Source organism: Acidovorax sp. CF316 (genome assembly GCF_000276605.1).
Taxonomy (GTDB): Bacteria; Pseudomonadota; Gammaproteobacteria; order Burkholderiales; family Burkholderiaceae_C; genus Acidovorax.
The window spans coordinates 1-54059 of sequence record NZ_AKJX01000005.1 but is presented as its reverse complement, the minus strand read 5'-3'; the positions used below and the strand labels follow the sequence as shown (position 1 = coordinate 54059).

General features: G+C 68.5%; 45 protein-coding genes. 27 read left to right on the top strand and 18 right to left on the bottom strand.

Translation table 11 applies throughout. The annotated features are described in order from the left end of the window. From PMI14_RS00610 to PMI14_RS00575, 8 genes are all read right to left on the bottom strand, one after another. On the bottom strand, nt 1-461 hold a 461-nt coding region (locus PMI14_RS00610; RefSeq protein WP_007847939.1), incomplete at its 3' end, for a transporter substrate-binding domain-containing protein. Between the two features lie 2 nt (nt 462-463). Continuing rightward, nucleotides 464-1744 carry a C4-dicarboxylate transporter DctA gene (locus PMI14_RS00605; protein WP_007847937.1) on the bottom strand — a complete coding sequence of 427 codons (1281 nt, stop codon included), beginning with the start codon at nt 1742-1744 and terminating at the stop codon, nt 464-466. A gap of 487 nt (nt 1745-2231) precedes the next feature. Further along, complete coding sequence (locus PMI14_RS00600; protein WP_007847936.1) at nt 2232-3140, bottom strand: proline dehydrogenase family protein; 909 nt, start codon at nt 3138-3140, stop codon at nt 2232-2234. 426 nt (nt 3141-3566) lie between these two features. After that, nucleotides 3567-5360 (bottom strand): gamma-glutamyltransferase, encoded by a 1794-nt coding sequence (gene ggt, locus PMI14_RS00595; protein ID WP_007847934.1) that lies wholly within the window; start codon nt 5358-5360, stop codon nt 3567-3569. Nucleotides 5361-5815: 455 nt separating this feature from the next. After that, entirely contained in the window at nt 5816-7063 is a 1248-nt protein-coding gene (locus PMI14_RS00590; protein ID WP_007847932.1) for an ArgE/DapE family deacylase, read from the bottom strand. Further along, nucleotides 7060-8844, bottom strand: coding sequence for a 2-oxo-4-hydroxy-4-carboxy-5-ureidoimidazoline decarboxylase (uraD, locus tag PMI14_RS00585; protein ID WP_007847929.1), 1785 nt, complete (start codon nt 8842-8844; stop codon nt 7060-7062). Before uraD ends, PMI14_RS00590 begins: the two co-directional genes overlap by 4 nt. A 5-nt stretch (nt 8845-8849) precedes the next feature. Continuing rightward, a complete protein-coding gene (gene puuE / locus PMI14_RS00580; RefSeq protein WP_007847926.1) occupies nt 8850-9818 on the bottom strand; it encodes an allantoinase PuuE in 969 nt (322 codons plus the stop codon). Between the two features lie 11 nt (nt 9819-9829). Further along, nucleotides 9830-10513, bottom strand: coding sequence for a GntR family transcriptional regulator (locus tag PMI14_RS00575; RefSeq protein ID WP_007847924.1), 684 nt, complete (start codon nt 10511-10513; stop codon nt 9830-9832). A 90-nt stretch (nt 10514-10603) separates the two neighbouring features. Between PMI14_RS00575 and uraH the strand changes: the two genes are divergently transcribed. After that, entirely contained in the window at nt 10604-10954 is a 351-nt protein-coding gene (gene uraH, locus PMI14_RS00570) for a hydroxyisourate hydrolase (protein ID WP_007847921.1), read from the top strand. 6 nt (nt 10955-10960) lie between these two features. Here uraH and PMI14_RS00565 read toward each other — a convergent pair whose 3' ends face one another. Further along, a complete protein-coding gene (locus PMI14_RS00565; RefSeq protein ID WP_193353604.1) occupies nt 10961-11512 on the bottom strand; it encodes a hypothetical protein in 552 nt (183 codons plus the stop codon). Between PMI14_RS00565 and xdhC the strand changes: the two genes are divergently transcribed. After that, complete coding sequence (xdhC, locus tag PMI14_RS00560) at nt 11511-12398, top strand: xanthine dehydrogenase accessory protein XdhC (RefSeq protein ID WP_052024296.1); 888 nt, start codon at nt 11511-11513, stop codon at nt 12396-12398. The genes PMI14_RS00565 and xdhC overlap by 2 nt on opposite strands. A 217-nt stretch (nt 12399-12615) precedes the next feature. After that, complete coding sequence (locus PMI14_RS00555) at nt 12616-13926, top strand: urate hydroxylase PuuD (protein ID WP_007847914.1); 1311 nt, start codon at nt 12616-12618, stop codon at nt 13924-13926. 31 nt (nt 13927-13957) lie between these two features. Here PMI14_RS00555 and PMI14_RS00550 read toward each other — a convergent pair whose 3' ends face one another. Beyond that, a complete protein-coding gene (locus PMI14_RS00550) occupies nt 13958-15829 on the bottom strand; it encodes a phosphodiesterase (protein WP_007847911.1) in 1872 nt (623 codons plus the stop codon). A gap of 111 nt (nt 15830-15940) precedes the next feature. Between PMI14_RS00550 and PMI14_RS00545 the strand changes: the two genes are divergently transcribed. Further along, complete coding sequence (locus tag PMI14_RS00545) at nt 15941-17284, top strand: glycerate kinase (RefSeq protein WP_035201812.1); 1344 nt, start codon at nt 15941-15943, stop codon at nt 17282-17284. 29 nt (nt 17285-17313) lie between these two features. Here the strand turns inward: PMI14_RS00545 and PMI14_RS00540 are convergent, their stop codons facing one another. Further along, nucleotides 17314-18351: a porin gene (locus PMI14_RS00540; protein WP_007847906.1), complete on the bottom strand. Its 1038-nt coding sequence runs from the start codon at nt 18349-18351 to the stop codon at nt 17314-17316. A gap of 229 nt (nt 18352-18580) precedes the next feature. On the opposite strand from PMI14_RS00540, the gene PMI14_RS00535 reads away from it, so the two are divergent. Next, nucleotides 18581-19204 carry a Crp/Fnr family transcriptional regulator gene (locus PMI14_RS00535; RefSeq protein WP_007847903.1) on the top strand — a complete coding sequence of 208 codons (624 nt, stop codon included), beginning with the start codon at nt 18581-18583 and terminating at the stop codon, nt 19202-19204. A 202-nt stretch (nt 19205-19406) separates the two neighbouring features. Continuing rightward, nucleotides 19407-21530 carry a diguanylate cyclase domain-containing protein gene (locus PMI14_RS00530; RefSeq protein ID WP_007847901.1) on the top strand — a complete coding sequence of 708 codons (2124 nt, stop codon included), beginning with the start codon at nt 19407-19409 and terminating at the stop codon, nt 21528-21530. A gap of 7 nt (nt 21531-21537) precedes the next feature. On the opposite strand, the gene xdhB is transcribed toward PMI14_RS00530, so the two are convergent. Both xdhB and PMI14_RS00520 read right to left on the bottom strand, forming a co-directional pair. Beyond that, the gene (gene xdhB / locus PMI14_RS00525; protein WP_007847898.1) at nt 21538-23964 is read right to left on the bottom strand and encodes a xanthine dehydrogenase molybdopterin binding subunit; all 2427 of its coding nucleotides are present in this window, start codon (nt 23962-23964) and stop codon (nt 21538-21540) included. Beyond that, entirely contained in the window at nt 23961-25547 is a 1587-nt protein-coding gene (locus PMI14_RS00520; RefSeq protein ID WP_035201811.1) for a xanthine dehydrogenase small subunit, read from the bottom strand. Before PMI14_RS00520 ends, xdhB begins: the two co-directional genes overlap by 4 nt. A gap of 193 nt (nt 25548-25740) precedes the next feature. Here PMI14_RS00520 and PMI14_RS00515 point away from each other — a divergent pair, with 193 nt between their 5' ends. The 16 genes from PMI14_RS00515 to PMI14_RS00440 all read left to right on the top strand — a co-directional run bounded on the left by PMI14_RS00515 (nt 25741) and on the right by PMI14_RS00440 (nt 41827). Continuing rightward, the gene (locus PMI14_RS00515; protein WP_007847887.1) at nt 25741-26436 is read left to right on the top strand and encodes a GntR family transcriptional regulator; all 696 of its coding nucleotides are present in this window, start codon (nt 25741-25743) and stop codon (nt 26434-26436) included. A gap of 85 nt (nt 26437-26521) precedes the next feature. Further along, on the top strand, nt 26522-27157 hold the full coding sequence (locus tag PMI14_RS00510; protein WP_007847885.1) for a flavin reductase family protein: 636 nt from the start codon (nt 26522-26524) through the stop codon (nt 27155-27157). 2 nt (nt 27158-27159) lie between these two features. Then, the gene (locus PMI14_RS00505; protein WP_007847883.1) at nt 27160-27630 is read left to right on the top strand and encodes a nucleoside deaminase; all 471 of its coding nucleotides are present in this window, start codon (nt 27160-27162) and stop codon (nt 27628-27630) included. A gap of 196 nt (nt 27631-27826) precedes the next feature. Continuing rightward, complete coding sequence (locus tag PMI14_RS00500) at nt 27827-28759, top strand: LysR family transcriptional regulator (protein WP_081497236.1); 933 nt, start codon at nt 27827-27829, stop codon at nt 28757-28759. A gap of 80 nt (nt 28760-28839) precedes the next feature. After that, entirely contained in the window at nt 28840-30432 is a 1593-nt protein-coding gene (locus PMI14_RS00495; protein WP_007847879.1) for an ABC transporter ATP-binding protein, read from the top strand. After that, nucleotides 30425-31498 carry an ABC transporter permease gene (locus tag PMI14_RS00490; protein ID WP_007847875.1) on the top strand — a complete coding sequence of 358 codons (1074 nt, stop codon included), beginning with the start codon at nt 30425-30427 and terminating at the stop codon, nt 31496-31498. The genes PMI14_RS00495 and PMI14_RS00490 overlap by 8 nt, the downstream gene beginning before the upstream one ends. Nucleotides 31499-31543: 45 nt before the next feature. Continuing rightward, nucleotides 31544-32464 carry an ABC transporter permease gene (locus PMI14_RS00485; protein WP_007847873.1) on the top strand — a complete coding sequence of 307 codons (921 nt, stop codon included), beginning with the start codon at nt 31544-31546 and terminating at the stop codon, nt 32462-32464. Between the two features lie 182 nt (nt 32465-32646). Beyond that, complete coding sequence (locus PMI14_RS00480; protein WP_007847870.1) at nt 32647-33819, top strand: BMP family ABC transporter substrate-binding protein; 1173 nt, start codon at nt 32647-32649, stop codon at nt 33817-33819. 132 nt (nt 33820-33951) lie between these two features. Continuing rightward, the gene (locus PMI14_RS00475; RefSeq protein ID WP_007847867.1) at nt 33952-34929 is read left to right on the top strand and encodes an aromatic ring-hydroxylating dioxygenase subunit alpha; all 978 of its coding nucleotides are present in this window, start codon (nt 33952-33954) and stop codon (nt 34927-34929) included. Next, nucleotides 34929-35981 carry an adenosine deaminase gene (locus PMI14_RS00470; RefSeq protein ID WP_007847865.1) on the top strand — a complete coding sequence of 351 codons (1053 nt, stop codon included), beginning with the start codon at nt 34929-34931 and terminating at the stop codon, nt 35979-35981. The genes PMI14_RS00475 and PMI14_RS00470 overlap by 1 nt, the downstream gene beginning before the upstream one ends. A 168-nt stretch (nt 35982-36149) precedes the next feature. After that, complete coding sequence (locus PMI14_RS00465; RefSeq protein WP_007847863.1) at nt 36150-37724, top strand: methyl-accepting chemotaxis protein; 1575 nt, start codon at nt 36150-36152, stop codon at nt 37722-37724. A gap of 100 nt (nt 37725-37824) precedes the next feature. Next, on the top strand, nt 37825-38943 hold the full coding sequence (locus PMI14_RS00460; RefSeq protein ID WP_007847861.1) for a BMP family ABC transporter substrate-binding protein: 1119 nt from the start codon (nt 37825-37827) through the stop codon (nt 38941-38943). Nucleotides 38944-39009: 66 nt separating this feature from the next. Continuing rightward, complete coding sequence (guaD, locus tag PMI14_RS00455) at nt 39010-40317, top strand: guanine deaminase (protein ID WP_007847859.1); 1308 nt, start codon at nt 39010-39012, stop codon at nt 40315-40317. 23 nt (nt 40318-40340) lie between these two features. Beyond that, the gene (locus tag PMI14_RS00450; protein ID WP_007847857.1) at nt 40341-40643 is read left to right on the top strand and encodes a hypothetical protein; all 303 of its coding nucleotides are present in this window, start codon (nt 40341-40343) and stop codon (nt 40641-40643) included. Nucleotides 40644-40760: 117 nt separating this feature from the next. Further along, entirely contained in the window at nt 40761-41333 is a 573-nt protein-coding gene (gene dcd, locus PMI14_RS00445) for a dCTP deaminase (protein WP_007847855.1), read from the top strand. A gap of 140 nt (nt 41334-41473) precedes the next feature. After that, a complete protein-coding gene (locus PMI14_RS00440; RefSeq protein WP_007847853.1) occupies nt 41474-41827 on the top strand; it encodes a hypothetical protein in 354 nt (117 codons plus the stop codon). On the opposite strand, the gene PMI14_RS00435 is transcribed toward PMI14_RS00440, so the two are convergent. The 3 genes from PMI14_RS00435 to pcp form a co-directional block, all read right to left on the bottom strand. Next, on the bottom strand, nt 41758-43476 hold the full coding sequence (locus PMI14_RS00435) for a sensor domain-containing diguanylate cyclase (protein WP_007847850.1): 1719 nt from the start codon (nt 43474-43476) through the stop codon (nt 41758-41760). The genes PMI14_RS00440 and PMI14_RS00435 overlap by 70 nt on opposite strands. Before the next feature lie 51 nt (nt 43477-43527). Beyond that, nucleotides 43528-44454, bottom strand: a complete 927-nt coding sequence (locus PMI14_RS00430; protein ID WP_007847849.1) for a delta(1)-pyrroline-2-carboxylate reductase family protein — start codon at nt 44452-44454, stop codon at nt 43528-43530. A gap of 84 nt (nt 44455-44538) precedes the next feature. Further along, nucleotides 44539-45213 (bottom strand): pyroglutamyl-peptidase I, encoded by a 675-nt coding sequence (pcp, locus tag PMI14_RS00425; RefSeq protein ID WP_052024295.1) that lies wholly within the window; start codon nt 45211-45213, stop codon nt 44539-44541. 139 nt (nt 45214-45352) lie between these two features. Here pcp and PMI14_RS00420 point away from each other — a divergent pair, with 139 nt between their 5' ends. The 3 genes from PMI14_RS00420 to PMI14_RS00410 all read left to right on the top strand — a co-directional run bounded on the left by PMI14_RS00420 (nt 45353) and on the right by PMI14_RS00410 (nt 50093). Then, nucleotides 45353-46243, top strand: coding sequence for a neutral zinc metallopeptidase (locus PMI14_RS00420; protein WP_007847847.1), 891 nt, complete (start codon nt 45353-45355; stop codon nt 46241-46243). A gap of 59 nt (nt 46244-46302) precedes the next feature. Next, a complete protein-coding gene (locus PMI14_RS00415; RefSeq protein ID WP_238541780.1) occupies nt 46303-48414 on the top strand; it encodes a SulP family inorganic anion transporter in 2112 nt (703 codons plus the stop codon). Nucleotides 48415-48593: 179 nt separating this feature from the next. Further along, nucleotides 48594-50093 (top strand): DEAD/DEAH box helicase, encoded by a 1500-nt coding sequence (locus PMI14_RS00410; protein ID WP_007847845.1) that lies wholly within the window; start codon nt 48594-48596, stop codon nt 50091-50093. Between the two features lie 107 nt (nt 50094-50200). Here the strand turns inward: PMI14_RS00410 and PMI14_RS00405 are convergent, their stop codons facing one another. Then, nucleotides 50201-51043 carry a symmetrical bis(5'-nucleosyl)-tetraphosphatase gene (locus tag PMI14_RS00405; protein WP_007847844.1) on the bottom strand — a complete coding sequence of 281 codons (843 nt, stop codon included), beginning with the start codon at nt 51041-51043 and terminating at the stop codon, nt 50201-50203. A gap of 21 nt (nt 51044-51064) precedes the next feature. On the opposite strand from PMI14_RS00405, the gene PMI14_RS00400 reads away from it, so the two are divergent. Both PMI14_RS00400 and PMI14_RS00395 read left to right on the top strand, forming a co-directional pair. Next, complete coding sequence (locus PMI14_RS00400) at nt 51065-52369, top strand: hemolysin family protein (RefSeq protein WP_007847843.1); 1305 nt, start codon at nt 51065-51067, stop codon at nt 52367-52369. Between the two features lie 138 nt (nt 52370-52507). Then, nucleotides 52508-52798 (top strand): H-NS family nucleoid-associated regulatory protein, encoded by a 291-nt coding sequence (locus PMI14_RS00395; RefSeq protein ID WP_007847842.1) that lies wholly within the window; start codon nt 52508-52510, stop codon nt 52796-52798. 139 nt (nt 52799-52937) lie between these two features. Here PMI14_RS00395 and PMI14_RS00390 read toward each other — a convergent pair whose 3' ends face one another. Continuing rightward, entirely contained in the window at nt 52938-53813 is an 876-nt protein-coding gene (locus PMI14_RS00390; protein ID WP_007847841.1) for a helix-turn-helix domain-containing protein, read from the bottom strand. Nucleotides 53814-54059: the final 246 nt, after the last annotated feature.

The following is a 54059-nucleotide window of genomic DNA, read 5'->3' as shown; positions in this document are numbered from 1 at the left end:
GCGCCAGCCGCTGCATCGCCCGTGCCACCCGGCGCGGCGGTGTCGCCAAACACACCGATGTAGGTGGGCGCGTAGGCGCTGGAGAAGTCGATCTCTTTCTCGCGCTCGGCCGTCTTGCCCAGGCTGGCGATGATGATGTCCACCCGGTCTTCCAGCAGCGCGGCCATGCGATCGCCGCTGGCCACGGGCAGCGTCTTCAGGCTCACCCGCAGGTCGGCCGCCAGCATGCGCGCCACGGCAATGTCAAAGCCATCGAACACGCCATTGCGCGTGAAGCCAAAGGGCGGAAAATCCTGCGGCACCGCCACGCGCAGCACCTTGCTGCGCAGGATGCGCTCCAGCTGGTCCGCAGGTGCTGCAGTGCCCTGTGCCAGGGCGGAGCCGCCCCAGCCCAGGCCGGCGGTGGCTGCAGCACCCTTGAGCACCAGCAGCCGGCGGTTCAGTGAACGATGCGGCTGCACGCTCACTCCTTCAGCGATTCCACGGCCTTGCCGTCCAGCACCGCGTGCGCGCGCTCGCGGTCGATATCGCCCTCCCACGCGGCAATCGCCACCGTGGCCACGCAGTTGCCGATCAGGTTGCCCAGGGCCCGGGCAATGCCCATGAACCAGTCTACCGACAGCACCAGCACCAGGCCAATCGCCGGAATGGCCGGAATCGCCTGCAGCGTGGCCGCCAGCACCACGATGGCCGAGCCCGGCACCCCGTGTGCGCCCTTGGACGTGACCAGCGAGATCGCCAGAATGGTCAACAGGTCGGCCATCGAGATCGGCGTATTGGTGGCTTGGGCAATGAACACCGCCGCCAGCGTGATGTAGATCGAAAACGCGTCCAGGTTGAACGAATAGCCCGTGGGGATCACCAGCCCCACTGTCGAATCGCGGATGCCCATGTGCTTGAGCTTGGCCATGATCTGCGGCAGCACGCTGTCCGACGAGGTGGTGGCAAACACCACCGCCAGCTCTTCGCGCAGGTAGCGCAGCAGCTTGAACAGGCTGAAACCCGACACCCGCATGATGGTGCCCAGCACCACCACCACGAAGATGACCACCGCTGCATAGAACAGAACCACCAGCATGCCCAACTGCTTGAGTGAGCCGATGCCGTACTTGCCCACCGTGAAGGCAATGGCACCCAGCACGCCCAGCGGCGCCAGCTTGATGATGATGCCCATGGTCTTGAACAGCACGTGCGACAGGTCCTCGATCAGCACCGTGACCCGCGCCCCGCGCTCACCCAGCATCGCCAGCGCACAGCCGAACACAATGGAGAACAGCAGCACCTGCAGCACGTCGCCATTGGCAAACGCGCTCACGGCCGTGTTCGGGATCAGCTTGAGCAGAAAGTCCGTGAACCCGCCCCCCGTGAGCTTGCCCGCGTTCTCCACATAGGCGCCCATGGCCTTGGGGTCCAGCGCCTTGGGGTCCACGTTCATGCCCACGCCGGGCTGGAACACAAAGGCCAGCACCAGCCCCAGCACCAGCGCCACGGTGGTCACCAGCTCGAAGTAGATCAGCGACTTCACCCCCACCCGGCCCACGCGCTTGAGGTCCCCCGTGCCCGCGATGCCATGCACCACCACGCAGAACACGATCAGCGGGATCAGCATCTTGATCAGCTTGATGAAGCCATCGCCCAGGGGCTTGAGGGCAATGGCCGTGTCGGGCCACACCAAGCCCACCACCACGCCGGCTATGAGGGCCAGCACCACCTGGCCAAAAAGGGATTTGAAAAACCGCCGCATGCCCATGTCTCCTTCAGTTGTGTCTTGAAAGCAAATCTTGCATACAAGAACTGTAGGCAAGTTGGGGCTTGGGCGTATGAGGGTATGCCCGGGGGCCGGCGCACGAATGCGAAAGCGCAGTGCGCGGCAAATGGGGAGCGCCGACGCCTACCTCTTGCTCGTTGTCCTGGCGCCTGCCGTTGCAATGCCGGTTCAAACCGGGCGTCCGCATTGCTGAACAATGGGCCTTGAAAACATGCCACATGCAGGGCTGCAGGCAGCCTGTTACTGGCTGCGCACCTTGGCGCATGCCGAGACCTGCCCGAGCAGGTCCGCGAGGTGGTCCCATTTCCTGGATGGCTTGCCTCCGAAAGAATTAGCCAGGCGCTACGCCCCTGGAGCCATGGATGCTGCGGACATCTATCCCAGATATGGGCGCGTGATGGCGCGCAGGGACTGGAGTACATCCTCATGCACTACCAGCCCCTGCGGAACTTCGAGAGGGCTGTCAGTACCCCATCAACGCACGAGCCAGGTGTCCGACGATTTGCGGGTTCTCTTTGATCCGGCGCGTGCTGTAGCCGTACCAGTCCTTTCCGTAGGGAACATAGATCCTCACGGTGAACCCCATCGTGCGCAACTGGTCGCGCAGTGGCTCGCAGACGCCCAGGAGCATCTGGAATTCAAACGCGGTTGCACTGATCTTCGTTCTCCTGGCGAGGTGGACGACCTCCTGGATAAGCGCTGCATCATGGGTGGCAACTGCGACGAAGGTGCCAGCTTCGAAGCACCGGGAGACGTGCGCGAGGAAGTGCGGATTGATCGCGGTTCGGTTGCTCAGCGCGCCATCGACCAAGTGGTCGGGCTGCTCGACATAGATGCCTTTGCAGATCCGCATGGTGGCTCTCAGCCCCAGCAGGAACTCCATGTCCCGGTGCGTTCGCCGAAGGTAGGCTTGCACCGCCAAGTGCACATTGCGGTGGCACTGGGCAAGGCTGCCGAAGAGGTCGATTTCGGCCTGCGTACACGAGGCGTCCTCCATGTCCAGGCAGATGCTTGTGGCGTGGGCTGCTGCAGAGGCTAACAGCTGCTCAAGCCGCTCGCCGCAGGCCTTTGCATCCAGAAGCAAGCCCACGGCGGATGGTTTGACGGAGATGGTGGCTTGCAGCTGCTCTCGATCAATGGCCTGCAGCACCTGTTCGTACTCGTCGACCATCGCATCGGCGTGACCGGGCGTGATGACCAGCTCCCCAAGATCATCCACGGTGACCGGAAAGCCCTGTGCGTTCAGCTGCCGGATGCGGGCGACGGCTTGGGTGAGGTCCGCGCCGGCGATGTAACGGCGCGATATGCGCTGGACCAGAAAGCGGGGGACAAGAGGGATGGCGTACGCCATCATCACATTGAAGAATTGCATGTGTTGACCTGACAGTATTTTGGGTTTGCGGTTCGCCGGTCGTTCGATGGAATGACCGGGCGAAAAACGACCGCCCGCGGCAAGGGGCTTGCCGGGGGCATTGATATGCAGCCACTCCCGCACGTCATAGACGCACTGGGATCAGGCGGAACATCATTCAAAAGATGTCAGAGAGGGGGCCAGGCGGCGCGGTGCATGCTCTTCAGATGTAGAGGGCCGTGTCGGTGGGTGAGGAGGCCCGCCGATGTGCTGGATCACTATAGCGCAGGCACTGCGATGCTGTGTTGGCACCCCGGCCATCGGGGCGGTGTACCCCGGGCAGGTGTTGGGTTGAGCCGTGAAACGTCGACAAAAAGGCCGCGCCCCGTGAGGGGCGCGGCCTTTGCTGGTCGGTAGGCCTGCCACGCAGGCCCACCCATCGATCACTCAATACCCCAACGTCTTCCCATCCGGATTGCGCGGATCCGAGTACCCATACAGCGCGCCACCGCGCAGCTGAATCGTCTGCGTGCGCCCCATCGAAGGCTTCACCGCGATGTTGTGGCCACGTTGCTTGAGCAGGGCCAGGGTGTCGGGCGACAGGCCCTTTTCCACGCGCAGCTCATCCGGCGTCCACTGGTGGTGCACGCGCGGTGCAGCAGCGGCTTCAGCGGGGTTCATGCCGAAATCAATCGTGTTCACCACGGTCTGCAGCACCGTGGTGATGATGCGCGCGCCGCCGGGGCTGCCGGTCACCAGGGTGGGCCTGCCGTCCTTGAGCACCAGGGTGGGCGTCATCGACGACAGGGGGCGCTTCTTGGCTGCGACTGCGTTGGCGTCGCCGCCGACCAGGCCGTAGGCATTGGCCACGCCGGGCTTGGCCGAGAAGTCGTCCATCTCGTTGTTGAGCAAGATGCCCGTGCCCTTGGCGACGATGCCGCTGCCGAAGTTGGTGTTCAGCGTGTAGGTCACGGCCACGGCGTTGCCGGCTTTGTCCACCACGGAGTAGTGGGTGGTCTGGTCGCTCTCGTACGGCTGGGGCTGGCCGGGCTTGATGCTCTTGCCCGTGCGCGCGGTGTTGCCGTCGATGCCCTTGGCCAGCGACTCGGCGTAGCGCTTGGAGGTCAGGCCCTTGAGCGGGATCTTCACGAAGTCCGGGTCGCCCAGGTACTCGGCGCGGTCGGCGTACGCCAGCTTCATGCTCTCGGCCATGTAGTGGATGGTCTGGGCGCTGTTGGGGCCCCACTGGGCCAGGGGCAGGGGCTCCAGCATGTTCAAAATCTGCACCAGGTGCGGGCCGCCGGAAGAGGGTGGCGGCATGGTCACGATCTCATAGCCGCGGTAGGTGCCGCGCGTGGGCACGCGCTCGGCCACCTTGTACTCGCGCAGGTCCTGTAGGCTGAGGGCGCCGGCGTGCGGTGCCATCTCGGCTGCGATCTTCTGGGCGATCTCGCCTTCGTAGAACGCCTTGGCGCCTTGCTGGCCGATCAGGCGCATGGACTGGGCCAGGTCTTTTTGCACCAGCGGGTCGCCCACCTTCAGGGGCTCGCCGTTCTTCCAGAAGATGGCCTGGGTGGCGGGCCATTTGCCCATGTTCTTCTTTTCCTGCTGCAGGATCTTGGCCAGGGTTTCGCTCACGGGGAAGCCCCGGTCTGCCAGCTCGATGGCCGGGGCGATCACGCGCGACAGCGGCAAGGTGCCCCAGGTCTTGAGCGCATGCTCCATGCCGGCCACGGTGCCGGGCACGCCCACGGCGTAGTGGGTGAACAGCGACTTGCCGTCCACCACGTTGCCCTTGTCGTCCAGGTACATGTCGCGCGTGGCCTTGATGGGCGCCACTTCGCGGAAGTCCAGGGCCACGCTCTTGCCGGTCTTGGCGTCGTGCACCATCATGAAGCCGCCGCCGCCCAGGTTGCCCGCATTGGGCAGGGCCACGGCCAGCGCAAAGCCGATGCCCACGGCCGCGTCCACCGCGTTGCCGCCGGCCTTCAGGATGTCGAGGCCGATCTGCGAGGCCAGTTCCTGTTCGGTGGCGACCATGCCGTTGCGCGCCACCACGGGGTGGAACACGTCCATGTCGAAGTCATAGGCGGCGCTGGCGGCCTGGGCCGCTGCCGTCTGCTGTACTGCCGGCGCGGATGCCGGGACGGCAGTTACGGCCGTCGGGGTGCTGCTGCAGGCGGTCAGGCTGGCCAGGGCCAGTGCGACGCTGCTGGCCAGCAAGGTGTGGCGGATGCTCATTGGTAGGTGCTCCTTGGTTATTGCTTTGTAGGATTTTGGAAGTCAGGCCCGCGAATCGGCACGCGAAAGGGGCCCAGGGTAAGTGTAGGGGTGGCCCGGGCTGCGCGTAATCACCGGGTCATGCCGATTGGGTATGCGCCCCATGCGCGCGCGTCATCCCCCGCCGGCAGGCGCTCCCGCCGGTTGCGGGTCGGGTGAAATCGGTCGGGGATGAGGTCATGGCTGCGCAGTCCTGAAGGGCAGGACGAGTGGGTGCAAGCCCATGACTCTAGGGGTGTTGCGGACCGGAAAAAAGGTTCACGGGGGTGCAATCTGATGGTGCCACGGGGCGTGGCGCCTTGCCATCCAGTCCGTCCACCAAGGGATGGACGTTCGCCACCGGTCTACCGCTTGGTGTGGGCGGGGCGGCTACGGGGCCGGGCGTGTGTAGCGCGCCCAGCCCCGAGGGGGCTGGCTTACGCCAACAGGTCCTTCAACGTGCGTGCGATCACCTTGGTCGCACGGCGCAGATCTTCCAGGTCCAGGCGCTCGTCGGCGCGCTTGGCATGCGATTCGAGCACGGTGCGCGGGCCGGCGCCGTAGATCACGCCGGGAATGCCGCGCTCCACGTACAGGCGCACGTCGGTGTACAGGGGCGTGCCCAGGGCGGGCACGGGCTCGCCCAGCAACTCTTGCGCGTGCTTCTGGATGGCATCGACCAGCGGCTTGTTGCCGGCCAGCGGTGTCATGGCGTTGGCCAGCAGCAGGCGGCGGATTTCCACCGAGATGCCGGCGCGCTCGCCTGCAGCGGTCTCGATCACGCGGCGGATAGCGGCTTCCACCTCCACCGGGTTCTCCTCGGGGATCATGCGGCGGTCGAGCTTGAAGCTCACCTTGCCGGGCACCACGTTGGTGTTGGTGCCGCCCTCGATACGGCCCACGTTCAGGTAGGGGTGCTTGATGCCGGCCACGTTGGAGGTGACCTTCAAGTACTCCTGGTTCTGCGCGTACAGCGCGTTCAGGATGTGCACGGCGCCCTGCAGCGCGTCCACGCCGGTGTGGGGCACGGCGGCGTGCGCCATCTTGCCGTGCACCGTCACTTCCATCTGCAGGCAGCCGTTGTGGGCGGTGACCACCTCGTACGAGAAGCCGGCCGCGATCATCAGGTCCGGCTTGGTCAGGCCCTTTTGCAGCAGCCAGCCGGGGCCGAGTTCGCCGCCAAACTCTTCGTCGTAGGTGAAGTGCAGTTCCACCGCGCCCTGGGCAGGCTGGGCCACGGCTTCGAGAGCACGCAGCGCAAAGGTGAAGCTGGCGAAATCGCTCTTGCTCACGGCGGTGGCGCGGCCGTACATCTTGCCGTCCACGATCTCGGCGCCGTAGGGGTCGTGCGTCCAGCCTTCGCCGGGGGGCACCACATCGCCGTGGGCGTTCAGGGCGATGGTCGGGCCCTTGCCTTCGCTGCCGTACTTGCGGCGCACGATCAGGTTGGTGATCGACTCCATGCCGTAGGCCTGCACGTCGGCGGCGGGCACGGCGTGCTTTTCGGCCTCGTAGCCAAAGTCACGGAGCAGCTCTGCCGTGCGCTCGGCGTGGGGCGCGTTGTTGCCCGGGGGCGTGTCGGTGGGCACGCGCACCAGCGCCTGCAGAAACTGCACTTCCTCGTCGAAGTGCTGGTCGATCCACGCATCCAGTGCGGCGTAGTCGGTCGTTGGGGTGGTGGTCATGCGGGGGTTTCCTCGGAGAGCTGTTGCAGCACGTGCGTGAAGGCGTCCACGGCCAGCTGCATGTCGTTGTTGGTGGTGGATTCGAGCGGGTTGTGGCTGATGCCGGCGTTCAGGCCGCGCACGAAGAGCATGGCCTGCGGCATGATCTCGTGCAGCTTCATCGCATCGTGCCCGGCGCCGCTGGGCATGCGGAACACGGGTACGCCCAGGGCGTCGACGGCGCGTTCCCAGCGGTGCAGCCAGGCGGGTGAGCTGGGGGCGGCGGCGGCGCGCATGGATTCTTCCAGCGTGTAGCGCATGCCGCGCCGTGCGGCGATGCGGGCCAGCTCGTCGAGCACGTCGCGGGCCAGCGCGTCGCGCTGCGGGTCGTTGGGGGCGCGCAGGTCCAGGCTGAACTGGCAGCGGCCGGGCACCACGTTGATGGAGCCGCCAGGCACGTTCAGCAGGCCGATGGTGCCCACCGAGTCGCCGTCCTTGGCGGCGCGCTGCTCGATGTACAGGGCCAGCTCGGCCACGGCCACGGCGGCGTCGCGGCGGCGGTCCATGGGGGTGGTGCCGGCATGGCTGGCCATGCCGATCATCTCGCCGATGTAGCGCACGCCGCCATTGATGGAGGTGACCACGCCCAGCGGTAGGTCCAGCTCGTTGAGCACCGGGCCCTGTTCGATGTGCACCTCGATGAAGCCCAGGTACTGCGCGGCGTCGCGTTGCAGCTTGGGGATGTCGTCGATGCACAGGCCGGCATGCTGCATGGCCTCGCGCATGGTCACACCGTCGGCGTCCTTCTGGTCCAGCCAGGCGTTGTTGAAATGGCCGATGAGCGCGCCCGACCCGAGGAAGGTGGCCTTGTAGCGCTGGCCTTCTTCTTCGGCAAAGCCAATGACCTCGATGCCGAAGGGCAGGCGCTTGCCGGCGCGGTGCAGCTCGCGCACGCAGGCCATGGGCACGAAGATGCCCAGCCGCCCGTCGTACTTGCCGCCGTTGCGCACCGTGTCGTAGTGCGATCCGGTCATCAGGTACTTGCCTTGTGCGGCGCCAGCGGCAGGGTGGTAGCGGCCCACCACGTTGCCCACGGCGTCCACTTCGACCTCGTCGAAGCCGCAGTCGCGCATCCAGTGGCTGATGCGCTGGGCGCAGGCGCGGTGTGCGTCGGTGAGGTAGGTGACGGTGAGCTGGCCCTTTTCGGCAAAACCGGGGTCCGAGTGCTGGGCCAGGTTCTCCTGCCAGTCCCACACGTCGTTGCCCAGCACGGGCTCGGCGTCGAACTTGTCGTTCAGGCGGATCTCGGCAATGCGGTGGATGTTGCGCAGCGCCTCGGCGCGCTCGAAGTCGGGGTGGTTGTCCAGCCGGCGCGCAAAGGTGGCGATGATCTCCTGGCGTGGCAGGCCCGCGCCGCGCGGCCCGCGCACCGCCAGGATGAAGGGGAAGCCAAAGCGCGCGTTGTAGTCCGCATTGAGCTTCTGGATGCGCGCGAACTCCTCGGGCGTGCACTGGGCCAGGCCGGCCTTGCTCTGCTCGTTGGTCGACTCGGCCGTGAGGCTGTTGGCCACCATGGCCTTGCCGGCCAGTTCCGGGTGGGCGCGGATCAGCGCCAGCTGCGCATCCTGCGGCGCGGTGCGCACGGCCTGGGCCAGGGCGTGGCGCAGGTGCGCCAGCGAGCGGAAGGGGCGCTGGGCCAGCGCCTGCTCTGCGATCCAGGGCGAGTGCTCGTACACGCCGTCCAGCCACTGCAGGGCCTCGGCCGGGGTGGCCGCGTTGAGTTGGTCAAGGGTGAGTGCCATGGTGGTCAGGCCTTGCTGGTGACGGTGGTGTCGTTGAAGGGATGCACCTGGGCCCAGTGGCGCGCGATGTCCACGCGGCGCGCCACCCACACCTTGTCGTGCTGGGCGATGTGGTCCAGGAAGCGCTGCAGCGCCGTGATGCGGCCGGGGCGGCCGAGCAGGCGGCAGTGCATGCCGATGCTCATCATCTTGGGCGCGTTGTCGCCGTCGGGGTCGCCTTCGGCGTACAGGGCGTCGAAGGTGTCCTTGAGGTACTGGAAGAACGGGTCGGCGTGCGAATAACCCTGGGGCAGGGCAAAGCGCATGTCGTTGCAGTCCAGCGTGTAGGGCACGATGAGCTGGGGCGCCACGCTGCCGTCGCTGCGCTGCACCTTCATCCAGAAGGGCAGGTCGTCGCCGTAGTAGTCGCTGTCGTACTCGAAGCCGCCGAAGTCGGCCACCAGGCGGTGGGTGTTGGGGCTGTCGCGCCCGGTGTACCAGCCGGTCGCGCGCTGGCCTGTCATGCGCTCGATGATGGCCATGGCCTCGGCCATGTGGGCGCGCTCCACCTCTTCGGGGATGTGCTGGTAGTGGATCCACTTGAGGCCGTGGCAGGCGATCTCGTGGCCGGCCTGCACGAAGGCCTGGGTCAGCTCGGGGTGGCGCTGCAGCGCCGTCGATACGCCGAACACGGTGAGCGGCAGCTGGCGCTTGTCGAATTCGCGCAGGATGCGCCACACGCCGGCACGCGAGCCGTATTCGTAGATGCCCTCCATGCTCATGTGCCGCTCGGGGTAGCTGGCGGGGTTGAACATTTCCGAGAGGAACTGCTCCGAGCCCGCGTCGCCGTGCAGGGTGGCGTTTTCGCCGCCCTCTTCGTAGTTGAGCACGAACTGCACGGCAATGCGTGCCTGGCCGGGCCACTGGGCATGGGGCGGGTTGGGGCCGTAGCCGACGAGGTCGCGGGGGTAGGGGTGGGTGGAGTCGTAGATCATGGTGTGTCTGCTCACGAAACGGAGGTCACGGGGGCGAGCGCCATGGCCAGGTCGCTGGCAGGGCGCTTGCGGTCGAAGGTGAGGCTGGCCTCGACATGCTCGAGGTGCGACTGCATGAGGGCCACGGCCTGGTCCTCGTCGCGCGCGGCCAGCGCGGTGACGATCTCGCCGTGTTCCTCGTGCGAATGTTCTGCGGCACTGGCCGACTGGTACATCAGCGTGATCAGCGCGCAGCGCGAGATCAGGTCGCCCAGCAGGTGGGCCAGCACCTCGTTGCCCATGAGCTCGGCCATGCGCACGTGGAAGTCGCCCAAGAGCTCGGTGCGGCTGCTGGCGTCGGCCGTGCCCATGGCGGCCTTCTCGCTGGCCACGTGGGCGCGCAAGGCCTTGATCTTGGCCGGCGTGACGCTGCGCACGAAGGCGCGGGTCATCTCGGTCTCGAGCATGCGGCGCACGGCGAACACCTGGCGCGCCTCTTCCACCGAGGGGGTGGAGACAAAGGCGCCGCGCGCGGGCTCCAGCGTGACCAGTTTGTTTTGCGCCATCTGGAACAGCGCCTGGCGCACCAGCGTGCGCGAGACGCCGAAGTGGTCGGCAAGCTTCTGCTCGGCCAGCTTGGTGCCGGGCTGCAGGCGGTGTTCAACGATGGCGCGGGTCAACGCCTCGACGATGGCACTGGTGGATGAAGATTCCATGGCGACATGATAGGAGGATTGGCGAAAAGTGTATACACTTTTGGTCTACAGATTGCATTTTTCCTATCCCCATCCTTCAGGAGAATCCCTATGGGCTTGAGCACGCATGTTCTGGACACCATGAATGGCTGCCCCGCGGCCGGCATGGAAGTCGCCCTGTATTCCACCCACGGCGACGCCGCCACGCTGCTGCAGCGCCTGGTGCTCAACCACGACGGCCGCACCGATGCACCGCTGTTCGACAACGCCAGCCTGCGCGCCGGCACCTACCGGCTGCGCTTTGACGTGGCGGGGTATTTCAAGGCCAAGGGCGTGCAATTGCCCGAGCCGAACTTCCTGAACCAGGTGAGCCTGGACTTCGGCGTTGCACACGAAGACCAGCACTACCACGTGCCGCTGCTGGTGAGCCCGTGGAGCTACTCCACCTACCGCGGTTCTTGAAGGCTCTCAGAGCTGACCTTCGGTGAGGGTATCGAGTTGGAACTTGCCGCTCTTGTCCCACAGCCAGGTCTCGGTGTAGGTCACCTTGCCCAGGCGCGTGGGCACCGGGTAGGGGGCCGCGGCACGCACGGTGCGCTCGATCTCCTTGACCACCTCGGGCGCATGGCGCGGGGCGCGCAGCCAGTTCACGCGCGTGACCTTGCCGGTGCGGTCGATGTCCACCTCGATCACGCCGATGGCGTACAGCTGCGGGGGCAGCTTGCCCTTGAAGATGCGCTCGGCGTTCAGGCCATAGAGGTGGGTGGCGCCGTCCTGCCGGTAGGCGCGGGGCGTGGCGGCTGCCGAGGGGCGGGCCGAGCCGGCGCTGGCCGGCACGGGGCCCTTGACACCCTGGATGTCGGTACTGGTAGGAGGGCGGGTCTCTGGCGTGGCTGGCGCGGCTGCGGGTTCTGGCGCAGACTTGCAGGCAGCGACCAGGGCGGCACCAGCGGCCATGATGCCTGCCAGCAGCCAGTGGCGGCCTTTGCCGGGACGGTGATTTGGCGGGGTATCGGGCATGGTGGGCGGGTGTAACGAAAGGACGGCGGCAGTGGAGAACTTGCGTTTGTTGCTGGAGGGCCTTGCGGCCGAACCGGCATGTCTGGTGAGCGTGGAGTCTACCCAAGGCTCCGTCCCGCGTGAATCGGGCGCGTGGATGGCCGTGTTCGCACACAGGTTGGTGGGCACCGTCGGCGGTGGCCACCTGGAGCACCAGGCCATTGCCGAGGCGCGCCGCCGCCTGGCAGACCCTGGCGCCGCGAACGACCCGGCGCCGATGCGCTTTGCCCTGGGCCCGGCCCTGGGCCAGTGCTGCGGCGGCGTGGTGTACCTCGAATTCGAGCGCCTGGCCGCGCAGGACGCCCCGGCCCTGGCCCGGCGCCTTACGGCCGACCTGCACCCGGTGGCGCTGTTCGGCGGCGGCCATGTGGGCCATGCCTTGGCGCGCGTGCTGGCGCCGCTGCCCTTTGCGCTGACCTGGATCGACAGCCGCGACGGGATTTTTCCGGACGCGCCGCCGCCCAATGTGCACTGCGAGCATTCCGAGCCGGTGCAGATGGCCGTGCCCACGCTGGCGGCGGGATCGCGCGTGCTCATCATGAGCTTCAGCCATGCCGAGGACCTGGACGTGGTGGCCGCCTGCCTCAGGCGCCAGCGCGAGCAGGGCGATCTGCCCTTCATCGGGCTCATTGGCAGCAAGACCAAGTGGGCCACCTTCACCAGCCGGCTCACGGCACGCGGCTTCAGCGCGCGCGAGCTGGCCCATGTGACCTGCCCCATCGGCGTGCCGGGCATCCCGGGCAAGGAGCCCGAGGTGATTGCCGTGGCCGTGGCGGCACAACTCTTGCAATCAGTGGCGGCAGTCCAGGCTGTCGCAAATCCGCTTCAAGGGTATTCCCAGGCCTGATTGTTTCTCTACGGACTGGAATTGAGAACAGTTTTTGCATACACTTTCACCCGGGAGCTGGATGGCCGTTGCGGCATCGGTCCCATGGGTCGCAGCGGTGCCCCGGCAAGCTTGGTTTGCCATGGTGCGCGACCCCCTGTTCTGCTCAGAGCGCCCGCAGTGGTGAGCAGGTTGTTCAGGCGGTGTGCCCCCCCACGCCGCCAAGGTTGAGAAAAAAATGGAACACTACCTTCTCGACTGGGCCAACCTGCTGCTGCGCTGGGTCCACGTCATCACCGCCATCGCCTGGGTTGGCTCGTCGTTTTACTTCGTCTTTCTGGACAGCAGCCTCACGCCGCCAGAGGACGAAGACCTGAAGAAGCAGGGCGTGAGCGGCGAGCTCTGGGCCGTGCACGGCGGCGGCTTCTACCACCCGGTCAAGTTCGCCGTCTCCCCGCCCGAGCTGCCCAAGCACCTGCACTGGTTCTACTGGGAGAGCTACAGCACCTGGCTCAGCGGCTTTGCGCTGTTCACCCTGTCCTACCTGTGGAGCGCCGGCACCTACCTGATCGACAAGTCGCGCATGGACTGGGCGCCGCCCGCAGCCATCGGCGCGGCGCTGGCCTTCCTGGTCGTGTTCTGGCTGCTGTACGACGGCATCTGCCGCATCTTCGGGCAAAAGAAGAACGGCGACGCCATCGTCGGCGGCCTGGTGCTGGTGCTGGTGTGCATCGCCTCGTGGCTGGCCTGCCACCTGTTTGCCGGGCGCGCGGCCTTCCTGCTGGTGGGCGCGATGATCGCCACCTCGATGAGCGCCAACGTGTTCTTCTGGATCATCCCCGGCCAGCGCACCGTGGTGCGCCAGATCCGCACGGGGCAGAAGGTGGACCCGATCCACGGCAAGCGCGGCAAGCAGCGCAGCGTGCACAACACCTACTTCACGCTGCCGGTGATCTTCGCGATGCTGAGCAACCACTACAGCTTCCTCTGGAGTCACGCGCAGAACTGGCTGGTGCTGATCGTCATGATGTTCGCGGGCGCCGCCATCCGCCAGTTCTTCGTGATGCGCCACGGCTACAAGCTCGGCCGCAACCCCAATCCGCTGCCCTATGCCCTGGTGGGCGTGGCGGCCCTGCTGGGCGCCATTGTCTGGATGCGGCCGGCCCCACCAGCACCGGCACCCGTCGCCGCGGCCAAGCCGGCGGCGGCTGTTGCTGCTGCCCCTGCGGCCCCTGCCGCTTCCGCGGCGGCCCAGGCCGCAGCGGCCACGGCCCCGGCTGCCGCCGCACCCGCCGCGGCGGGCACCGGTGGCGAATTCGCCGCCGTGCAGACGGTGCTGGAGCAGCGCTGCTACCTGTGCCATGGCGCCCAGGTGCAGATGAAGAACCTGCGCCTGGATTCGCCGGCCCTGGTCAAGCAGCACGCCCAGGCGGTCTACCAGCAGGCCGTGGTGCAAAAGCTCATGCCCATGAACAACGCCACGCAGATGACGGACGCCGAGCGCGCCCTCATCGGCCGCTGGTTCCAGGACGGCGCGAAGACGCCCTGATCGACGCGCTGCCTGGGGCAGCGCTGGACCATCAGGCGGCCAGCACGCTTTGCAGCGCGCGCAGCGCGTTGTGCGGCGGCCCGGGCAGCTCGCCGCCGTGCAGCACCACGCCGGTGGAGGCCAGCTTGGCCTCGTGCTTGGCCACGGCGGCCAGGTTGGCCACCTCCTCGGCATGGCGGTACACGCCGGGCTGGATGCGCACCGCGCCGATGGCCAGCGTGGTGCAGGGGAAGAAGCGGCGCACGCCGTGCCGGTCTTCCGAGTGGATGCCGCCCATGGCGCGCGCGCCGTCGTCGAACAGGGTGAGCGCCTCGCGCGCGAACTCGTCCACGATGTGCTTGCAGCGCTGCAGCCAGTTGCTGCTCTGGAAGATGAGCATGAAATCATCGCCCCCCACATGGCCCACGAAGTCGCGGCGCGCGTCGCAGTGCGTGGTGGCCAGGCGCGCCACCAGGCGGATCATCTGGTCGCCACGCCAGTAGCCGTAGTGGTCGTTGAAGGGCTTGAAGTTGTTCAGGTCCGCATAGCAGGCGACGAACTCGGTGCCGCTCTCCAGCAGGCGCTGCATGTGCATGCTGATGGGGATGTTGCCGGGCAGGAAGGTCAGCGGGTTGGCGTGGCGCGCAGCCTCGATGCGCGTCTCGGTCACCGCGCGCACCAGTTGGTCACCCGTGCCCAGGCCCACGTAGCGGCCGTTATCGGTGACGATGTAGCCGTCGCTCAGGTAGCGCTGGTCCTGCGAGGTGAGGATGCCCACGAGCTGGTCCACGTCGCAGTCGAGCTCCACCACGCGCGGCGTGTTGTTGGCAAAGCCGACGCAGGGCTTGCGCCCATGCACCTCGCGAAAGTACAGCGTGGCGTAGTGGTTCATGAACTGCTGGCGGTTGATCAGCGCCACCGGGCGCTGGCCATCCACCACGGCCAGTGCGTGCAGGTCGGTGCGCCCCTGCAGCAGGGCGGCCACCTCGTCGTTGCTGCTGGAGGGCGCCACCGTGGGCGCCTGCAGCACCATCAGGCTGCGCAGGATGCCTGGGCGCGCGGTCTGGCCCAGGTGGGGCAGCACGGCCACGCGGCGGTCCTGCAGCACGTCGAGCGCCGGGCCGTCGATGGCCTCGCGCGGGGTGCGCGCGGGGCGCCCCAGCACCCAGCCCTGGCCGTAGGGGATGGCCAGGTCGCGCAGCGCCCGCAGGTCGTCGCGCGTCTCGATGCCCTCGGCGATCAGCGTGGTGCCGAACACGTCGGCAATGCCCTTGATGGCCTGCAGCATCTGCAGGTTCTCGGGGTGTTCGCTGATGTCGTGGATGAAGTAGCGGTCGATCTTCACGAAGTCGGGCTTGACCTCGGACCACAGTCGCAGGCTGGAGCGCCCGTCGCCGAAATCGTCGAGCGCCAGGCGCGCGCCGCAGGCATGCACCTCGCGGATGGCCTCGCGCAGCGCGGGCATGTCGGTCACGCGCTCGTGCTCGGTGATCTCGAACACCAGCATGCGCGCGCTCACGCCAAAGGCGCGCACCGTCTCGCCCAGGCGGCGCTCGCCGCACAGGGCCACGGCATGCACCAGCGCATCGGCGCTGATGTTCACGAACAGCCGGCCGGGCGCGCCGTGGTCGGCCCAGTTCGAGAGGGCGGTGAACACGCACACGAGTTCGAAGTCCTGCAGCAGGCGCTCGCGCCGGGCGGTCTCCAGCAGCAGGTCAGGCGTGTGCAGGGCCGTGCCCTCGGGGCCGCGGATCAGTGCCTCATGCGCAAAGATGCTGCCTTCGCGCAGGTCACCCAGCGGCTGGAAGACGCAGTGCAGGCCCCCTTCGCGCATGAGCCGCGCCAGCGGCCCTGATCCCAGCCGCGCCGCAGGCGACAGCAGCGCCAGCATGCGGTCGAGACGTTCTTGCTTGGGATGCGCCATGGTTGCAATTTGTCACTTCTAGGGGGCTGACCATACCGGCCGCTCGTGACAGATGCGTTACAGGGGTTCGGGTTTCCACCTGTCTGCCCGAGGCCACGCACAATGGGCACCATGTCTGAAATCTCTTCTTCCCCGGCCGGCGCGTTGCCCGATTTCCACACCGATCCCCGCGGCTTTCTGCGGGGCCTGTTCGACGTTGCCGTGCGCAGCGCCCAGCCCTTGCACGGCATGCGCGCCTGGCTGCCCGCGCCGCCGCGAGGGCGCACCCTGGTGCTGGGGGGCGGCAAGGGCGCAGGGGCGATGGCCCAGGCGCTCGAAGCCCTGTGGCCGCACGGCGCGCCGCTGTCGGGCCTGGTCGTCACGCGCTACGGCCACACCCCGCCCCGGCCCGAAGGCCTGGTGCAGCGCATCGAGGTAATCGAGGCCGCGCACCCCGTGCCCGATGCCGCCGGCGAGGCCGCGGCGCAGCGCCTGCTGGACCTGACCCAAGGCCTCACGGCCGACGACCTGGTGCTGTGCCTGATCTCGGGCGGGGGCTCCTCGCTGCTCACCCTGCCGGGCGAGGGGCTGACCCTGGAGGACAAGCAGCGCATCAACCGCGCGCTGCTCGAGAGCGGGGCCGACATCGCCGAGATGAACTGCGTGCGCAAGCACCTCTCGCGCATCAAGGGCGGGCGGCTGGCGGCGGCCTGTGCGCCGGCGCGCGTGGTCACGCTGACCATCAGCGACGTGCCGGGCGACGACCCCTCGGTCATTGCCAGCGGCCCGACCGTGCCCGATGCCACCACCTGCGCCGAGGCGCTGGCCATCCTGGTGCGCTACGGCATCGAGGTTCCGCACCAGACCCTGCAGGCGCTGCGCGAGGGTGCGCTGGAAACGCCCAAGCCCGGCGACGCCGTATTCGAAGGCCATGCCGTGCACCTGGTGGCCACGCCCTGGCAGGCGCTGGAGGCCGCGGCCGCGGCGGCGCGCGCGGCAGGCGTGGACGCCGTCATCCTCTCGGACGAGATCGAGGGCGAGTCGCGCGACGTGGGCAAGGTGCACGCGGCCATGGCGCGCTCGGTGGCGCGCCATGGCCAGCCGTTCACCAAGCCCTGCGTCATCCTCTCCGGTGGCGAAACCACGGTCACGGTGCGCCCGCGTGCACCCGACGCCCCGCGCGGCCGCGGCGGCCGCGCCGGCGAGTTCTGCCTGGGGCTGTCCAAGGCGCTGCAAGGCGAGCCGTCGGTCTGGGCGCTGGCTGCCGATACCGACGGCATCGACGGCGTGGAGAACAACGCGGGTGCCTTCGTCGGGCCCGACACCTTGTACCGCGCCCATGCATCGGGCGCCGACATCAACGACGCCCTGCAGCGCAACGACGCCTGGGGCTACTTCGCGGCCCTGGGCGACCTGCTGGTCACCGGGCCCACGCACACCAACGTCAACGACTTTCGGGCGATCCTGGTGTTGTAGCTCGCCAGGCCGCTTGCGCGGCCTTGGCGTCAAAATCTGTGGCGGACGCCCAGGCCGAAGCTGTTGCCGGTGGTGCGCGCCGTGATGCGGTCGTTCATCAGCATGGCATACACATCGGTGCGCTTGGACAGGAAGTGGTCATACCCCAGCGTGAAGGTCTTGCGCGAGACGTCGGTGGCCGACAGCTCGGTCTGGGCCCACGAGGCCAGCACCTTGCCGGTGCCGAACACTGGCACGGATACGCCCAGCTGTGCCGTTTTGGCCTTGTTGGCGCTGTTGTCGGCCTTGGCCTGGCCGTAGCTGGCAAAGGCCTTGACCACGCTGAAGTCGTAGGCGCCGCCGAGCATCCAGTCGCTCTTGGTGGTGCCCAGGTAGGTGTTGGGCACGGCGGGGTTGCTGACCTGGTCGCGCTCGTAGAAGCCGGTCAGGGTCAGCGGGCCGTTGAAGTACAGCGCGTTCAGGCCGATGTTCTTCTTGCCGTTGTCATTCGCGATCTCGCCCACCTGGTAGTGGGCATTGAGCGTGAGCCCACCCAGGCTGGGCGTGCTGTAGATGATCTCGTTGGACCAGCCCGTGTCCGAAGGCGTGGTCGCCGTCCAGCCCGTGCCGTTGAACAGCGGCACGTTCATGTGCAGGATCAGGGGCGCGAAGGTGAACGAATCGCCCATGGGGTTCGACAGGATCGAGGGCAGAAAGTTGGGCGCCAGGCCGCGGCCCACGGTCACCGTGCCGAAGCCTCCCGACAGGCCCACGTTGGCATCGCGCGAGAAGAAGGTGTCGTTCACGAAGCGGCCCTGTACGCCGCTGTCCACCTTGATGAACGAGGTCAGTGCGAAGTTGGCCTTGAGGCCGCCGCCGAGGTCTTCGGTGCCCTTGACGCCGAACCACGAGGTGGTCATGCCACCGCTGTTGAGCACGGTGGCGCGGCCGGCATCGCCGGCGTTGCGCAGCGAGCCGACGAACACGTCGGTCAGGCCCATCAGCTGGACGGAACTCTGCGCCTGGGTGGCCGCGCTGGCGCACAGCAGCGCGCCGCCGAGCGAGAGGGCAATCAGGTTTGTTTTCATTGTGTACTCCTGGGGTGAGGAAATGGCCGGAGGTCCGGCGCGGGGCTCTGGTGCCCGCCGCATGCCGCACCTTGGTGCACGGGCGGAACCAGCCGACCGGGTTCGCAAGTTCCATGCCCCTGGCCGAACAAGTGCTTACAGAAAGCGGACACCGCGCAGGGCCGTGCGCGTGGCACCGGTTTGATCTTGCTCAATGCGCCCGCCAGCCACGCGCGGCACAGTTCGGTCCATGCTGCCCTCATCCCTTTTCTCCCTGCCGGCCCAGGTCCAGATGGCTGCGGCCGGTGACATGCTCAGGCACCGCCACCAGACCCTGGCCACCGTGGCCCACCTGGAGCGTGGGCGGGTGCTGCTGGGGATCTGCGAGCACGGGCAGATGCGCCACCAGCTCGGCGTGGTGGAAGCCCCCTTCTGGCTCGACGCTGCATCGGCGCTGCTGGGCGAACCCTGTGCCATGGACATGGTGGCCCAGACCCCGGTGCACCTGCGCCATGTGCCGGTGGAGGCCTTTCGCAGCCATTGCGCCGAGCTGCCGCCCGCCGCGCAGGCCCTGCTGCGCAACCTGGCCACGGGCTACCTGCAGCAGTCGGGCCTGGCCGTGAGCCGCCTCGCGCAGGACGCCCAGGCCCGCTGCGCGCAATGGCTGCTGCAGAACGCCGAACCCGACACGGGCGGCGCCATGAGCGTCACCCTGCACCAGCGCAAGCGGCTCATCGCCGCCCAGCTGGGCATCGCCCCCGAGACCTTCTCGCGCGTGATGCGCCACCTGCGCGAGCATGGCCTGGTGGCAGGCACCGGCAACGTGCTCAGGCTGCCCCAGCCGATGGCACTGCAGTCGGTCGCAGGCGGCTGAGACCCCGCAAAAGAAGGCCTGAAAAAGGTCGCCAGGAGAGCCTCTCTCAGGGTTTTTCCTTGGGGGCATGTGAGGGTTCCACCCAAGCCCTTGCGGGCGGGTGCTGCGTATATTTGTTGGGAGCCCTGTTGTTTCCTACAGCTTCCTCCATGCCCGCCTCCTTCATCGTCCGTACCTGCAGCCCTCCAGACCGGGACAGCGCATGACGCCACCTGCCAACCCCGTCGCTGCCGCGCAAGAGCCTGCCTGGAGCCTGCCAGGCCCTCTGGTGCTGCGGCTGATGGTGGTGGCTGCGCTGGTGGTGGTGCTGGCCAGTGCGGCATCGGTGTGGCTGGTCTCGCGTGCCGCAGGCCAGGAGGCCATGCGCCGCGTGGTCGGCCAGCAGACCGACGAAGTCGAGGTAGTGGCGCGGCTGTTGGCCAGCAAGATCGAACAGAGCCAGAAGGTGCTGCGCACGGTGGCCCAGGGCATCACCCCGGCCATGCTGGAGTCGCCGTCCTCGCTGGACTGGCTGCTGCAGCAGGGCCTGCCTGCGGTAGGCTTCTTCGACGCACTGCACGTGGCCCGCAAGGATGGGGAGCTGCGCCTGAACATCCGCTCGGGCCAGTTGGTCAAGGCGGCCGAGCTGGACCCGGCCGAGCGCGATGCCCTGCGCCGCACGCTGATCGACGGCAAGCCCCAGGTGTCGGAGCTGATCGCCGGGCGCACCAGCCAGGCGCGCATCATGTTCACGCTGCCGTTGCACAGCGAGGAGGGGGCCGTGCTGGGCGTGGTCGCCGGTGCGCTCAAGCTGCAGTCGCAGGGCCTGCTGCCGCAGTCCATGGCGCTGCCGGCGCGCGACGACTCGCGCCTGCTCGTCTTCACGCGCGACGGCACCATCCTCTCGCACACCGACCCGGCGCGCATCATGGGCCAGGTGCGTGACGAGCCGGGCCTGGCACCCGTGTTCGCCGAGTGGCTGCGCCGCGCGCAGCCCGTGGTCGGGCGCGGTACCACCGAAGTGCAGCCCGAGCACATCGTGAGCGTGGCCGGCATGCCGTTGCCGCAGTGGTTCGTGGCCCGGGTGAGCAACTCGCAGGCCCTGTTGGCGCCGCTGCAGGGCGCCCAGCGCGAGGCCTGGTGGCTGGCCGCCGCGGTGATCGCCCTGGGCGTGCTGCTGCTGGCCGCCGCCATGGCCTGGATGGCACAGCCCCTGGCCCAGCTGTGCCGTGGTGCGCTGCAGCTTCTGCGCCACGACCAGCAACCTGGCGCTGCGCGAGGCACCGTCGAATGGCCCGCCGGCCGGGGCGAAGTGGGCGCGCTGGTGCGGGCGTTCGACGGGCTGGCCCAGCAAAAGCGCCAGCAGGACCACCTGCATACGCTGCTCCATGGCCAGTTCCAGGCCATCCTGCAGAACGCGTCGGTGGGCATCGTCATCACGCGCCATGGCGTGCTCGAAGTGGTGGGGCGCCAGGCCTGCCTGATGCTGGGCTATGCCGAGAGCGAGCTGCAGGGGCGGCCGGCGCGCACGCTGTACGGTTCGGACGCCGACTACGCCCGCCTGGGCGAGCGCGTGCAGTCGGCCTTTGCGGCGCACGGCACCTTCGACGGCGACGTGTGCTTCGTGCGCAAGGACGGCAGCCCCGTCTGGGCGCGCGTGCAGGGCCGCAAGGTGGACTCCGAGGCGCTGGGCGGCGGCACCGTGTGGATGCTGGAAGACATCACCGCCGCGCGCGAGGCCCAGTACCAGCAGGCCTGGGAGCTCACGCACGATGCCCTCACGCAATTGCACAACCGCTCGGCCTTCGACCACCGGCTGGCCCTGCTGCTGGCCGAGCGCTCGGCACGCACGCGCACCGCCGATGCCGCACCGGCCGCCGCTGCGGGGGACGACGCGCCCGACGATGGGGTGGTGCTGTTCATGGACCTCGACCATTTCACGCTGGTCAACGACGTGGCCGGCCACGATGCGGGCGACGATGTGCTGCGCCACGTGGCCCGGCTCATCGAGACCCAGGTGCGCCAGGTGGGCTGGTCCGCGCGCCTGGGCGGCGACGAGTTCGCCGTGGTGCTGCCCGGTTGCACGCTGGCACGCGGCCAGGCCGTGGCCGAGCAGTTGCGCGCCACGGTGCAGGCCTGGGAGCCGTCCTACCAGGGGCGCAGCTTCACGCTGGGTGTGAGCATCGGCCTGGTGGTGCTGGACTCCCACCTGCACGACGTGGCCTCGGTGCTGTATGCCGCCGACATGGCCTGCTACGACGCCAAGCGCGCCGGCCGCAACCGGGTCGAAACCCGGCATGCGCGTGACATGACGTCCTCAGGCCGCATGGCCCTTGGGCCGTACTGAATCTCCCTCAGTCGCTGATTCGGCCCAGCGCGCGCAGCACGTTCTCGGCCGTGGCGGGCGCCGTCAGCCGAACCGGGGCCAGGTGGTCCTCGCCCGCATCACGTGTGGCCGCCACGGCATTGCGCAGCGCCTCGTAGACGCTGATGGCCAGCATGAACGGGGGTTCGCCCACGGCCTTGCTGCCGCCCACGTTGTCCTCGCGGTTGGCCTCGGGCCACAGGTTCACGCGGAAATGCGCGGGGATGTCGCCCGTGGCCGGGATCTTGTAGGTGCTGGGGGCGTGGGTGGCCAGGTAGCCCTTGTCGTTCCACACCAGCTGCTCGGTGGTGAGCCAGCCCATGCCCTGCACGAAGCCGCCCTCGATCTGCCCGATGTCGATGGCCGGGTTGATGCTGTGGCCCACGTCGTGCAGGATGTCCACGGCGATCACGCGGCTCTCGCCGGTGAGGGTGTCGATCACCACCTCGGTGCAGGCCGCACCGTACGAGAAGTAGTAGAACGGCCGGCCCGTGAGGGTGGTCTTGTCGTAGTGGATCTTGGGCGTGCGGTAGAAGCCGTCGCTCCACAGCTGGATGCGGTTGGCGTACGCCTCCTTGACCACGTCGTCGAAGGCGCGAACCTTCTTGGGCGAGATCACCTGCCCGCCCGCGAACTGGATCGCACCCGCGCCGCAGCCATCGAGCCCGCAGACATAGGCCGCCAGGTTGTCGCGCACGTGGCGCGCGGCGAACTGGGCCGCGCGGCCGTTCAGGTCGGTGCCGCTCGAAGCGGCGGTGGCGCTGGCGTTGGGCACCTTGCTGGTGTCGCTGGCCGTGACCAGCACGCGCTGCAGCGGTACGCCCAGCTCGTCGGCCACGATCTGCGCCACCTTGGTGTGCAGGCCCTGGCCCATTTCGGTGCCGCCGTGGTTCACCTGCACGCTGCCGTCGGTGTACACGTGCACCAGCGCGCCGGCCTGGTTGAACAAGGTGGCCGTGAAGCTGATGCCGAACTTGACCGGCGTGATCGCCAGGCCGCGCTTGAGCACGGGATTGGTGGCGTTCCAGGCGGCGATGGCGGCCTGGCGCTCGCGGTAGTTGGCGTCGCGCTCCAGCTGGGGCATGAGCTCGTGCAGGATGTTGTCCTCCACGGTCATCTGGTAGTGGGTGACGTTGCGGCCTTCGCTGGCGTCGCGGCCGTAGAGGTTGCGCAGGCGCACGTCCTGCGCGTCCAGCCCCAGTGCGCGCGCGATGTCGCCCAGGATGGCCTCGATCACGATCACGCCCTGCGGGCCGCCGAAGCCGCGGAACGCGGTGTGGCTCTGGGTATTGGTCTTGCAGCGGTAGGAGGCGATCTCCACGTCGCTCAGGTAGTAGGCGTTGTCGCTGTGGAACACGGCCCGGTCGGCCACGGGGCCCGAGAGGTCGGCCGAGAAGCCGCAGTTGGCCGCCATGTGCAGGTTCAGCCCCGTGATGCGGCCCGTGCCGTCGAAGCCCACGTCGTAGCGGTAGGCAAACGGGTGGCGCTTGCCGGTGACCATGAAGTCCTCGTCCCGGTCCAGGCGCAGCTTGATGGGGCGGCCCAGCTTGTGTGCGGCCACGGCGGCCCACACGGCCAGGTGCCCGGCCTGTGTCTCCTTGCCGCCAAAGCCCCCGCCCATGCGCCGGCACTCCACGCGCACCGCATGGTTGTCGATGCCCAGGGCGTGCGCCACCCAGTGCTGCACCTCGCCGGGGTGCTGGGTGCTCGAATACACCCACCACTGCTTCTGTTCCAGCGGCATGGCGTAGGCAATCTGGCCTTCGAGGTAGAAGTGCTCCTGCCCGCCGACCTCGAAGGTGCCTTCCAGGCGGTGCTCTGAGCCGGCCAGGCCCGCCGCCGCATCGCCGCGGCGCACGAACACCGGGGGCAGCACATAGCTTTCGGCCGCCAGCGCCTCTTCCACCGTGAGCACGGCGGGCAGCGGCGTGATGTCGAGCTTCACGGCGCGCACGGCGCGGCGCGCCTGCATCACCGTGTCGGCCACCACCAGGCCGATGACCTGGCCGATGTGCTGCACCGTGTCCATTGCGAACACCGGCTCGTCGTGCGCGAAGGCGGCCAGCATCTTGTCGCCCGGCACGTCGGCGGCCAGCACCACGCCGCGCACGCCGGGCAGGGCCAGGGCGGCGCTCGCGTCCACACCGTTCAGGCGGCCGTGGGCCACGGTGGAGAGGATGGGCGAGGCGTAGAGCGTGCCCTTGATTTCGGGCTGGTCGTCGATGTAGTGGGCCGCGCCCGCCACCTGGGCGCGCGCGCTTTCATGGATGTGCGAATAGCCCATTGCGCGCAGGGTCGCGGGGGGCGTGGCCGCCAGCGGCGCTGCTACGGGCTGGTCGGCGTGCGCGTCGGCGGCCACCACCACGGGGTCGTCCACTGCATCGCGGCTCAGGGGAAGGGTGTCACGCTGGTTCATACGGCGGCCTCCAGTCGGAAGTTTTCCACGCTCACCGCATCCTGGCCCTGGCTTTCGAGCCAGAAGCGCTGCAGCAGGCTGGCCAGCACGGTGCGGCGGTAGGCGCCGCTGGCGCGCATGTCGGAGATGGGGCTGAACTCGGCCTGCAGGGCGTCGGCGGCCTGCTGCACCGTCTCGGCCGACCAGGGCTGGCCGGTGAGGGCGGCTTCTGTTTGCCGCGCCCGGGCTGGCGTGGCGGCCACGCCGCCCGCACCGATGCTGGCACGGCGCACCACGCCGGCCTCGATGTCGAGGTTGACGACCAGGCACACGGCCGATATGTCGTCGTCGAAGCGCTTGGAGATCTTGTAGGCACGCAGGAAGTTGGCCCCCACGCTCGGCACTGGCGTGTCCTCGCTGCCCCCCAAGGGGGCGCTCGCCGCCTTGGGGCGGCCCGGCGGCGGATCGGCTTCGGTGACCGCAGGGCGTGGCACCACGATGCGCACCAGCAGTTCGTCCGGCGCCATCACGTTCTGGCGGTAGCCGGTGTACAGGTCTTCGAGCGCCAGCGTGCGCTCGCCGCGCGTGCTGGCGAGCACGATCTGCGCGCGCAGCGCGATCAACAGCGGCATGGAGTCGCCGATGGGCGAACCATTGGCCACGTTGCCGCCCAGCGTGCCCGAGTTGCGCACCGGCAGGCCCGCGAAGCGCGTGGCAAAGCTGTGCAGCTGCGGCCACTGGCGCACGAGCGCGGCAAACGCATCGGTCAGCGACACGGCGGCGCCGATGGTGATCTGGTGCGCGTCTTCACCGAGCTGCAGCAGCTCGGCCGCGCGCGTCACGTCCAGGATCTGTGCGTACTGCTTGTGCATCTTGGTGACCCACAGCCCCACGTCGGTGCAGCCGGCCACCACCTGGGCGCCGGGGTGCGCGGCGCGTGCGGCCAGCAGGGCGGGCAGGGTGGTCGGGGCCAGGTAGGCCGTGCCGTCCGCTGCCAGGGACTGCAGCTGTGCCAGCTGGCGCAGCAACTGGGCTTCGTCCACGGCCACGGGGGGCAGGGCGGCCATCTGCTGGGCCGCGTCGAGGATAGGGCGGTAGCCCGTGCAGCGGCACAGGTTGCCCGAGAGTTCTTCCTGCGCGAGTTCGCGCGTGATGGGCTGGCCGTGGCACACGTGGTTCTGGTACATGCCGAACAGGCTCATCACGAAGCCCGGCGTGCAAAAGCCGCACTGCGAGCCGTGGCACTGCACCATGGCTTCCTGCGCGGGGTGCAGGGTGATGGCTTTCTCTGCCGACGGGGCCGGGCCGGCGGGGCGGATCAGCGGGTCTTCGGCCAGGTCTTCCACCGTCCACAGCGCCATGCCGTCGACCGAGTGGGCCAGGCGGATGCAGCTGTTCACGGCGCTGTAGTGCAGCTTGCCGTCGCGCTCCTCGCCCAGCACCACCGTGCAGGCACCGCAGTCGCCCTCGCCGCAGCCCTCCTTGGTGCCCGTGCAGCCCAGGTCCTCGCGCAGCACTTCGAGCAGCGTGCGGTCGGGCGGTACGTCGTGCAGCGCCGCGGTCTGGCCGCGGCGGATGAAGCGGAGAGGTCGGTGGGTCATCATCATCGTCATGCGTGGGGTGCTCGAAACGGGCCAATGGGTCAAAACCAGAGCGTATGCGCGCCTGCGAGGGAACGCATATGCGAGAGCGTATAACGGGGATGCCTGCCGCGCTATGGGGCGGCTCGGCTCGGCGCCTGCTGGATACACTGCCGCTGCACCATTGTTCACCGTTTTGTCCCGCCTGCAACCGTCCATGCCTGCCGCCACGCCACCCCGCAAATCCGCCGCTGCAAAGGCCGTGCCCGCCGCCACCCTGGACCAGCCGGTGTACGAGGCCGTGCTCGACGCCGTCATGCACGGCCGGCTGCGCCCCGGCGAACGCCTGGGCGAGCCCGCGCTGTGCGAGCGCTTCGGCGTGAGCCGCACGGTGGTGCGCCAGGCCCTGCACCGGCTGGCCGAGTTGCGCATCCTGGACATCGTGCCCAACAAGGGGGCCACGGTGGCCCGCCCCGGCCCCAGGGAGACGCGCGACATCTTCGCCGCGCGCCGCGTGGTCGAGGCCGGCATCGTGCGCATGGTGGCCGCGCGCATCACGCACGGCGAGGTGCAGCGCCTCACGCAGCGCATGCGCGCCGAGCACGAGGCCCTGCACCAGCAGGACCATGCGCGCTGGGTGGCGCTGGCGGGGGGCTTCCACCTGGCGCTGGCGGAGCTCTCGGGCAATGCAGAGCTGCAGCGCATCCTGACCGAACTCATGACGCGCTGCTCGCTGATCGTCGCGCTGTACGAGGCGCCCGGCGAGTCCACCTGCGAGCACGAGGAGCACGAACAGCTGGTCGAGTGGCTGGCCCTGCGCGATGGCGACGCGGCGGCCGCTGCCATGGACCGCCATCTGCTCGCGCTGGAGGCCCGGCTGCGCCTGCCGGACGAAGGTAGGCCGCTGGGTTGAAAAATCGTATACGTTTATTCTGTGAAATGGAATTTATCTTTTAATCAGGATAAAATTTCGTATACGATTTGTTTTATAAAAGGCCATGGACATCGATTTCTCGCAGCTGGACGCCTACCAGCGCTACAAGCTCATGGCCAGCCTGATCGTGCCGCGCCCCATCGCGCTGATCACCACGCTGGGCGAAGACGGCACTGTCAACGCGGCGCCGTTCAGCATGTTCAACATGCTCGGCGAGGACCCGCCGGTGGTCATGGTCAGCATCAACCGCCTGAAGGACGGCCTGCTCAAGGACACGGCGGCCAACATCCTGCGCACTGGCGAGTTCGTGGTGCACATCACCGACGAAGCCATGGCCGCGCAGATGCATGCCTGCGGCGACAGCCTGCCGCCCGATGAAAGCGAGCTGGCGCACGCCGGCCTCACGCCTGTGCCCTCGCGCAGCGTGGCGCCGCCGCGCATCGCCGAAGCCCCCGTGGCCTTCGAGTGCGTGCTGCACGAAACCCTGGAGACCGCGAGCCGCTACGTCTTCATCGGCCGCGTGCAGTGGCTCGGCGTGCGCGATGGCCTGGTGGACACCGAACGCTGGCGCGTGCGCCTGCAGGACTTCCACCCCGTGGGGCGCTTCGGCGCGAGCTTCTACGTGAAGACCGGCGAGCGCTTCGCCATCGGTGCGGACACGCCTGCGCAGGCACGCAGCACCGCCATCGACGAGATATGACCATGGCCGCTGCGACGTTCAGCGAGCAGGACCACGCCGCGATGCGCCTGGCCATCGCGGCCTCGCGCCAGGCGCTGGCTGCGGGCGACAACCCCTTCGGCGCCACGCTGGCCTCGCCCGCTGGCGAGGTGCTGTTCACCGCACGCAACCACGAGAACACCACCCGCGACTGCACCGGCCATGCGGAGCTGGTGCTGGTGCGCGATGCCTCGGCCGCGCTCGGCCCCGAGGCCCTGCGCGGTGCCACCGTCTTCGCCAGTGGCGAGCCCTGCGCCATGTGCGCGGGCGCCATGTTCTGGGCCGGCATTGCGCGCGTGGTGTATGCCGCGAGCCAGCAGGACATCGCGCAGGCGCTGGGCGGGCCGCAACTGGCCACGCCGTGTGTTGAACTGCTGGCGCAGGCGCGCCCACCCGTGGCCGTGCAACACGGCCTGCTGCGCGACGAGGCCGCGGCCGCATTGCGCGGGGCCTGACTGCGCTGCAGGGGCGGGGCCTGCGGCCCTGCACAGGGATTTCCAGGGGCACGGCGCAGTGGGTGTGCGGTGTACAGTGCGCCGACACTTTTTTCCCCACCCCACAACGCCCCCACTGCCCACACCGTGCAGCGCAACGCATCCATCGCGCAGAGCGGCATACGTGATGGCGTATGACAAGAATGCAGGCCCCTGTATGCGAGACCACGCCCTTTTCGACAAGATAGACCTCCATCTCATAAGGGTCTTGCACACCGTGTTGACTGAACGCAGCGTATCGAGGGCAGCCATCCGCCTGGGCATGCACCAGCCGGCGGTGTCGGCCGCGCTCAAGCGGCTGCGCGACCTGGCGGGCGATCCGCTCTTGGTGCGCTCGGGCGCCAGCATGATGCCCACCGACGCGGCACTGCGCATGGTGGAGCCCGCGGGCGCCATCCTGCGCTCGGCCGAGGCCCTGTTCTCCGATGCCCGGGGCTTCGATCCGCGCACGGCCACCCGCACCTTCCGCGTGGCCGCCAGCGACTACCTGGACCCGCTGTTCCTGCCCCAGCTCGTGGCGCGCATCAAGGTCGAGGCCCCGCTGTGCCCGATCGAGATCCTGCCCCTGTCGGGCGACACGCACTACCACGCCCACTTGGCACAGGGCGATGTGGACGTGGTCATCGGCAACTGGCCGCAGCCCCCGGACGACCTGCACATGGGCCGCCTGTTCGGCGACGAGGTGGTGTGCCTCGTGAACCGCGACCATCCCGCGGTGCGCCGCGGCTGGGACGCCGAGAGCTGGCTGGCGGCCGAACACATCGCCCCCACGCCCACCCACCCTGGCGCCCGCGGCGTGATCGACCTGCACCTCGATGGCCTGGGCCTGGCGCGCAACATCACCGCGCGCTGCGCGCATTTCAGCGCCATCCCCCCCATCGTGGCATCGAGCTTGCTTGTGATGACCACCGGGCGCCAGTTCTGCGAGCGCTATGTGGACCACCTGCCGCTGGCCATCCTGCCGAGCCCCGTGGAGTTTCCGCGCCTCATGTACTACCAGCTGTGGCATGCCCGCACACACCACTCGGCGGCCGCCGTGTGGCTGCGCGAATGCGTGAAAGGCGTGGCTGCATCGCTACGAAAAGAATAGCTTTGCGATCATGCTGATCAAGCGATGGCAGGCAGTTTTATCCCTATAACGACCCACCAAACTGAGAGACAATCCACCGCATGAGTTCACCACCTCTTTCCAATGCCCCGGGCTTGGCGCCCCGGCTGCAGCTCACAGGCATCACCAAGCGCTATCCCGCCGTGGTGGCCAACAGCGGTGTCTCGCTCACGGTGCAGCCGGGCGAGATCCATGCCGTTCTGGGCGAGAACGGCGCGGGCAAGTCCACGCTGATGAAGATCATCTACGGCTCGGTCAAGCCCGACGAGGGCAGCGTGCACTTCAACGGCCAGGCCGTGCAGGTGCGCAATCCGCAGGAGGCGCGGGCCCTGGGCATCGCCATGGTGTTCCAGCACTTCAGCCTGTTCGACACCCTCACCGTGGCCGAGAACGTCTGGCTGGGCCTGGACAAGAGCCAGGACCTGGCCGAGGTCACGCAGCGCATCACCGCCAAGGCCGCCGAGTACGGCCTCGACATCGACCCGCTGCGCCCGGTGCACACGCTGAGCGTGGGCGAGATGCAGCGCGTGGAGATCATCCGTGCGCTGCTCACCAACCCCAAGGTGCTGATCCTCGATGAGCCCACCTCGGTGCTCACCCCCCAGGCGGTGGAAAAGCTCTTCGTGGTGCTGCGCAAGCTCGCCTCCGAAGGCTGCAGCATCCTCTACATCAGCCACAAGCTGCATGAGATCCGTGCGCTGTGCACCGCCTGCACCGTGCTGCGCGGCGGCAAGGTCACGGGCGTGTGCAACCCGGCCGAGGAATCGAATGCCTCGCTCTCGCGCCTGATGATCGGCGCCGAGCCGCCAGCGCTCGAGCACCGCGAGGTGCAGACCGGCGCCACGGTACTCAACGTGCAGGGCCTTTCGCTGCCGCGCGCCGACCAGTTCGGCGTGGACCTTGTGGACCTGTCCTTCGAGGTCAGGGCCGGCGAGGTGGTCGGCATCGCCGGCGTCTCGGGCAACGGGCAAAAGGAACTGCTCTACGCCCTGTCGGGCGAAGACCAGCGGGCCACGCCTGCCAGCATCCAGGTGGCGGGGCAGAACGCGGGCCGCATGGGCCCCGCCCGCCGCCGCGCCCTGGGGCTGCATTTCGTGCCCGAGGAGCGCCTGGGCCGCGGTGCCGTGCCCACCATGGGCCTGGCGCACAACCTGCTGCTCACGCGCACCAACTCGGTGGCGGGCAGCGGCTGGATCAAGGTGGGGGCGCTCGAAGCCCATGCGCGCGCCATCATCGAGCGCTTCCAAGTCAAGGCCGGTGGGCCGCACTCGGCAGCCAAGTCGCTGTCAGGCGGCAACCTGCAGAAATTCATCGTGGGCCGCGAGATCGATGCCAAGCCGCGGCTGCTCATCGTCTCGCAACCCACCTGGGGCGTGGACGTGGGCGCGGCCGCGCAGATCCGCGGTGCCATCCTGGCGCTGCGCGATGCGGGCTGTGCCGTGCTGGTGGTCAGTGAGGAGCTGGACGAGTTGTTCGAGATCTGCGACCGCCTGCATGTCGTGGCCAAGGGCCACCTGTCGCCCTCGGTGCCGCGCGCCGAGGCCACCGTGGAGCGCATCGGCGAATGGATGAGCGGGCTGTGGCATGCCGACGTGCAGTCCCACCTGGGACACGCAGGACGGGCTTCGGCCGTGGGAGGACTGCAGCATGCTTAAACTGGAACCGCGTCCCCAGTCCTCGCGGCTGTGGACCTTCGGCTCGCCATTGCTGGCGCTGGCCTTCACCGTGCTGATCGGGGTCATCCTCTTCGCCGCCCTGGGCAAGGACCCCGTGCGTGCGCTGCAGATCTTCTTCTGGGAGCCGATCAAGACGCCGTACGCCATCGGCGAACTCATGGTCAAGGCCACGCCGCTCTTGCTCATCGCCCTGGGCCTGGCCGTGTGCTTTCGCTCCAATGTCTGGAACATCGGCGCCGAGGGGCAATTCGTCATCGGCGCCGTGGTGGCTGGCGGTGTGGCGCTGCTGGCCGACAAGACCACCGGCCCGTGGATCGTGCCGGCCATCCTCGTGGCCGGCGTGCTCGGCGGCATGGCCTGGGCGGGGCTCACCGCGCTCTTGCGCGACAAGTTCAACGCCAGCGAGATCCTGGTCAGCCTGATGCTGGTCTACGTGGCCACGCTGGTGCTGGGCTACCTGGTGTACGGCCCGTGGAAGGACCCCATGGGCTACAACTTCCCGCAGACCAAGACCTTCGAGCGCGTGACGCAGATCCCGCGCCTGATGCAGGGCTCGCGCGTGTCCATCGGCCTGCTGCTGGCCCTGGCCGGCGCGGCCGCGCTGTGGGTCTTCCTGTTCCGCACGCGGGCCGGCTTTGCCCAGCAGGTGGGCGGCCTGGCACCGGCAGCGGCGCGCTATGCCGGCTTTTCGTCGCGCCGTGCGCTGTGGGTGGCGCTGCTGGTCTCCGGCGGGGCCGCAGGCCTGGCCGGTGCGCTCGAAGTGGCCGGCCCCATCGGCCAGCTCACGCCGTACGTGCCGGCGGGCTATGGCTTCGCGGCCATCATCGTCGCCTTCGTGGGGCGGCTGCACCCGGTGGGCATGGTGCTCTCGGCCATCCTGATGAGCATGTTCTACATCGGCGGCGAGCTGGCGCAGTCGCGCCTGGGCCTGCCCAAATCGCTCACCGGCGTGTTCCAGGGCCTGCTGCTGTTCACGCTGCTGGCCTGCGACACGCTGATCGCCTACCGCGTGCGCTGGGTGGGCCACCAGGGGGTGAAGGCATGAACCGCACACCTCGTATCCACCACATTTTCGGGCAGGGGGCTTGATATGGAATCCTATGCACTGCTCATAGGTGCCACGCTGAGTGCGGGCACCGTCCTGGCCATCGCGGCCCTGGGCCTGCTGATCAACGAGAAGGCCGGCATCGTCAACCTCGGTGCCGAGGGCATGATGCTGTGCGCCGCCATCGCCGGTTTCGCCACCGTGGTGCACACAGGCAACAGCTGGCTGGGCTTCGCGGCCGGCATGGCCGCCGGTGCCGTGCTGGCCGCCATCTTCGGCGTGCTGGTGATCTGGCTCAACACCAACCAGTACGCCACGGGCCTGGCACTGAGCCTGTTCGGCGTGGGCTTCTCGGCCTTCCTGGGCATCAGCTACGTGCAGGCCAAGCTGCCCGAGATGCCCAAGTACGCCATCCCCGGCCTGTCCGAGGTGCCGCTGCTCGGGCCCGCGCTGTTCCAGCAGCACCCGGTGGTCTACCTGACCATGCTGCTGGTGGCCGCGCTGATCTGGTTCCTGTACCGCTCGCGCGCCGGCCTCGTGCTGCGTTCGGTGGGCGAATCGCCCGAGTCGGCCCATGCGCTGGGCTACCCGGTGCGCCGCATCCGCCTGACGGCCGTGGTGGCCGGCGGCGCACTGTGCGGCCTGTCGGGGGCCTACATCTCCACCGTCTACACGCCGCTGTGGGTCGAGGGCATGGTGGCCGGCCGCGGCTGGATCGCGCTGGCGCTGACCACCTTCGCCACCTGGCGCCCGGCGCGCGTGCTGCTTGGCGCCTACCTGTTCGGCGGCGTGACCATGCTGCAGTTCCACCTGCAGGCCACGGGCGTGCAGGTGGCCAGCCAGCTGCTGAGCATGCTGCCCTACGTGGCCACCATCGTGGTGCTGGCCCTGATCTCGCGCAACCCGGCGTGGATCCGCATCAACATGCCCGCCTCGCTGGGCAAACCTTTCTACCCTGGTTCGTGAAGATGGGCGGATGCCTTCTCGTGGCGCACGGCCTCGGCTTGGATCTTGCATCCTGCCGGGTGCCAAGGCCTTGCCGGTCGCATCTCCCCCAAAAACCTTTGGTTACCGCCCGGTAGATCGCCCCATAATCACCGTTTTCGTCCCCAACCTTGCAAACTCCTTCTTTCTTATAAGGAACCGACATGACTGATCTGCAGAAACGCTCCATGCTCAAGATGGCTGCGCTGACCGCCGTTGCGGCCGCCGCGCTGGCGGGCTGTGGCAAGAAGGAAGAGCCGGCACCGGCGCCTGCTGCCGCACCGGCCCCCGCGCCAGTGGCATCGGCCCCCGCGCCCAAGCCTGAGCCGCTGAAGATCGCGTTCGCCTATGTCGGCCCCGTGGGCGACGGCGGCTGGTCGTTCGCCCACGACAACGGCCGCAAGGCCATCGAGAAGGAATTCGGCGACAAGGTCGTCACCAGCTTCGTCGAGAGCGTGCCCGAATCGGCCGATGCCGAGCGCGTGCTGCGCGACCTGGCCGGCCAGGGCAACAAGCTGATCTTCGGCACCACCTTCGGCTACATGGAGTCGATCCAGAAGATCGCCCCCGACTTCAAGGACGTGAAGTTCGAGCACGCCACCGGCTACAAGACCGCCGACAACGTGCGCACCTACGACAGCCGCACCTATGAAGGCGCCTACATGGCCGGCGTGATCGCCGGTGCGATGACCAAGAGCAACACCCTGGGCGTGGTGGGCTCGGTGCCGATCCCTGAAGTGATCCGCAACATCAACAGCTTCACGCTGGGTGCGCAATCGGTCAACCCCAAGATCAAGACCAAGGTGGTCTGGGTCAACGAATGGTTCAGCCCACCCAAGGAAACCGAAGCCGCCACCTCGCTGATCAACGGCGGCGCCGACGTGCTGTTCCAGAACACCGACTCGCCCGCCGTGCTCAAGACCGCCCAGGAAAAGGGCAAGCGTGCCTTTGGCTGGGACAGTGACATGACCGCCTACGGCCCCAAGGCCCACCTGGCATCGGCCGTGATCAACTGGGGCCCGTACTACATCAAGGCCACCAAGGACGCACTGGAAGGCCAGTGGGCCACGGGCCAGAGCTGGTGGGGCGTGAAGGAAGGCGCGATCGACATCGTCTCCATCGCCGAAGACGTGCCTGCCGACACCAAGGCCAAGGTCGAAGCGGTCAAGAAGGGCCTGGCCGACGGCAGCTTCCAGATCTGGAAGGGCCCGATCGTGGGCCAGGACGGCAAGGAAGTGGTCGCCAAGGACGCCGTCGCCGACGACAAGTTCCTGAGCGGCGTGAACTTCTACGTCAAGGGCGTGGAAGGCAAGATCCCCGGCGGCGACAAGAAGTAAGCCGCCATTGATCGGGCCACAACGGCCCGGTCCACGAAAGGGAACGTGCGCAGCACGTTCCCTTTTTCGTTGGGGCCGTACAGAATGTCCACAGGGCTGCGCGCCGGGCCCCGAACAACAAGAACCATTCCCATGATCGAAACCACCCTCTGGCACCCGGTGGCCCTGGCGCACGCGGTACAGCAGGCGCCCCTGGCCGTGCAACTGCTGCAGCACGCCCTCGTGCTCTGGCGTGATGGTGCCGGCCAGGTGCAGGCCTTCACGGACCGCTGCCCGCACCGGGGGGCGCGCCTGTCCCTGGGCCGGGTGCACGGCGGCCGCATCGAGTGCCCCTACCATGGCTGGCAGTTTGCAGCCAGCGGGCAGTGTGAGCATGTCCCGGCGCTGCCGCAGTTCACGCCGCCCGCCACGCACTGCGCTCTGCGCCATGGCGTGGTGGAGGCCTACGGCCTCATCTGGGTGCGCATAGTTGCGGGCGATGCCGCGCTGCCCGCCTTCGAGGCCGAGGGCGACGAGCGCCTGCGCAAGCTCGATTGCGGCCCCTACGACGTGGCGACCAGCGCCCCGCGCATCGTCGAGAACTTCCTGGACATGGCGCACTTCGGTTTCGTGCACGACGGCTGGCTCGGCACGCGCGAGGCCACGGCCATCGACGACTACCGTGTCGAGCCCACGCCCACGGGCCTGCGTGCCACGGGCTGCAAGGCCTGGCAGCCGCAGTCCAACCTGCACTCGACGCTGCCGGCCCAGGTCGAGTACACCTACGAGGTGACCGGCCCCTACACGGCGGTGCTGACCAAGGTGCCCGAGGCCGGCACCACGGCCGTGGCCGGCTGGCGCGAGTCCATCGCGCTGTTCGTGTGCCCGCTCACGCCGGAGACCAGCCGCGTGTGGTTCCGCCTGGCCGTGGCCGACTTCGAATCGCCCGACGAGAGGCTGCAGGCCTTCCAGCACACCATCTTCACCCAGGACCAGCCCGTGCTGGAGTCCCAGACACCGCAACGCCTGCCGCTGGACCTGCGCGCAGAGTTGCATACCGCCGCCGACAAGGCATCATCCGCCTACCGCCGCTACCTGCGCGCCAGCGGCATCACCTTTGGAGTTTGCTGATGTTCAAAGTCCCCCCCATCCCCGCCGCGCGCATCCCCGAGCTGCTGCGCGCCATGCCCAAAGCCGAGCTGCACATCCACATCGAGGGATCGCTGGAGCCCGAGCTGATCTTCGCGCTGGCGCAGCGCAACGGCCTGTCGCTGCCCTATGCCGATGTGGAGGCGCTGCGCAGCGCCTACGCCTTCACCAACCTGCAGAGCTTCCTCGACATCTACTACGCGGGCGCCAGCGTGCTGCTGCACGAGCAGGATTTCTACGACATGGCGCGCGCCTACCTGGTGCGCGCCGCGGCCGACAACGTGCTGCACGCCGAGCTGTTCTTCGACCCCCAGACCCACACCGAGCGCGGCGTGGCGATGGAAACGGTGGTCAACGGCCTGCACCGCGCCTGCGTGGACGCGAAGGCCGACCTGGGTATCAGCGCCACGCTGATCCTGTGCTTCCTGCGCCACCTGAGCGAGGAGTCGGCTTTCGAGACGCTGGAACAGGCCCAGCCGTTTCTCGACAAGATCGTCGGCGTGGGTCTCGACAGCAGCGAGGTCGGCAACCCGCCCGAGAAGTTCGCGCGCGTGTTCGCGCGCTGCCGCGAGCTGGGCCTGCATCTCGTGGCCCACGCGGGCGAGGAGGGGCCGCCGGCCTATATCTGGAGCGCGCTCGACGTGCTCAAGGTCGAGCGCATCGACCATGGCGTGCAGGCCGTGCACGACGCCGCGCTGATGCAGCGCCTGGCGCAGGACCGCATTGCGCTCACCGTGTGCCCGCTGTCCAACCAGAAGCTGTGCGTGTTCCCCAACCTGGCCGACCACAACCTGGCGAAACTGCTCGACGCGGGCCTGGCCGCGACCGTCAACTCGGACGACCCGGCCTACTTCGGCGGCTACATCAACGACAACTTCACCGAGGTGTTCGCCGCCACGGGCATGACGGTGCGCCATGCCTACCAGCTGGCGTTCAACAGCTTCGAAGCCAGCTTTGCGGGCAATGCCGACAAGCGGGTGTGGGAGCACAAGCTCAAGGAGCGCTTCGAGCGCTTCATGGAGCACGACTACTGATCCGGGGCGCTCGCACCAGAGGAGTGCAAAAATTCAGGGTAAACCCTATAATTCAATTTTCTGTAAGCATTTGTTGGCTCCCATGAGGTGCTGGCACTGCTGAATGCGGCCCCTGGGGGCCGCATTTTTTTGCGCAACCCACGCCCCTTCCTGGCCGGAGCCTTCCCCATGTTTCTCAATCAGCTGTCCATCGGCAAGCGCCTGACCCTGGTGCTCGGTGTGATCCTTGCCCTGTTCCTGCTCAGTTCCATCGTGGCCGTGGTCCGCCTGGGCCAGCTCGGTACCGAGATCGACACCATGGTCAACGACAACATCAAGGTCGAGCGTGCCGGAGCCGACTGGCTGCGCCACACCACTTCGGGTGTGCAGCGGGCCGCCGCCATCGCCAAGAGCAGCGACGCCTCGCTGATCCCCTACTTCGCGCCCGCCACGGCCACCTCCATCAGCGAAACCAACGAACTGCAGAAGTTCATTGAATCGAAGATGGACACGTCCGCTGAAAAGGAACTGTTCACCAAGGTCGGTGAACTGCGCAAGGCCTACTTGGCCGCCCGCGAAGAGGTGAGCAAGTTCAAGCAGGCCGGCGATGCCGAGAACGCCAGCAAGGTGTTCAGCGAGCGCTTCGAGCCCACCTCGCGTGACTACCTGGCCGGGGTGCAGCAACTGGTCAGTGCCCAGCGCTCCGATCTGGATGCCGCCGGCAAGCGCGCCGAGGAACTGCGTTCCCAGACCACCGTGCTGCTGTACGTGTGCACGGCCATCTCCCTGGTGCTCGGGGCCCTGCTGGCCTGGCTGCTGGCCACCAGCATCACGCGCCCGCTGCGCAAGGCGGAAGCGATCGCCGAGTCCATCGCCAACATGGACCTGACCGGTGCCCCCCAGGCCAGCTACGCCAATGACGAGACCGGCCACCTGCTGCGCTCGCTCGATGTCATGCGCAGCGCGCTGCACGGCTCGCTGCAGCAGGTGCGCGGCGTGGTGGACAGCATCTCCACCGCCAGCGCGCAGATCGCCATCGGCAACCAGGACCTGAGCGCGCGCACCGAACAGACAGCCGCCAACCTGGAAGAGACGGCAAGCTCCATGGAAGAGCTCACCAGCACCGTGCGCCAGAGCGCCGACTCGGCCGTGCAGGCCAACCAGATGGCCGCGTCGGCCGCCCAGGTGGCGCAGCGCGGCGGCGAGGTCGTGGCCCAGGTGGTGAGCACCATGGACGCGATCAACGCCAGCAGCAAGAAGATCAGCGACATCATTGGCACCATCGACGGCATCGCCTTTCAGACCAACATCCTGGCGCTCAACGCCGCCGTGGAGGCGGCGCGTGCCGGCGAGCAGGGCCGGGGCTTTGCCGTGGTGGCCAGCGAAGTGCGCAGCCTGGCGCAGCGCAGCGCCGAGGCCGCCAAGGAGATCAAGACCCTGATCGGCCAGTCGGTCGAGAAGGTGGAATCGGGCGCTGCGCTGGTGCAGAACGCCGGCAGCACCATGGACGAGATCGTGGGGTCCGTGCGCCGCGTGACCGACATCATCGGCGAGATCAGCGCCGCGGCATCGGAGCAGAGCCAGGGCATCAGCCAGGTGAACGTGGCCGTCAGCCAGCTCGACCAGATGACGCAGCAGAACGCTGCGCTGGTGGAGGAATCCACGGCTGCGGCCGAGAGCCTCAAGGACCAGGCCGCGCGCCTGTCGGACGTGGTCGGCGCCTTCCGGCTGGGCACACCCTCGGGCGCATTGCGCCTGCATTGAGCGCCAAAAGCGCGCAACTGGTTACAATACCCACCCGCAAAGGCTGCTGTCCCGGCAGCCTTTTGCTTTTTCTGCCATCGGGACCATGTAGAGGACTACCATGTATAAAAACCTCGCCACCGCACTGCGTGCGGTCTGTGTGAGTGCGCTGTTCGGCGCCGTTTCCGTCTCCCCCGCCTTTTCCCAGTCCAGCAAGACCGCGCCTGCAGCGCCCGTCAAGGCCGGCTTCGTCTATGTCTCGCCCATCACCGAGGCCGGCTGGACCAGGCAGCACGACGAGGGCCGCAAGGCCGTGGAAGCGGCGCTGGGCAAGGACGTCAAGACCACCTTCGTCGCGGACGTGGCCGAGGGGGCCGACGCCGAGCGCGTGATCCGCGACCTGGCCGCCACCGGCCACCAGATCATCTTCACACCGAGCTTCGGCTACATGGAGCCCACGCTCAAGGTCGCGCAGGACTACCCGAACGTGAAGTTCGAGTCCATCACCGGCTACAAGACGGCCGCCAACGTGGCCGCCGCCAACGCGCGCTATTACGAGGGCCGCTACCTGGCCGGCATCGCCGCCGGCCGCATGAGCAAGACCAGCGTGGCCGGCTATGTGGCGGGCTTTCCCATTCCCGAGGTGCTGCAGGGCATCAACGCCTTCACCCTGGGCATGCGCTCGGTCAACCCCAAGGCCACCGTCAAGGTGGTCTGGCTCAACGCCTGGTTCGATCCGCCCAGGGAGCGCGATGCCGCCATGGTGCTGTTCAACCAGGACGTGGACGTGATCGCCTTCCACACCGGCTCCACCGCCGTGATGGCCGCCGCCCAGGAGCGCGGCAAGATGGCCGTGGCCTACCACTCCGACATGCGCGGCACGGGGCCCGATGCGCAGATCGTCGCCGTCACCCACCAGTGGGGCCGCTACTACACCGAGCGCGTGCGCGCCGTGCAGGCCGGCACCTGGAAGAGCGCCACCGTCTGGGGCGGCGTGCGCGAGGGCCTGATCCGCGTGGGCGACTTCGGCCCCAAGGTGCCGCAGGCCGTGCAGCAGGAAGTGCTGGCCGCGCAAAAGGCCGTGGGCGCAGGCACGCTGCACCCCTTCCGCGCAGGCAAGGCCGCCGTGCGCGATAACGAAGGCCGCGAGGTCATCGCCGCAGGGCAGGTGCTCAGCGACGAGCAGATCCTCAAGATGAACTGGCTCGCCGAAGGCGTGCAGGGCAAGCTCAGCCACTGAACCTCGCATACCCATTATGGGCGGCTGCATATGCAGCGGCACGCCTGTGCCGCTAAGCTAGTCCCCATGCGTGTCTACCGTTCTGCCCTTTTGCGTTTCGCCGACGATGGCTCGGCCCTGTACGACGAGGATGGCCTGCTGGCCATCGCCCCCGATGGCGCGGGCCGCCAGCGCGTGGTGGCCGCGGGCGCGTGGAGTACCCTGGCGCCCACCTACGGGCAGGGCGCGGTCGAGCACCTGCCCGGCCGCCTCATCGCGCCGGGCTTCGTCGACATGCACATCCACTTCCCCCAGACGGATGTGATCGGCGCGCCGGCCGCGGGCCTGCTGCCCTGGCTGGAGAACTACACCTTCCCGCACGAGTCGCGCTTCGTCGACCCGGCCTACGGCGCCCAGGTGGCCGGCTTTTTTGTGGACGAGTTGCTGCGCAACGGCGTGACCACGGCCCTGACATTTGCCACCTCGCACCCTGCGAGTGTGGACGCACTGTTCACCGAAGCGCAGAACCGCCAACTGCGCCTGATCACCGGCAAGGTGCTTCAGGACCGCCATTCGCCCGACGGCGTGCGCGACCTCACCGAGCAAAGCCTCATCGACACCGAGGCGCTGATCCGGCGCTGGCACGGCGTGGACCGCCTGGGTTACGCCATCACGCCGCGCTTCGCGCCCACCAGCACGCACGAGCAATTGCAGGGCGCAGGCGAACTGGCCGCGCGCCACCCCGACGTGTGGATCCAGTCGCACGTGGCCGAGAACCTCGACGAAGTGCGCTGGGCGCGCAAGCTGTTCCCGGCCTCGCGCAGCTACCTGGGCGTGTATGGCGACTACGGCCTGATGCGCGAGCGCGCGGTGTACGCCCACTGCATCCATTTCGACGACGACGACCGCGCGCTGATGCGCGACACCGGCACCGTGGCCGCCGTCAGCCCCACCAGCAACCTGTTCTTGGGCAGCGGCTTCTTCGACTATGCGGGCGCCGACCGCGTGGGCTTTGGCTATGGCCTGGCCAGCGACGTGGGGGGTGGCACCAGCTTCAGCCCGTTTCGCACCATGCTGGCCGCCTACTACGTGGGGCGCGAAGGGCAGACCAAGCAGGGCCTGAGCCTCTCGCCCCAGCAGCTGTGGTGGCAGCACACGGCAGGCGCCGCCAAGGCCCTGGGCCTGGGCGGCGTGGTCGGCAACCTGCAGCCCGGCTGCGAGGGCGACTTCGTCGTGATCAACCCCGCCGCCACCCCGCTGCTGGCGCGCAAGACGGCCCAGGCCGGCAACCTGGACGAACTGCTGTTCGCGATGATCGTGCTGGGCGACGACCGCCTGGTCGAGCGCACGGTGATCAGCCAGTCAGTCCTGGATTTGCAGGCTGCAGGCACCTGACCGGCGGCCTGGCATCCGGGACCATGCTGCGTACCGTGTCCTGCGCCGCTCCCTGGCTGGCCCTCGCGGCGGGCCTGCTGGCAGGCGAGCCCGTCCGGGCCCAATTGGCGAGCGACAGCACCGCCGCGCAGCGGGTGCAGGAAGCCTGCCGTTCCGAGGTCTCGAAGTTCGAGGAGGCCATCGGTTTCATTCGCCGCTCGCAGGGCAACCAGGCGGCCGCGGACCTCAAGGAGAAGCTGCTGCCCGCCCAGCAGGAGCGCGACATCCTGTTCAAGGAAGGCTACTGCGGCCTGGCGCGCCACATCCGCGAGAAAAAGCTGAGGTGACACTTGCGCCGCTCTGGTGGGCTGGCAGGCGGCGCGCATGAAAAAGCCCGGCTCCGAGGGCTGCTGCGCAGGGCCGGTGGCAGCGTCCTGCCTAGAATACGGCGCAGGAGTTAACCAATGAGCATCAAAAGCGACAAATGGATCCGCCGCATGGCGGCCGACCACGGCATGATCGAACCCTTCGAGCCCGGCCAGGTGCGCGAGGCCGAGGGCCGCAAGATCATCAGCTACGGCACCAGCAGCTATGGCTACGACATCCGCTGTGCGCCGGAATTCAAGGTCTTCACCAACATCCACAGCACGGTGGTGGACCCGAAGAACTTCGACGAAAAGAGTTTCGTGGACTTCCATGGCGACAGCTGCATCATCCCGCCCAACAGCTTTGCGCTGGCACGCACGGTCGAGTATTTCCGCATTCCGCGCAACGTGCTCACCATCTGCCTGGGCAAGAGCACCTATGCGCGCTGCGGCATCATCGTCAACGTCACACCCTTCGAACCTGAATGGGAAGGCTATGTGACGCTGGAATTTTCCAACACCACGCCGCTGCCGGCGCGCATCTACGCGGGCGAGGGCTGCGCGCAGGTGCTGTTCTTCGAGAGCGATCCCGACGACGTCTGCGAAGTCTCGTACAAGGACCGTGGCGGCAAATACCAGGGCCAGGTCGGCGTGACCCTGCCCAAGGCCTGACCGCCCAGGGCGCATGCGCGCCGCCGGCGGTCCTGTCCTACAGGGCCAGGGCACTTCGGCTGAAGTGCAAGTGTTGGTAAGTTTCCTAGCATGGATGCATGCCTGCGGATGTTCGCAGGGTCCGTGTGAAGGAGTCCAACATGATCGACTTTGTTGACCCGTCCGCACCCCGCACGATGGCGGGTGCCGACCTGCCCCACCTGGCTGGCCCCAGCGCCGCCCGCCATGACCAGCATGGCGAGGCCGAGATCCATTACTGGCCGTGCGAAGTGCTCGATGCCTTCATCCTGCAGATGGCCAAGCGTGGCCACTGTGTGAACACGGCCATGATGCTCGGCCACCCGCCGTATGCGCAGGAACAGCTGGCGATAGCACGCCAGCACCGTGACAGCGAACTGGACGGGCTCGCCGCCCGTCTGGGAGACTATTTCAGCACCGGTCCGGCTTCGGGCTCCACGCACACCCTGTTGCGCCCCTGGCCCTTGGCCTCGTAGAGCGCGGCATCGCTGCGGCGCATCATCTCGTGGGCGCTGTCCTGCCCCGGGCGCAGGCTGGCAATGCCCGCGCTCACCGTGATCCGCCCCACCAGAGGATCGTCCTGCGCCGCCATGCCGTCCACGATGGACTGGGCGATCGCGCGGGCGCCATCGAGGTCGGTGTCGGGCAGCACCACGGCAAACTCCTCGCCGCCGAGCCGCGCGATCACGTCCGACGCTCGCAGGCGCTGCTGCAGCGTCAGCGCCAGTCGGCGGAGCACCTCGTCGCCCGCCTCATGCCCGAAGCTGTCGTTCACGCGCTTGAAATGGTCCACGTCCACCGAAACCAGGCTCAGGGGCCGGCCGCTGCGGCGCGCCAGGGCCAGCGCAAACTCCATTCTGCTGTCGAACCCCCGGCGGTTGAGCAGGCCGGTCAGGGCATCGGTGCGGGCCTGCAGGTCCAGCGCGCGGTTGGCGGCCTCCAGCTCCAGGGTGCGCACCCGCACCTTGTCTTCCATGGCTTCATGGGCCGCCATGAGGCGCTGCGTCATGCCGCTCAGTGCCGATGACAGCTGGTGCACCTCGCGGTTGTGGGTGACCAGCGGAATCGTGGCCCCCGGCTTCCCCGACTCCACGAGGCTGGCCGCATCGGCCAGGACATAGAGGTCTTCGCTCAGGCGGCGGACTGCGATCCAGGCCAGGCCGGAGGCCAGCACGGCAGCCAGCAGGCCGATCACCACGGCCATGTGCACGGCACGGTTGGCTTCCGCGAACGCGACCTCCACCGGCTCCCGCGCCACGATGTGCCAGCCCAGGTCGCTGGGGGCGTTGCGGGCTTCCATGCGCACGCTGGAGGTCAGGTAGTTCTTGCCGTCGGCCCAGGGCACCACGCTGGCGGGCCGGGTGCCCGACTCCCGGGTGGCCACGGTCAGTGGCACGGGCAGGCGCTGGCCGCCGGCTTCGAGCGGGCTGCGGTGCTCCGGGGGGGCGAAAATGAGTTTGCCCGTGCGGTCGAACACGAACAGGTCCACCGAGGCGCCCTGGATGCCAACGGGGGCCAGGCTTTGCAGCACCTCGCGCGTCCACTCCCAGCTGCCGTGCATGCCCAGCACGCCCACTGTCGTCTGCCCTGTGCGGATGGGGGCGGCAAAGTCCACGAAGCGGTGGGGTTCCCCCGAGGTGTTGGGTGGCAGCAGGGTCTCCAGCAGCTTGGCCGGGTGCACGTCGCCCACATGCAGTTGCGCAAGCCCGGCGATGAACCAGGGCCGCTCGCGCACGCTTTCACCCTCCAGCAGCCCCTTGGTCGCGGCCCGCACCACCCCCTGGACATCGGCCACGCCGATCCACAGGCTGTGCGGATCGATGGCCTGGCTGCGTGCCAGCAACTGGCGCACCTCGACCGAGCCCAGGCCGTGCTCCCAGATGCCTGGAGCATCGGCCAGCACCTGCACCACACGGCTGCGTTCGTACAGGCCCTGGGCGAGCTGCCGGCTGGCGTTGTCGGCCACGGTGTGCAGCGCCCGGCTGGCGTCGCGCTGAATGCGCAGCTGGAGCAATTCGCCAAAACCCAGGGACAGCAGCACGGCCAGCCCGACAACGAGCACCGCGAACACCAGCGAAATCTGCGTGCGCAGGCTCTGGCCGTGAAACCGGGTGGGATGGGTCATGGTAGTGGGGTGGTCCCTGGCGGGGAATGTGCGCCCGCTCCCATGTTCCCGTCAATGCCCCGGGGTCGCGGTGTTGGCGGAGCGCAGCACCAGGCGGGCAGCCGCCAGGTCCCAGCCGGCCCAGCCGCAGCTCTTGAACAGCACGGGCCCGGTGCGGGACCGCGCAGCACCTGCCTGCCGCACCACGTCCCGCAGCGTGGGCAGGCGCGCGACATCGAGCCCGGCCTGCAGCAGGTCGCCGGCCTCGTGCCCGGCATCGGCCGTGTCCACCACCACCGTGCCCTGCTGTGCCATCCACTGGCACAGCCCGGGCGAGAGTTCGGCCATGGTGGGGGTGTAGGCACCGACCGCCGCCACGAAGGCATCGTGCCGGGGCCGGGCGCCCAGCACCACCGCCGTGCCCGGGGTGCATGCCGCCACCAGGGGGCAGTGGGCCAGGGCCGCGTCGGCGTCCTGCACGACCCGGGCCTTTGCGCCCAGGGCGCGGGCCGCCTGTGCCAGGGCTTCGGCACTGGCCGCGCTGCGCGATGCGACCCAGACCTCGCGCACGCCGAGCACCTCCACGAAGGCCTGCACATGGGCCAGGCCCTGCACGCCGGCACCCACGACGAGCAACGGGCCCTGCGGCACCGGCGCCAGGCGCTGCGCTGCCAGCAGCGAGACGGCTGCCGTGCGCCGGGCCGTGACGGTGGGGCCGTCCAGCACCACGCGGCGCTCGCCGCTGGCCACGTCGAACACCACCACGTCGCCCTGGATGGTGGGCTGGCCGCGCGCCGCATTGCCCGGGGTCAGGGTGATCAGCTTGGCCATGGCCACCGTGCGGTCGCTGGCCGGCATCACGAACAGCGTGCTGCCGCCCGCGAGCGGCAGCACGCTGCGCGGCGGCACGGCGATGCCCTCGTCCTGCAGCAGGGCTGCGATCTCGTCGGCCAGCGCGGCCCAGGGCAGCAGGCCGGCCGTGGCCTCGGGGCCGAGCATGGGGGCGGGGGATGAAGGCGGTACGGAATGCATCGGCAGACTGTACACAGCCCGGGCGCGTGTCGGCACGGGACGGCCCCCGGTTCAGTGGGTGGCGCCAGCCCCGAGCGCGATGTCCTGCTGCGCCAGCACAGCCGCCCACAGCGCGGCATGCAGGCCGCGCACCATGTCGCGCAGCGCCATGTGGGGCGTGCCCTGGCCGGGCAGCCAGGGCACGTGCACGAAGCCGCCGCGCATGCCTGCCGCTCCCTCGGTGGCCAGCAGGTGCAGGAGGCCGTAGAGCACGTGGTTGCAGACGAAGGTGCCGGCGGTCTGCGACACCTCGCAGGGCACACCGGTGCGCTGCACGGCGCGCAGCATGGCCTTGATGGGCAGGCTGGCAAAGTAGGCCGCCGGGCCGCCCGGTACGATGGCGCCGTCGATGGGCTGGGCGCCCCGGTTGTCGGGAATGCGGGCGTCGTCCACATTGATGCCGATGCGCTCGATCGACAGGGCCGCCCGGCCACCGGCCTGCCCCAGGCACACCGAAAGGGCAGGGCGCAGCTGCCGGTGCAGGGCAGCCAGGCGCTCCAGGGCCTGGCCGAACACGGTGGGCAGTTGCGCCGAAACCACCGTATGCCCACCGATGCACTGGCCCTGCAGCGCCTGGGCCAGCAGCCAGCTCGGGTTCACGGCATCGCCGCCGAACGGGTCGAAGCCCGTGAGCAGGATGACGGGGTTGCTGGCGTCCGAGGGCAGGTGGTGGGGATGGGGCAGCATGGGCAGGGCGGGTGGTTGGGCGGCGACAGCCTGCATGGTAGCGCGCTGGTTTCCTACCTGCATCCGGTGTTCGCGAGGGCGCGCCGCGCGTAACATGCGGTCCATGCCCCCATCCGGTGGGGGCGCTGGAGAATCGAAGATGAAATGGGAAGGCAATCGGGAATCCGACAACGTGGAGGACCGCCGGGACGAGGGCGGTGGTGGCGGCGGCGGCTCGCCCATCTTCGGCGGCCGCAGCATCGGCATCGGTACCATCGTGATCGCCCTGGTGGGCGGCTGGGTGCTGGGCATCAACCCGCTGACCATCCTGGGCCTGCTCAGCGGCGGCGGGCCGCCCGCGCAGGTACAGCAGCAACCGCAGGGGCCGGCACACCGCCCGCCGGCCGACGACACCATGGCGCGCTTCGTGTCCACCGTGCTGGCCGATACCGAGGACGTGTGGCAGGGCGTGTTCCGCCAGGGCGGCGGCACCTACCAGGAGCCGCGGCTGGTGTTGTTCCGCGGCTCCACCCCCACGGCCTGCGGTGCCGGCCAGGCGGCCATGGGCCCGTTCTACTGCCCGGCCGACCAGAAGGTCTACATCGACCTGGGCTTCTACGAAACCCTCAAGAACCGCTTGGGCGCGCCGGGCGACTTCGCCCAGGCCTACGTGATCGCGCACGAGGTGGGGCACCACGTGCAGAACCTGCTGGGCATCAGCGGCAAGATGGACCAGATGCGCGGCCGCGTGAGCAAGACCGAGTACAACGCCCTGTCCGTGCGCCTGGAGCTGCAGGCCGACTGCTTTGCCGGCGTGTGGGCGCACCATGCGCAGGCCGCCCGCAAGATCCTGGAGCAGGGCGATGTGGAGGAGGCCATGAATGCCGCTGCCAAGATCGGCGACGACGCCCTGCAGCGGGCCGGTGGCGGCCGGGTGGTGCCCGAGAGCTTCACCCATGGCAGCAGCGCCCAGCGCCAGCGCTGGTTCAACAACGGCCTGCAGAACGGCAGCGTCAAGGGCTGTGACACCTTTTCCGCGCGCAACCTGTGATGGGCCCTGAGCCGTCCTCCGCTGCGGTTCGCGAGGGGACGGCCGGCGCCGGGCCCGCCGTGTCGCCGCCCTCTGGCGCGGCGGCGGCCTGGTCGGCCGCTGCGGTCACGGTCCCGCATGCCGTGGGCCTGGGGCTGCTGGCCTTCGCGCCGCTGGCCGGCGGTTATTCGCTGGCGGCCCTGGCCCTGTGGTCGGCCGCCTTGCCCGGCCTGCTGCTGACCGTGCTGGCGCCGCGCCCGGGTGTCGTCTACGCGCCGACCACCGTGGTAGCCCTGCTGTTCGCCGCCGTGGTGGCCACGGCCCACGGCGCGGCGGGCACCCTGGGCCTCACGGCGCGCCAGGTGCTGGCCGTGAGCGGTGCCACCGTGGCGCTGGCTTTCGGCTTCCAGTGGCTGCTGGGGGTGCTGCGGCTGGCCTCGGTGGCGCGTTTTCTGCCGATTTCGGTGACCCATGGCTTTGCTGCGGGCGTGGGCCTGTCCATGGTCGTGGGCCAGCTGCGCAATGGCCTGGGCGCCGGCACCGGCTGGGGCTGGGACCTGCGCACGGCATGGCATGCTGCGGCGGCCCTGGCGGTGGTGGGCCTGGCGGTGCTGCTGCGCCGGCGCTGGCCCCGCATGCCGGGCCTGCTCACGGCCGTGGTGCTGGTGGCGCTGGCGGTGGCCGTGGCCGGCCTGTGGGGTGTGGGCATGGGCGCCGTGTTCGCACCGGCCGTCACGCCAAGCGCCTTCGCCGGGCCGCTGTGGCCCGACTGGACGGGCATTCCCTGGCTGGAGCTGGCGCACCGGCACGGCTCGGCGCTGGTGGTGCTGGCCCTGCTGATGGCGCTGGTCAACAGCCTGGAGATCCTGGTCTTCAACCAGGAGCTGGAGCTCGACCATGGCCTGCGTGGCAACCCCAACCTGGCCCTGCGGCGCGAGAGCGTGCTGGGCGTGCTCTGCGGCCTGGCGGGCATGATCCCGGCGTCCACCAGCGCCTCGCGTTCGCGCATCGTGCTCGCGCAGGCCGGTGCCTCGGCCAGCGCACCGCGCTGGCATGCTGGCATCATGCTGGCAGTGGCGCTCACGGGCGCCTGGTGGCTGCACTGGGTGCCCATGGCCTGCCTGGCCGGCGGGCTGGTGCTGGCAGGGTTGATGCAGGTGCCCGGCCTGTTGTGGTCGCCAGGGTATGCGCGCCGCTCCAGCGTGACCTGGGCGCAAAGCTGGCTGGTGGCGCTGGTGTTCGCCGTCATGGGCGGCGTGGGGGCGCTGGTGGCCGGGCTGGTGGTGGCCACCTTCGTGCTGCTGCGCGATTCGGCCTCCAAGGTGTTGCGCCATGTGCGGCTGGACGGGCAGATGCGGTCGCGCCGCCTGCGCCGTGCGGGCTCCGACACCTGGCTGGCGCCGCGCATGAACCAGGTCGCGGTGTTCGAGCTGCAGGGCGTGATGTCCTTTGGCGTGGCCGCGCACCTGGCCGAGCAGGTGCGGCTGATGCTGCAGCCCCGCCACCGCTGGGTGGTGCTGGACGCCAGCCGCGTGCCGGCCTGGGACAGCACCGCCCTGGCGCAGCTGCGGGCCCTGGTGCGCGACCTGGGCCTGCAGGGCGTGGCCTGCGCCGTGGCCGCGCTCGACCGGGTGGCGGCCGAGCAGGTGGGCTCCGGCGTGCGCAGCTTCGCCGATGGCGACCGGGCCCTGGAATGGGCCGAGGCTGCGATCCTTGCCGAACGGCCCGAGCATGAACGGCCTGTCTATCCCGAGCAGGACAGGCTCGGCGAAATTGGCGAAGGCATCGCCACGGAGGCCCGGCTGGCGCTGGAGGCCCTGCTGGAAGCGCTGCCCATGGCGGCCCATGGTGTGGTGTTCAACGCCGGCGATACCGACCGCGACCTGCTGGTCGTGCAGTCGGGCCACATCACGCTGGTGACCCAGTGGCCGCCCGAGCGGGGCCTGCGCCTGGCCACCGTGGGGCCGGGCATGGCGTTCGGGGAGATGGCCTTCCTCAATGGCGCGGCCCGCACCGCCAGCGCCGGGGCGGAACTCGGCCCCGCGCAACTGGTGCGGTTGTCGCGGGCGCACTTCGATGCCTGGGCGCACCGCTACCCCGAAGCCGCGCTGACCGTGATGAACAACATTGCCCAGATCGGTGCGCGCCGCCTCGCGGTCACCACGCGCCAGCTGCGCGCGGTGCTGGAGTAGGGCCTGCCGACAGGCCTCGGCCCCCGGAAATTACCATCTGTGACTTGATGGTTATTGGTTTGGTGCTATCGAAATAAAAGCACCAAACCCAGTCTTGTGGCGGCATGCCTCGGTGAATTCACCCTTGCTTACCACCCCCATGGTGTGTTTGGGCCACCGGTGCGACAATAGAAGGCTAAATGACAAGTTCTTTTTCCAATCTTTCGCTGGCCGAGCCGCTGGCGCGTGCCGTGGCCGAAATGGGCTACGAGTCCATGACGCCCATCCAGGCCCAGGCCATTCCGGTGGTGCTCACCGGCCAGGATGTGATGGGTGCCGCCCAGACCGGCACCGGCAAGACGGCGGCGTTCTCGCTGCCGCTGCTGCAGCGCCTGCTCAAGCACGAGAGCAGTTCCACATCGCCCGCCCGCCACCCCGTGCGTGCGCTGGTGCTGCTGCCCACGCGCGAACTGGCCGACCAGGTGGCCCAGCAGATCGCGCTGTACGCCAAGTACACCAAGCTGCGCAGCACCGTGGTCTTCGGCGGCATGGACATGAAGCCCCAGACCATCGAGCTCAAGAAGGGCGTCGAGGTGCTGGTGGCCACGCCGGGCCGCCTGCTGGACCACATCGAGGCCAAGAACGCGGTGCTCAACCAGGTCGAGTACGTGGTGCTCGACGAGGCCGACCGCATGCTGGACATCGGCTTTCTGCCCGACCTGCAGCGCATCCTGTCCTACCTGCCCAAGCAGCGCACCACGCTGCTGTTCTCGGCCACGTTCTCGCCCGAGATCAAGCGCCTGGCCGGCAGCTACCTGCAGAACCCCATCACCATCGAGGTGGCTCGCCCGAACGAGACGGCCTCCACGGTGGAACAGCGCTTCTACAGTGCCAACGACGACGACAAGCGCCGTGCCATCCACCAGGTGCTCAAGACCCGGGGGCTCAAGCAGGCCTTCATCTTCGTGAACAGCAAGCTCGGTTGCGCCCGCCTGGCGCGCAGCCTGGAGCGCGAAGGCCTCAAGACGGCGGCCCTGCACGGTGACAAGAGCCAGGACGAGCGCCTGAAGGCCCTGGAAGCCTTCAAGAAGGGTGAAGTCGACCTGCTGGTGTGCACCGACGTGGCCGCGCGTGGACTCGACATCAAGGACGTGCCCGCGGTGTTCAACTTCGACGTGCCGTTCAACGCCGAAGACTACGTGCACCGCATTGGCCGTACCGGCCGTGCCGGCGCCTCGGGCCTGGCGGTCACGCTGGTGTCGGGCAGCGATGCCCGCCTGGTGGCCGACATCGAGAAGCTCATCAAGAAGAAGATCGAGCTCGAAGCCATCGAGTACGACGAAGACCAGCCGCGTGGCCGCATCAACGATGGCCGCCGTGCCTGGCGCGAAGCGGGCGAAACCGGCGATGGCCGTGACGCCATTGCCTCCGGCCCGCGCCGCGAGCGCGAACGCGAGCACCGCCCTGGCCGTGAAACCCGCGAACCGCGCGAGCAGCACCGGGGCTTCCGCCCTGCAGTGGCATCGCGCGACCCGTTCTTCGAAAAGCCCTACGAATCCAGCGCGGCTGCCGACGCAGCCCCCGCCTGGGAATCGGCCCGATCGGCCCCGCGCAGCAGCGTGTCCGCCAACATCAAGCCCAAGCGCAAGGTCGCGGCGCTGTTCAAGGCCGCAACCGCCGTCGTCGCCACCACGGACTGACGCACGCGTCGGTGGGCGAGGCTCCAAGGGCTGCTGCGGCAGCCCTTGCCACGTCTGGCGCTCCCTTGGCGCTCCCGCAGCGCTGCAGGGCCGTCGACGGCCGCGGCTCAGCCCGGTGCCTGCGACTGCTCGCAGTGCACCTGCAGCAGCTCGCGGTCGGCCAAGGTGGTGCCAAAGCGCATGGCGCTCAGGCAGCCGCCCCAGACGCAGCCCGTGTCCAGCGCCAGGGTGTCGCTGCGGTCCAGCAATCCCAGCGTGGACCAGTGGCCGAAGGCCACCAGGCTGCCTGCCGCCCGCCGGCCCGGCACGTCGAACCAGGGCATCAGGCCCTCGGGGGGCGTGTCCGCGCTTTCGGTGCTCTCGAAGTCCATCACCCCGCCCGCCGAGCAAAAGCGCAGCCGTGTCATCGCATTCACGATGGTGCGCAGCCGGTCCATGCCGGTGAGCGCCGGGTCCCAGCGGTCCGGGCCGTTGCCGTACATCTGGTGCAGGAAGTCCGGCAGCCCCGGGCCGCGCAGCACGTCCTGCACTTCGCCCGCCAGCGCCAGGGCCTCGTCCACCGTCCATGCGGGCAGCAGGCCGGCATGCACCATGGCCAGGCGCTCTCCCGCGTGGACGTGGGTGCGCATCAGGGGCTGCTGGCGCAGCCAGCCGAGCATGGCATGGCGGTCCTGCGCCTCGAGCACCTGGCCCAGAGTGTCCTTGCGCGAGGGCTTGCGTGCCCCATGCGCCGTCGCCAGCAGGTGCAGGTCGTGGTTGCCCAGCAGCGGGCGCAGCGCATCGCCGTGCCGCATGCAGCGGCGCAGGGCCGCCGCTGATTCGGGCCCCCGGTTCACCAGGTCGCCCAGCAGGTAGACCGTGTCGCGGCTGGCGGAAAAACCGATCTCGTCCAACAGGCGTCCGAGCGCGCTGTCGCAACCCTGGATATCGCCTATGCAGTAAAGTGCCATCGTGTTCCCATTTGTAGAACCATGGATTTTCTGCTGATTGCGCTGCTCACGCTGCTCAATGGCGTCTTTGCCATGTCCGAGCTGGCACTGGCGTCGAGCCGCAAGTCGCGCCTGGCGGCCCTGGCGGCCGAGGGGGACAAGGGCGCGCAGGCCGCGCTCGAACTGCTGGACAACCCGACCCGGTTCCTGTCCTCGGTGCAGGTGGGCATCACCTCCATCGGCATGCTCAACGGCATCATCGGCGAGGCCGCGTTCAGCGATGACCTGGCGCGCTGGCTGCAGGCGCTCGGTGCGCCCGAGCGTGCCGCCGGCATCGCCGCGACTGCGCTGGTGGTCACGGTCATCACCTTCATCACCATCGTCTTCGGTGAACTGGTGCCCAAGCGCATCGGCCAGCTCTACCCCGAGACCGTGGCCCGCTTCGTCGCGCGGCCCATGGCCGGCGTGGCGACGGTGGCCAAGCCCTTCGTGCGCCTGCTGTCGCTGTCCACCCAGGGTGTGCTGAGCCTGCTGCGCATCGACAACAATGCCGGCCGCGCCGTGACGGAAGAGGAGATCGTGGCCAGCCTGGAGGAGGGCCGCGATGCCGGGGTGATCGAGCACCACGAGCACCAGATGGTGCGCAACGTGTTCCGCCTCGATGACCGGCCGCTGACCTCGCTGATGGTGCCCCGCACCGATGTGCAGTGGCTGGAAGCACGGCTGAGCGTGGCCGAAGCCCTGCAGATGGCGGGCACCGGCGGCGGCCATGGCGCCCACTCCTGGTATCCGGTGAGCCGGGGCTCGCTCGACGAGGTGGTGGGCCTGATCAGCGTGGCGCGCCTGCTGGAACTGGGCGTGCAGGCCCCAGGCTCCATCGAGCGGTACGCGCTGCCGGCAGCCTTCCTGCCCGAAACCCTGAGCGGCATGGAACTGCTCGAACAGTTCCGCGCGCGCTCCGGCCGCATGGTCTTCGTGGTGGACGAATATGGCGTGGTGCAGGGCATCATGACGCCGCGCGATCTGCTGGAGGCGATCACCGGGGAGCTTCAGCCGGGCGCCGCCACCGACGCCTGGGCCACGCAGCGCGAGGACGGCGCCTGGCTGCTCGATGGCCTGATGCCGGTCAGCGAACTCAAGGCGCGCCTGGATATTCGCGAGTTACCCGGCGAGGAGCGGGGCCGTTACAACACACTGGCGGGATTGCTCATGGCCGAATCAGGCCATTTGCCTGCCGTGGCCGAGCGCATTGCCTGTGCCGGGTGGATATTCGAGGTGCTTGGCCTGGAAGGCAAGAGAATCGACAGGGTATTGGCACAAATGGAACAGCCTGACCCATCCGGGTGATTACCTGGACAACTGGATATATTTTCGCCCGTCCGGTTGTTTCAACGGCTTGTCGCGATTTTTTTGGCCAACCCGGCAAAATTTGCCCATTATTCCTATAATGGGGCCTCCTTTGTCCACCCAGCAACCCAACATACCATGACAACCAGCTACAAAGAACTCCTCAAGCAACGCGATGCCCTGGAACAGCAAATCGGTGAAGCGCGCAAGCGCGAGCTGTCCGATGCCGTGTCGCAGGTGCGTGCTCTGGTGGCGGAGTTTGGCCTGACCGCGCAGGACGTGTTTCCCAGCGGCCGGGCACGCAGTGCCAGTGCGGGTACCAAGGTAGCGCCCAAGTACCGTGACCCAGCCACGGGCCAGACCTGGACAGGCCGTGGCAAGGCACCGAAGTGGATTCAAAACGAAAACCGCGAGAAATTCGCCATTTGATGGGTTGAATCATCGATTGCGGGACGGCCCTTTGCCGGGCCGCATAAATAAAGAGCCCGCAGTCGCGGGCTTTTTGCATGGCGTGCACCCTGTGGGTGCGGGTCGGATGCTGCTGCGACGGCCGCAGCGGCAGCACTGCTCACTGGGGAGCCGCGGCTATTTCGCGCAATACCTGGGCCGTGAATTCATCGGCGGGAAAGAATGACTCCACCGCCAGCTCCTGCAAGGTCACGTCCACCGGCGTTCCAAATATGGTGGTGGTGCTGATAAACGAAAGCGTTCCCCGCGCACTTTGAAAGCAGAAGGGCATTACCACACCCAGCATTTCACCGTCGAGCACCAGGGAACTCGATTCATCGGGCGCCGGGTATTCGAGCAGTTCGGCCTGCAGGGCGATCAGCACCGGGTCGGCCGTGGCCTGTATCTGCTGGCGCAGGCGCTCGAACAGATGGGCCCGCCACTGCGCAAGATTGGCGATGTGCGGGGCCAGGCCCTTGGGGTGCAGGCTCAGGCGGAACACGTTCACCGGCCCTTCCAGCAGTTCGGGGCTCACATGGTTGGCCAGCAGCGCCTGGGCGGCACGGTTGGTGGCCACCACGTTCCAGCAGCGGTCCAGCGCCAGCGCCGGGCAGGGCTCGTGCCCCTTGAGAACCAGCTCCACAGCCTGGCGTGCGGAGGCCAGGGCCGGGTCGTCCAGCGCGCGCTCGCGGTACATGGGCGCATAGCCGGCCGCCACCAGCAGCGCATTGCGCTCGCGCAGCGGGATCGCCAGGCGCTCGCACAGGCGCAGCACCATCTCGCGGCTGGGGTTGGTGCGTCCCGTCTCCATGAAGCTCACATGGCGGGTGGAGATGTCCGCCTCGTCGGCCAGCTCCAGCTGGCTCAGGTGGCGCTGCTGACGCCAGGTGCGCAGGTGGTCCCCGAACGAAGCGGGGCCCGGCGTGCTGCCGCGGTGGCCGGCGGCCGCAGGCCGGTGGGGCAGGGAGGGGCGTGGGGCGTGGTGTGGGCTGGTCATGCCCTGCATCCTAGAGGCATATCGCACGCGGGCCATTACCTCGCAGGTCATCGACGCCGTGAGCGGTCGCGGCAACCATGGAGGCTCTTGCACTTCAACACAACCCAAGGAGTCCATCATGTCCTATCTGTCCTCTCCCTCGTTCCTGCGTGCCGTGGTGTGGTTCGATGCTGCCACGGGGGTACTGCTCGCCGCCCTGCACCTGGCGCTCACCGAGCCCCTGTCGCAGTGGCTCCCCCCCCCCCC

What these genes read in the sequence shown, in the direction of transcription:
- PMI14_RS00565 (WP_193353604.1), bottom strand. Translation starts at nt 11,512, where the DNA reads ATGCCCGATACCCCGCCAAATCACCGTCCCGGCAAAGGCCGCCACTGG.
- PMI14_RS00600 (WP_007847936.1), bottom strand. Translation starts at nt 3,140, where the DNA reads ATGCAATTCTTCAATGTGATGATGGCGTACGCCATCCCTCTTGTCCCC.
- PMI14_RS00510 (WP_007847885.1), top strand. Translation starts at nt 26,522, where the DNA reads ATGGACATCGATTTCTCGCAGCTGGACGCCTACCAGCGCTACAAGCTC.
- PMI14_RS00430 (WP_007847849.1), bottom strand. Translation starts at nt 44,454, where the DNA reads ATGCTCGGCCCCGAGGCCACGGCCGGCCTGCTGCCCTGGGCCGCGCTG.
- ggt (WP_007847934.1), bottom strand. Translation starts at nt 5,360, where the DNA reads ATGAGCATCCGCCACACCTTGCTGGCCAGCAGCGTCGCACTGGCCCTG.
- PMI14_RS00550 (WP_007847911.1), bottom strand. Translation starts at nt 15,829, where the DNA reads ATGGCGCATCCCAAGCAAGAACGTCTCGACCGCATGCTGGCGCTGCTG.
- PMI14_RS00475 (WP_007847867.1), top strand. Translation starts at nt 33,952, where the DNA reads ATGATCGAAACCACCCTCTGGCACCCGGTGGCCCTGGCGCACGCGGTA.
- PMI14_RS00575 (WP_007847924.1), bottom strand. Translation starts at nt 10,513, where the DNA reads ATGGAATCTTCATCCACCAGTGCCATCGTCGAGGCGTTGACCCGCGCC.
- PMI14_RS00470 (WP_007847865.1), top strand. Translation starts at nt 34,929, where the DNA reads ATGTTCAAAGTCCCCCCCATCCCCGCCGCGCGCATCCCCGAGCTGCTG.
- PMI14_RS00440 (WP_007847853.1), top strand. Translation starts at nt 41,474, where the DNA reads ATGATCGACTTTGTTGACCCGTCCGCACCCCGCACGATGGCGGGTGCC.
- PMI14_RS00400 (WP_007847843.1), top strand. Translation starts at nt 51,065, where the DNA reads ATGGATTTTCTGCTGATTGCGCTGCTCACGCTGCTCAATGGCGTCTTT.
- PMI14_RS00465 (WP_007847863.1), top strand. Translation starts at nt 36,150, where the DNA reads ATGTTTCTCAATCAGCTGTCCATCGGCAAGCGCCTGACCCTGGTGCTC.
- PMI14_RS00545 (WP_035201812.1), top strand. Translation starts at nt 15,941, where the DNA reads ATGTCTGAAATCTCTTCTTCCCCGGCCGGCGCGTTGCCCGATTTCCAC.
- PMI14_RS00590 (WP_007847932.1), bottom strand. Translation starts at nt 7,063, where the DNA reads ATGACCACCACCCCAACGACCGACTACGCCGCACTGGATGCGTGGATC.
- PMI14_RS00540 (WP_007847906.1), bottom strand. Translation starts at nt 18,351, where the DNA reads ATGAAAACAAACCTGATTGCCCTCTCGCTCGGCGGCGCGCTGCTGTGC.
- PMI14_RS00485 (WP_007847873.1), top strand. Translation starts at nt 31,544, where the DNA reads ATGGAATCCTATGCACTGCTCATAGGTGCCACGCTGAGTGCGGGCACC.
- uraD (WP_007847929.1), bottom strand. Translation starts at nt 8,844, where the DNA reads ATGGCACTCACCCTTGACCAACTCAACGCGGCCACCCCGGCCGAGGCC.
- PMI14_RS00535 (WP_007847903.1), top strand. Translation starts at nt 18,581, where the DNA reads ATGCTGCCCTCATCCCTTTTCTCCCTGCCGGCCCAGGTCCAGATGGCT.
- xdhB (WP_007847898.1), bottom strand. Translation starts at nt 23,964, where the DNA reads ATGAACCAGCGTGACACCCTTCCCCTGAGCCGCGATGCAGTGGACGAC.
- PMI14_RS00395 (WP_007847842.1), top strand. Translation starts at nt 52,508, where the DNA reads ATGACAACCAGCTACAAAGAACTCCTCAAGCAACGCGATGCCCTGGAA.
- PMI14_RS00505 (WP_007847883.1), top strand. Translation starts at nt 27,160, where the DNA reads ATGGCCGCTGCGACGTTCAGCGAGCAGGACCACGCCGCGATGCGCCTG.
- PMI14_RS00420 (WP_007847847.1), top strand. Translation starts at nt 45,353, where the DNA reads ATGAAATGGGAAGGCAATCGGGAATCCGACAACGTGGAGGACCGCCGG.
- PMI14_RS00405 (WP_007847844.1), bottom strand. Translation starts at nt 51,043, where the DNA reads ATGGCACTTTACTGCATAGGCGATATCCAGGGTTGCGACAGCGCGCTC.
- PMI14_RS00500 (WP_081497236.1), top strand. Translation starts at nt 27,827, where the DNA reads ATGCGAGACCACGCCCTTTTCGACAAGATAGACCTCCATCTCATAAGG.
- PMI14_RS00460 (WP_007847861.1), top strand. Translation starts at nt 37,825, where the DNA reads ATGTATAAAAACCTCGCCACCGCACTGCGTGCGGTCTGTGTGAGTGCG.
- PMI14_RS00530 (WP_007847901.1), top strand. Translation starts at nt 19,407, where the DNA reads ATGACGCCACCTGCCAACCCCGTCGCTGCCGCGCAAGAGCCTGCCTGG.
- xdhC (WP_052024296.1), top strand. Translation starts at nt 11,511, where the DNA reads ATGGTGGGCGGGTGTAACGAAAGGACGGCGGCAGTGGAGAACTTGCGT.
- PMI14_RS00390 (WP_007847841.1), bottom strand. Translation starts at nt 53,813, where the DNA reads ATGACCAGCCCACACCACGCCCCACGCCCCTCCCTGCCCCACCGGCCT.
- PMI14_RS00480 (WP_007847870.1), top strand. Translation starts at nt 32,647, where the DNA reads ATGACTGATCTGCAGAAACGCTCCATGCTCAAGATGGCTGCGCTGACC.
- puuE (WP_007847926.1), bottom strand. Translation starts at nt 9,818, where the DNA reads ATGATCTACGACTCCACCCACCCCTACCCCCGCGACCTCGTCGGCTAC.
- PMI14_RS00435 (WP_007847850.1), bottom strand. Translation starts at nt 43,476, where the DNA reads ATGACCCATCCCACCCGGTTTCACGGCCAGAGCCTGCGCACGCAGATT.
- PMI14_RS00495 (WP_007847879.1), top strand. Translation starts at nt 28,840, where the DNA reads ATGAGTTCACCACCTCTTTCCAATGCCCCGGGCTTGGCGCCCCGGCTG.
- dcd (WP_007847855.1), top strand. Translation starts at nt 40,761, where the DNA reads ATGAGCATCAAAAGCGACAAATGGATCCGCCGCATGGCGGCCGACCAC.
- PMI14_RS00410 (WP_007847845.1), top strand. Translation starts at nt 48,594, where the DNA reads ATGACAAGTTCTTTTTCCAATCTTTCGCTGGCCGAGCCGCTGGCGCGT.
- PMI14_RS00555 (WP_007847914.1), top strand. Translation starts at nt 12,616, where the DNA reads ATGGAACACTACCTTCTCGACTGGGCCAACCTGCTGCTGCGCTGGGTC.
- PMI14_RS00515 (WP_007847887.1), top strand. Translation starts at nt 25,741, where the DNA reads ATGCCTGCCGCCACGCCACCCCGCAAATCCGCCGCTGCAAAGGCCGTG.
- PMI14_RS00605 (WP_007847937.1), bottom strand. Translation starts at nt 1,744, where the DNA reads ATGCGGCGGTTTTTCAAATCCCTTTTTGGCCAGGTGGTGCTGGCCCTC.
- uraH (WP_007847921.1), top strand. Translation starts at nt 10,604, where the DNA reads ATGGGCTTGAGCACGCATGTTCTGGACACCATGAATGGCTGCCCCGCG.
- pcp (WP_052024295.1), bottom strand. Translation starts at nt 45,213, where the DNA reads ATGCTGCCCCATCCCCACCACCTGCCCTCGGACGCCAGCAACCCCGTC.
- PMI14_RS00450 (WP_007847857.1), top strand. Translation starts at nt 40,341, where the DNA reads ATGCTGCGTACCGTGTCCTGCGCCGCTCCCTGGCTGGCCCTCGCGGCG.
- PMI14_RS00490 (WP_007847875.1), top strand. Translation starts at nt 30,425, where the DNA reads ATGCTTAAACTGGAACCGCGTCCCCAGTCCTCGCGGCTGTGGACCTTC.
- guaD (WP_007847859.1), top strand. Translation starts at nt 39,010, where the DNA reads ATGCGTGTCTACCGTTCTGCCCTTTTGCGTTTCGCCGACGATGGCTCG.
- PMI14_RS00520 (WP_035201811.1), bottom strand. Translation starts at nt 25,547, where the DNA reads ATGATGACCCACCGACCTCTCCGCTTCATCCGCCGCGGCCAGACCGCG.